The 56,756-nt window shown below is 42.8% G+C and carries 57 protein-coding genes and 1 tRNA gene (1 of these 58 cut by a window edge); 30 read left to right on the top strand and 28 right to left on the bottom strand.

Annotated elements, in window-relative coordinates; genetic code table 11:
• The 5 genes from JWG44_RS12475 to lsa25.6 (JWG44_RS12455) form a co-directional block, all read left to right on the top strand.
• A partial coding sequence (locus tag JWG44_RS12475) for an integrase core domain-containing protein (RefSeq protein ID WP_205275281.1) occupies positions 1–326 on the top strand: 326 nt, incomplete at its 5' end.
• A 642-nt stretch (positions 327–968) separates the two neighbouring features.
• Positions 969–1,727 (top strand): hypothetical protein, encoded by a 759-nt coding sequence (locus tag JWG44_RS12470; RefSeq protein WP_205275280.1) that lies wholly within the window; start codon positions 969–971, stop codon positions 1,725–1,727.
• Between the two features lie 173 nt (positions 1,728–1,900).
• Positions 1,901–2,494: an Lsa25.6 family adhesin gene (gene lsa25.6, locus JWG44_RS12465; protein WP_205275279.1), complete on the top strand. Its 594-nt coding sequence runs from the start codon at positions 1,901–1,903 to the stop codon at positions 2,492–2,494.
• A gap of 957 nt (positions 2,495–3,451) precedes the next feature.
• Positions 3,452–4,210 (top strand): hypothetical protein, encoded by a 759-nt coding sequence (locus JWG44_RS12460; protein WP_205275278.1) that lies wholly within the window; start codon positions 3,452–3,454, stop codon positions 4,208–4,210.
• 173 nt (positions 4,211–4,383) lie between these two features.
• Entirely contained in the window at positions 4,384–4,977 is a 594-nt protein-coding gene (gene lsa25.6, locus JWG44_RS12455; protein ID WP_205275277.1) for an Lsa25.6 family adhesin, read from the top strand.
• A gap of 739 nt (positions 4,978–5,716) precedes the next feature.
• On the opposite strand, the gene JWG44_RS12450 is transcribed toward lsa25.6 (JWG44_RS12455), so the two are convergent.
• Positions 5,717–6,631 carry an AraC family transcriptional regulator gene (locus JWG44_RS12450; protein ID WP_205275293.1) on the bottom strand — a complete coding sequence of 305 codons (915 nt, stop codon included), beginning with the start codon at positions 6,629–6,631 and terminating at the stop codon, positions 5,717–5,719.
• Between the two features lie 123 nt (positions 6,632–6,754).
• Between JWG44_RS12450 and JWG44_RS12445 the strand changes: the two genes are divergently transcribed.
• Positions 6,755–7,606, top strand: coding sequence for an NmrA family NAD(P)-binding protein (locus tag JWG44_RS12445; RefSeq protein WP_205275276.1), 852 nt, complete (start codon positions 6,755–6,757; stop codon positions 7,604–7,606).
• A gap of 177 nt (positions 7,607–7,783) precedes the next feature.
• Entirely contained in the window at positions 7,784–8,329 is a 546-nt protein-coding gene (locus JWG44_RS12440; RefSeq protein WP_205275275.1) for a YbhB/YbcL family Raf kinase inhibitor-like protein, read from the top strand.
• 138 nt (positions 8,330–8,467) lie between these two features.
• Here the strand turns inward: JWG44_RS12440 and JWG44_RS12435 are convergent, their stop codons facing one another.
• Positions 8,468–9,757, bottom strand: a complete 1,290-nt coding sequence (locus JWG44_RS12435; RefSeq protein ID WP_205275274.1) for an adenylate/guanylate cyclase domain-containing protein — start codon at positions 9,755–9,757, stop codon at positions 8,468–8,470.
• A gap of 151 nt (positions 9,758–9,908) precedes the next feature.
• Here JWG44_RS12435 and JWG44_RS12430 point away from each other — a divergent pair, with 151 nt between their 5' ends.
• The gene (locus JWG44_RS12430; protein ID WP_205275273.1) at positions 9,909–11,252 is read left to right on the top strand and encodes a hypothetical protein; all 1,344 of its coding nucleotides are present in this window, start codon (positions 9,909–9,911) and stop codon (positions 11,250–11,252) included.
• A gap of 478 nt (positions 11,253–11,730) precedes the next feature.
• Here JWG44_RS12430 and JWG44_RS12425 read toward each other — a convergent pair whose 3' ends face one another.
• From JWG44_RS12425 to JWG44_RS12415, 3 genes are read right to left on the bottom strand one after another with little or no spacing between them, the layout of a single operon-like run.
• On the bottom strand, positions 11,731–12,312 hold the full coding sequence (locus JWG44_RS12425) for a DNA-3-methyladenine glycosylase I (protein ID WP_205275272.1): 582 nt from the start codon (positions 12,310–12,312) through the stop codon (positions 11,731–11,733).
• Between the two features lie 42 nt (positions 12,313–12,354).
• The gene (locus tag JWG44_RS12420) at positions 12,355–12,732 is read right to left on the bottom strand and encodes a DUF952 domain-containing protein (RefSeq protein WP_205275271.1); all 378 of its coding nucleotides are present in this window, start codon (positions 12,730–12,732) and stop codon (positions 12,355–12,357) included.
• Entirely contained in the window at positions 12,726–13,739 is a 1,014-nt protein-coding gene (locus tag JWG44_RS12415) for a DUF2804 domain-containing protein (RefSeq protein ID WP_205275270.1), read from the bottom strand. The genes JWG44_RS12420 and JWG44_RS12415 overlap by 7 nt, the downstream gene beginning before the upstream one ends.
• A gap of 246 nt (positions 13,740–13,985) precedes the next feature.
• On the opposite strand from JWG44_RS12415, the gene JWG44_RS12410 reads away from it, so the two are divergent.
• The 4 genes from JWG44_RS12410 (at position 13,986) to JWG44_RS12395 (ending at position 19,761) form a co-directional block, all read left to right on the top strand.
• Positions 13,986–15,374, top strand: a complete 1,389-nt coding sequence (locus tag JWG44_RS12410) for an SBBP repeat beta-propeller lipoprotein, LipL53 family (protein WP_205275269.1) — start codon at positions 13,986–13,988, stop codon at positions 15,372–15,374.
• Positions 15,375–15,447: 73 nt separating this feature from the next.
• Positions 15,448–16,143 (top strand): hypothetical protein, encoded by a 696-nt coding sequence (locus JWG44_RS12405; protein ID WP_205275268.1) that lies wholly within the window; start codon positions 15,448–15,450, stop codon positions 16,141–16,143.
• Between the two features lie 211 nt (positions 16,144–16,354).
• On the top strand, positions 16,355–17,446 hold the full coding sequence (locus JWG44_RS12400; protein WP_205275267.1) for a metallophosphoesterase family protein: 1,092 nt from the start codon (positions 16,355–16,357) through the stop codon (positions 17,444–17,446).
• A complete protein-coding gene (locus JWG44_RS12395) occupies positions 17,443–19,761 on the top strand; it encodes an ATP-binding protein (RefSeq protein WP_205275266.1) in 2,319 nt (772 codons plus the stop codon). Before JWG44_RS12400 ends, JWG44_RS12395 begins: the two co-directional genes overlap by 4 nt.
• Before the next feature lie 24 nt (positions 19,762–19,785).
• On the opposite strand, the gene JWG44_RS12390 is transcribed toward JWG44_RS12395, so the two are convergent.
• A complete protein-coding gene (locus JWG44_RS12390; protein ID WP_232371615.1) occupies positions 19,786–20,007 on the bottom strand; it encodes a hypothetical protein in 222 nt (73 codons plus the stop codon).
• An 81-nt stretch (positions 20,008–20,088) separates the two neighbouring features.
• On the opposite strand from JWG44_RS12390, the gene JWG44_RS12385 reads away from it, so the two are divergent.
• Positions 20,089–20,481, top strand: coding sequence for a TIGR04452 family lipoprotein (locus JWG44_RS12385; RefSeq protein WP_205275265.1), 393 nt, complete (start codon positions 20,089–20,091; stop codon positions 20,479–20,481).
• A 403-nt stretch (positions 20,482–20,884) separates the two neighbouring features.
• On the opposite strand, the gene rlmD is transcribed toward JWG44_RS12385, so the two are convergent.
• The 7 genes from rlmD to JWG44_RS12350 all read right to left on the bottom strand — a co-directional run bounded on the left by rlmD (position 20,885) and on the right by JWG44_RS12350 (position 26,393).
• Positions 20,885–22,066 (bottom strand): 23S rRNA (uracil(1939)-C(5))-methyltransferase RlmD, encoded by a 1,182-nt coding sequence (gene rlmD, locus JWG44_RS12380; RefSeq protein ID WP_205275264.1) that lies wholly within the window; start codon positions 22,064–22,066, stop codon positions 20,885–20,887.
• Positions 22,067–22,126: 60 nt separating this feature from the next.
• On the bottom strand, positions 22,127–22,708 hold the full coding sequence (locus JWG44_RS12375) for an ankyrin repeat domain-containing protein (RefSeq protein ID WP_205275263.1): 582 nt from the start codon (positions 22,706–22,708) through the stop codon (positions 22,127–22,129).
• A 177-nt stretch (positions 22,709–22,885) separates the two neighbouring features.
• Positions 22,886–23,716: an AraC family transcriptional regulator gene (locus JWG44_RS12370; RefSeq protein ID WP_205275262.1), complete on the bottom strand. Its 831-nt coding sequence runs from the start codon at positions 23,714–23,716 to the stop codon at positions 22,886–22,888.
• Positions 23,713–24,198, bottom strand: coding sequence for an acyl-CoA thioesterase (locus JWG44_RS12365; RefSeq protein ID WP_205275261.1), 486 nt, complete (start codon positions 24,196–24,198; stop codon positions 23,713–23,715). The genes JWG44_RS12370 and JWG44_RS12365 overlap by 4 nt, the downstream gene beginning before the upstream one ends.
• 4 nt (positions 24,199–24,202) lie before the next feature.
• Entirely contained in the window at positions 24,203–24,823 is a 621-nt protein-coding gene (locus tag JWG44_RS12360) for a GNAT family N-acetyltransferase (protein WP_205275260.1), read from the bottom strand.
• Between the two features lie 52 nt (positions 24,824–24,875).
• Positions 24,876–25,517, bottom strand: a complete 642-nt coding sequence (locus JWG44_RS12355) for a CBS domain-containing protein (RefSeq protein WP_205275259.1) — start codon at positions 25,515–25,517, stop codon at positions 24,876–24,878.
• Positions 25,518–26,393 (bottom strand): J domain-containing protein, encoded by an 876-nt coding sequence (locus tag JWG44_RS12350; RefSeq protein WP_205275258.1) that lies wholly within the window; start codon positions 26,391–26,393, stop codon positions 25,518–25,520. It lies immediately after the preceding gene.
• A gap of 145 nt (positions 26,394–26,538) precedes the next feature.
• Here JWG44_RS12350 and JWG44_RS12345 point away from each other — a divergent pair, with 145 nt between their 5' ends.
• The 6 genes from JWG44_RS12345 (at position 26,539) to JWG44_RS12320 (ending at position 32,765) form a co-directional block, all read left to right on the top strand.
• Positions 26,539–28,413, top strand: a complete 1,875-nt coding sequence (locus tag JWG44_RS12345) for a carbon starvation CstA family protein (protein ID WP_205275257.1) — start codon at positions 26,539–26,541, stop codon at positions 28,411–28,413.
• Positions 28,410–28,961: an NUDIX hydrolase gene (locus JWG44_RS12340; RefSeq protein WP_205275256.1), complete on the top strand. Its 552-nt coding sequence runs from the start codon at positions 28,410–28,412 to the stop codon at positions 28,959–28,961. Before JWG44_RS12345 ends, JWG44_RS12340 begins: the two co-directional genes overlap by 4 nt.
• Before the next feature lie 67 nt (positions 28,962–29,028).
• Positions 29,029–30,801, top strand: a complete 1,773-nt coding sequence (locus JWG44_RS12335; protein WP_205275255.1) for an OmpA family protein — start codon at positions 29,029–29,031, stop codon at positions 30,799–30,801.
• Between the two features lie 4 nt (positions 30,802–30,805).
• Positions 30,806–31,552 (top strand): NRDE family protein, encoded by a 747-nt coding sequence (locus JWG44_RS12330; protein WP_205275254.1) that lies wholly within the window; start codon positions 30,806–30,808, stop codon positions 31,550–31,552.
• A gap of 10 nt (positions 31,553–31,562) precedes the next feature.
• Entirely contained in the window at positions 31,563–31,943 is a 381-nt protein-coding gene (locus JWG44_RS12325) for a PilZ domain-containing protein (protein ID WP_205275253.1), read from the top strand.
• A 75-nt stretch (positions 31,944–32,018) separates the two neighbouring features.
• On the top strand, positions 32,019–32,765 hold the full coding sequence (locus JWG44_RS12320) for a class I SAM-dependent methyltransferase (protein WP_205275252.1): 747 nt from the start codon (positions 32,019–32,021) through the stop codon (positions 32,763–32,765).
• A gap of 7 nt (positions 32,766–32,772) precedes the next feature.
• Here JWG44_RS12320 and JWG44_RS12315 read toward each other — a convergent pair whose 3' ends face one another.
• From JWG44_RS12315 to JWG44_RS12305, 3 genes are all read right to left on the bottom strand, one after another.
• Positions 32,773–33,504, bottom strand: a complete 732-nt coding sequence (locus JWG44_RS12315) for a hypothetical protein (protein WP_205275251.1) — start codon at positions 33,502–33,504, stop codon at positions 32,773–32,775.
• Positions 33,505–33,593: 89 nt separating this feature from the next.
• Positions 33,594–33,941, bottom strand: a complete 348-nt coding sequence (locus tag JWG44_RS12310) for an LIC10260 family lipoprotein (protein ID WP_205275250.1) — start codon at positions 33,939–33,941, stop codon at positions 33,594–33,596.
• 2 nt (positions 33,942–33,943) lie between these two features.
• Positions 33,944–34,282, bottom strand: a complete 339-nt coding sequence (locus JWG44_RS12305) for a hypothetical protein (protein WP_205275249.1) — start codon at positions 34,280–34,282, stop codon at positions 33,944–33,946.
• Positions 34,283–34,613: 331 nt separating this feature from the next.
• Here JWG44_RS12305 and JWG44_RS12300 point away from each other — a divergent pair, with 331 nt between their 5' ends.
• The 5 genes from JWG44_RS12300 (at position 34,614) to JWG44_RS12280 (ending at position 40,384) form a co-directional block, all read left to right on the top strand.
• Entirely contained in the window at positions 34,614–35,423 is an 810-nt protein-coding gene (locus tag JWG44_RS12300; RefSeq protein WP_205275248.1) for an adhesin OmpL37 family surface protein, read from the top strand.
• Between the two features lie 233 nt (positions 35,424–35,656).
• On the top strand, positions 35,657–37,702 hold the full coding sequence (locus tag JWG44_RS12295; protein WP_205275247.1) for a DUF4178 domain-containing protein: 2,046 nt from the start codon (positions 35,657–35,659) through the stop codon (positions 37,700–37,702).
• Between the two features lie 72 nt (positions 37,703–37,774).
• On the top strand, positions 37,775–37,969 hold the full coding sequence (locus tag JWG44_RS12290) for a hypothetical protein (protein ID WP_205275246.1): 195 nt from the start codon (positions 37,775–37,777) through the stop codon (positions 37,967–37,969).
• Between the two features lie 6 nt (positions 37,970–37,975).
• Complete coding sequence (locus JWG44_RS12285) at positions 37,976–39,472, top strand: polyamine aminopropyltransferase (RefSeq protein ID WP_205275245.1); 1,497 nt, start codon at positions 37,976–37,978, stop codon at positions 39,470–39,472.
• Positions 39,473–40,000: 528 nt separating this feature from the next.
• Positions 40,001–40,384, top strand: a complete 384-nt coding sequence (locus JWG44_RS12280; RefSeq protein ID WP_205275244.1) for a hypothetical protein — start codon at positions 40,001–40,003, stop codon at positions 40,382–40,384.
• 87 nt (positions 40,385–40,471) lie between these two features.
• Here the strand turns inward: JWG44_RS12280 and JWG44_RS12275 are convergent, their stop codons facing one another.
• The 11 genes from JWG44_RS12275 to JWG44_RS12225 form a co-directional block, all read right to left on the bottom strand.
• Positions 40,472–42,532 carry a 7TM diverse intracellular signaling domain-containing protein gene (locus JWG44_RS12275; protein ID WP_205275243.1) on the bottom strand — a complete coding sequence of 687 codons (2,061 nt, stop codon included), beginning with the start codon at positions 42,530–42,532 and terminating at the stop codon, positions 40,472–40,474.
• On the bottom strand, positions 42,529–42,999 hold the full coding sequence (locus tag JWG44_RS12270) for an EVE domain-containing protein (RefSeq protein ID WP_205275242.1): 471 nt from the start codon (positions 42,997–42,999) through the stop codon (positions 42,529–42,531). The genes JWG44_RS12275 and JWG44_RS12270 overlap by 4 nt, the downstream gene beginning before the upstream one ends.
• Entirely contained in the window at positions 42,996–44,963 is a 1,968-nt protein-coding gene (ftsH, locus tag JWG44_RS12265; RefSeq protein WP_205275241.1) for an ATP-dependent zinc metalloprotease FtsH, read from the bottom strand. The genes JWG44_RS12270 and ftsH overlap by 4 nt, the downstream gene beginning before the upstream one ends.
• 232 nt (positions 44,964–45,195) lie before the next feature.
• Positions 45,196–45,759 carry an aminoacyl-tRNA hydrolase gene (gene pth, locus JWG44_RS12260; RefSeq protein WP_100786752.1) on the bottom strand — a complete coding sequence of 188 codons (564 nt, stop codon included), beginning with the start codon at positions 45,757–45,759 and terminating at the stop codon, positions 45,196–45,198.
• A gap of 46 nt (positions 45,760–45,805) precedes the next feature.
• Positions 45,806–46,441 (bottom strand): 50S ribosomal protein L25/general stress protein Ctc, encoded by a 636-nt coding sequence (locus JWG44_RS12255; protein WP_205275240.1) that lies wholly within the window; start codon positions 46,439–46,441, stop codon positions 45,806–45,808.
• Between the two features lie 15 nt (positions 46,442–46,456).
• Positions 46,457–47,395, bottom strand: coding sequence for a ribose-phosphate diphosphokinase (locus tag JWG44_RS12250; protein WP_205275239.1), 939 nt, complete (start codon positions 47,393–47,395; stop codon positions 46,457–46,459).
• Entirely contained in the window at positions 47,392–48,150 is a 759-nt protein-coding gene (locus JWG44_RS12245; protein ID WP_205275238.1) for a sugar phosphate nucleotidyltransferase, read from the bottom strand. The genes JWG44_RS12250 and JWG44_RS12245 overlap by 4 nt, the downstream gene beginning before the upstream one ends.
• Before the next feature lie 25 nt (positions 48,151–48,175).
• A tRNA-Gln gene (locus tag JWG44_RS12240) sits at positions 48,176–48,251 on the bottom strand.
• A gap of 4 nt (positions 48,252–48,255) precedes the next feature.
• Positions 48,256–49,149: a 4-(cytidine 5'-diphospho)-2-C-methyl-D-erythritol kinase gene (locus JWG44_RS12235; RefSeq protein ID WP_205275237.1), complete on the bottom strand. Its 894-nt coding sequence runs from the start codon at positions 49,147–49,149 to the stop codon at positions 48,256–48,258.
• An 11-nt stretch (positions 49,150–49,160) separates the two neighbouring features.
• A complete protein-coding gene (locus JWG44_RS12230; protein WP_205275236.1) occupies positions 49,161–50,105 on the bottom strand; it encodes a helix-turn-helix transcriptional regulator in 945 nt (314 codons plus the stop codon).
• Between the two features lie 277 nt (positions 50,106–50,382).
• On the bottom strand, positions 50,383–50,928 hold the full coding sequence (locus JWG44_RS12225) for a DUF1564 domain-containing protein (protein WP_205275235.1): 546 nt from the start codon (positions 50,926–50,928) through the stop codon (positions 50,383–50,385).
• 207 nt (positions 50,929–51,135) lie between these two features.
• Here JWG44_RS12225 and JWG44_RS12220 point away from each other — a divergent pair, with 207 nt between their 5' ends.
• On the top strand, positions 51,136–52,569 hold the full coding sequence (locus tag JWG44_RS12220) for a YhgE/Pip domain-containing protein (RefSeq protein WP_205275234.1): 1,434 nt from the start codon (positions 51,136–51,138) through the stop codon (positions 52,567–52,569).
• A 41-nt stretch (positions 52,570–52,610) separates the two neighbouring features.
• A complete protein-coding gene (locus tag JWG44_RS12215) occupies positions 52,611–52,886 on the top strand; it encodes a hypothetical protein (RefSeq protein ID WP_205275233.1) in 276 nt (91 codons plus the stop codon).
• A 170-nt stretch (positions 52,887–53,056) separates the two neighbouring features.
• Here JWG44_RS12215 and JWG44_RS12210 read toward each other — a convergent pair whose 3' ends face one another.
• Positions 53,057–53,392, bottom strand: coding sequence for an LIC10421/LIC12816 family protein (locus JWG44_RS12210; RefSeq protein WP_205275232.1), 336 nt, complete (start codon positions 53,390–53,392; stop codon positions 53,057–53,059).
• A 964-nt stretch (positions 53,393–54,356) separates the two neighbouring features.
• On the opposite strand from JWG44_RS12210, the gene JWG44_RS12205 reads away from it, so the two are divergent.
• From JWG44_RS12205 to JWG44_RS12190, 4 genes are all read left to right on the top strand, one after another.
• A complete protein-coding gene (locus JWG44_RS12205) occupies positions 54,357–54,779 on the top strand; it encodes a VOC family protein (RefSeq protein WP_205275231.1) in 423 nt (140 codons plus the stop codon).
• Between the two features lie 323 nt (positions 54,780–55,102).
• Positions 55,103–55,552 (top strand): acyl-CoA thioesterase, encoded by a 450-nt coding sequence (locus JWG44_RS12200; RefSeq protein ID WP_205275230.1) that lies wholly within the window; start codon positions 55,103–55,105, stop codon positions 55,550–55,552.
• A gap of 79 nt (positions 55,553–55,631) precedes the next feature.
• Positions 55,632–56,096 (top strand): MarR family winged helix-turn-helix transcriptional regulator, encoded by a 465-nt coding sequence (locus JWG44_RS12195; protein ID WP_205275229.1) that lies wholly within the window; start codon positions 55,632–55,634, stop codon positions 56,094–56,096.
• 148 nt (positions 56,097–56,244) lie between these two features.
• A protein-coding gene (locus JWG44_RS12190; RefSeq protein ID WP_205275228.1) for a thiolase family protein crosses the window boundary here: on the top strand, positions 56,245–56,756 show its 5' portion. 670 nt of this gene lie beyond the right edge of the window; the window shows 512 of its 1,182 coding nt (coding positions 1–512); the start codon lies at positions 56,245–56,247; the stop codon falls past the right edge of the window.

Here is a 56,756-nt window from a genome sequence, read left to right as displayed (position 1 = left end):
GTGATTCCAAAGTTCCTTCGACGCAGTTCCTATCTGACAACGGTCCTCAATATACTTCTTTCGCTACTATGGCTTTTATTGAAACGTTGGGATTTGAAGTTTGTCATACTCCTGCTTATTCTCCAGAGAGTAACGGAATGGCTGAAGCCTTTGTGAAAACATTCAAAAGAGATTATGCTTATGTGAATCAATTAAATCACGCTGAAGAAGTTATGCTGAAAATACACAATTGGATTGACGACTATAATTCCTTCGCACCACATAAGGGATTGCAAATGTTGTCGCCGAAAGAATTTATAGAAAAAGAGCTAACATTGGCTGTATGATTTTTGGGGGTAACTCCACTACTCATCTTTACCTTTTCCTCGTTTCGAGCGAAAAAGGTGTCTACTTTTACGTAACTAGGTTAACCTTGATTTAGAAACCATATTCGACGTCTTTCCTTTACCAAGGAGAATGAATGCCGAGCCGGATCTACAAGGATTCACAAGGATCTATGAGCCGAACGCATACCCATCTCAAAGAATCGGGTTTACAAGGGAATGCGGTAAAAGGTCTGAGATTCCGCTTTCAAAAGCGCAAAACATCACTCTGAATCCAAGGATTGAATTCCGAAAGAATCAGATGAGAGTAGTTTATTTCGCGCAATCCGAAGAAAATAAAGTCTATTGAGTCACAAAAACAATCCAAACAAGCCCTCAAAACGAGATTTAGTTTCACGATTTCTTAAATTTTGAACCTTTAGGGACTTCATTTTTCCTTAATAAATACAATATCATAAATACACAGCTAAACCAAGCATGGTCGATACGAAAAAATTATGTTTATATAATAAATATAATACTATTTTATATAAACATAATATCAATATTAATAACATAGCCTTGACTCGGTGTTATTTTAAATTATTATTTGAACTATAAAAACTAAAAATCTAGATGGTGAAAATTCTAAGGAGAGACTTCTTCATGAAGAAAAATTTAATTAAGCTGGTAGCAGTTATGGCTCTCGCTCTTGCGATTGCCGCTTGCAAACCAAAGGAAGACGACGATACAACTACGCTTGCGGCTCTTGCATATTTCGTAGATCAGACCAGTGGAAACTGTGCACAAGTTACTAAACTTAGCGCAACCAACTACTTTGCTACGCTTTCTGCTATCCCAAAAGGTGGGTGCAATCAAGCGACTTTGCTCGGAAGCGATCTCGCTTCCTATAAAGTAATTCAAAGCGCCAATTTCGATGCCATTAGCGCTCTATCTACTACATTGAATTGTTCAGCCGCAACAAACACTGCTATTGCGAACCAAAAGACTGCGGTCCTTGCAACGACACAGGCTAATTTTGATACGGCAGCAGCCTCTATTAGATATTTTCCGATATCTGACTTGAGAGTAGAAGGGCTGATTCCGCTTTCTGCAGCAGCTTCGGCTTTGACTGTTCTTGGCTTCAGCGCTGCGGAAATCCTTAACCTAAACCGTTTAACGGTAGACCAATCAAAATTGGCATCCGCTACACAATTTTTAGGAGTATTGGCGGCGGGGACAGCGGATGCGGCTTGCCTTACAGCAATCGGAAACAACAACAAGACTGCATTTGCCGGTATTTTAGGTTTAGATTCCACTGCAAACTCCAAAGATACCGTGAAAGGTATTCCTTCAGCGACTTGCTTGTACGGAAGTGGAGCCGCTGCGACTGCGAAATGTGCTACTCTGAGCACTGAATTCTAAATTCTTAGATTTAGATTAGAGATAATTAATAAAACAAAAAGTCATCTTAACGATGGCTTTTTGTTTTATTTTTTTAGACTTATCTTTTCTTTTACCTCATGAAATATCACTCATTTTTTCTTTTTCTTTTTCTAAATACTTATAGCTGCTGCTCGGAATTCAATGCGACCCCGATGGATCAAACAAAAGACGGTAAGGTCGACAATATTCTCTATACGAAAACTGATTCTAAAATCGCGATTTTTATGGAAACTTTCGAGTATCAAAAAGAAGTTCCCGACGACTGGATGTGGTTAAAGATGGATTCGAAAAATCCAGAGTCATATCAAGCATTATACAACGAAATCGCATCCAACGATCCACATAAGGTGGACGTGAAAGTTTGGTATGGCCCCGGGAATTTAAAGCTCATTGAAAAAGACGACCGAGACCAAGACGGCTATTTCGAAACTACACAATACTACAATCGTTTTGCAAAACCCAAAATCAATTCCGGAATCATAGCAAGAATTGAAATCGATTCGGACAAGGATCAAAGAACCGATATTTGGATCTATCCGATGAAAAGAATGGAAATCGACACAAACAAAGACGGAATTCCGGACGGAGTCAGCGAAAACGTCGATACAATCAACGAAGTCCTCAAAAAAAGAAAACGTATTCAACTTCCAAATGTTTTGCCGCTTACATCCTCACAATCTTGGGCGCTTCATCCGGAACGGATCTCAGATGAAACCTGGAAAGCGGTAATTCCTTTTTCCCTCTAAGGTTAAAGGAAACTCTTAGCTTTAGAATCCTTTGTTTCGCGAAAAGGAGTAAATCGAAACGACTCCTTCAAAAGCTAGCAACTTCTTGTCGTTTTATAAAATTCGTAATTCCTAAACCTATATTATCATAACAACCAAGGACTTTGACCATGAAAGATTTGGGCGAATTCCGCTGCCCATTTGTTTATCCGAGAAGGCACCTCTTCAACAATGAGCTTGGACTCAGAGCATTTAAGTCTCAAATACTCTTCAGCATTTATAATCGCACCCTTGTATCCAAAAAAATCATATTCATTCTGATTCTTATTAGAATTACTTGAAGAATCTCTCGAACAAACTCTAATCGATTCAAACGGTTCCAGCCGATTCTACGATAAACAAATTCGCTATTATCAAATCAACACTGTATTAAAAATCAAGTTCAAGGACCCAAACTCGACCTTTTTGTGTGCCTTGGAAACAAGGACAATCCTCCGCGCCGCTTTCGAGTTCGCTTTCTACAATCTTCTTCCGCAGATTTTGCCTCAAGAATGAATCCAGGAAAAGACCCTATCCACCCACCTCCGAAACCACTCAATACTTCACCGGATTAAAGAATTGAATTTCAAAGAAATAGTTGGAAGTAGCTTATTTCGGACAATCAAAGAACAAAAAAAAATTAGTTTTAAAAGCCAATTAGAATTCGCTCAAAATACGAGATTTAATTTCACTTTTTTAGAAGATAGAAGCCTAAGAATATTCCCTATTCTTAAAAAACATCAGATTATAAACAAACGAAAATATAAAATAAATATTAATCTCATAATATTAAGTTAACATCATATAACATATATTATATTATATTTACTTAATATTATTTATAAATAACTAAACCTATTTTGTCTTTCTTTTAATTTTTTATTTGAATAATGAAAAACAAAAATCTTGATGGTGAAAAATTCAAGGAGCAACTTCTTCATGAAGAAACATATAATTAAGCTGGTAGCAGTTATGGCTCTCGCTCTTGCGATTGCCGCTTGTAAACCAAAGGAAGACGACGACACGACTACGATTGCAGCTCTTGCATATTTCGTAGATCAAACTAGTGGAAACTGCGCACAAGTTTTCAAACTGAGCGCGACTAACTATCTTGCAACACTTTCTGCAGTTCCAAAAGGCGGATGCAATCAAGCTACTTTATTCGGTAGCGATCTTGCTTCCTATAAAGTAGTCCAAAGCGCGAATTCCGATTCCGTAAGTGCACTGTCTACGACATTGAATTGTTCGGCTGCTACAAACACCGCTATTGCGAACCAAAAGGCTGCGATTCTTGCAACAACGCAGACAACTTTTGATACCACATCTGCTTCTCTTAGATTTTACCCAATATCTGACTTGAGAATAGAAGGACTTGTTCCGCTTTCTGCAGCGAATTCGGCTTTGACGGTTCTTGGCTTCAGCGCTTCAGAAATTCTTAACTTAAACCGTTTAACATTAGAGCAAACAAGATTGGCAGCTGCTACGCAACTACTAGGACTTTTGGCGGCAGGAACAGCGGATGCGGCCTGCCTTACTGCAATTGGAAATAACAACAAGACGGCTTTTGCAGGTGTCTTTGGTTTAGATTCCACTGCAAATTCCAAAGAAACTGTAAAAGGGATTCCTTCAGCAACTTGCCAGTATGGAACTGGAGCTGCTGTGACGACTAAATGTGCAACTCTGAGCACTGAATTCTAAATTCTTAGATTTAGATTTGAGATAATTAATAAAACAAAAAGTCATCTTAACGATGGCTTTTTGTTTTATTTTTTTAGACTTTTTTTTTCTTTTACCTCATGAAATATCACTCATTTCTTCTTTTTCTTTTTCTAAATACTTATAGCTGCTGCTCGGAATTCAATGCGACCCCGATGGATCAAACAAAAGACGGTAAGGTCGACAATATTCTCTATACGAAAACCGATTCTAAAATCGCGATTTTTATGGAAACTTTCGAGTATCAAAAAGAAGTTCCCGACGACTGGATGTGGTTAAAAATGGATTCGAAAAATCCAGAGTCATATCAAACATTATACAACGAAATCGCATCCAAAGATCCGCATAAGGTGGACGTGAAAGTTTGGTATGGACCCGGGAATTTAAAGCTCGTTGAAAAAGACGACCGAGACCAAGACGGCTATTTCGAAACTACACAATACTACAATCGTTTTGCAAAACCGAAAATTACTTCGGGGATTGTTGCGAGAATTGAAATCGATTCAGACAAAGACCAAAAGCCTGATATTTGGATCTTTCCGATGGAAAGGATGGAGTTGGACACGAACAACGACGGATTTCCTGATAAACTTGTCTCTGATCCCGAAATCATGAGAACAGTTCTAAAAAATAAAAAGCAAATAGGAATTACCTCGTCTGTTTTCCTTTCTTCAAATCGATCCTGGGCTTTACATCCTGAATTTATCCGAGATGAGACTTTGAAAGCCATCATCCCATTTTCTCTTTAATACGTTTGCTCGAATTTTCGGAGGCCCCGTAGACTCATGAGAGCTCAGTTATTGGTCGGTTGCAAATGAGCTTTAAGGCTAAATCCAAAAGTTCTATCTGTGAGACGAAAAATCCTCTCCAAATAAGAAGGTGATCAGAAGATCGAACTCTCTATATAACCGCCAAGTCTTAAATTTAAATAAGATTTTCATCTGCATTTTATTCTGTTCGCGCTCGAAGCTTTTATCCTAACGAGTCGTCCTTTATTTATCTCACGAAAACGGGAATTCGGTTTCTTGAGTTGCAAGAAAGAATAATAAGCACAGTGCTCTTCCTATAACTTTACCCACAAGTTTAAAAGCTATTTGGAATCAACAAAATTCAAATAAAAATTTCTGTAGGAGTTCCTACATTCGAGACTTGTTACTTGCAAAAATACTAATTTTCTGATAGAGCAAAGTCACACGGAGCCTCCCGCCCTCCACCCAAAAAACTCAGTGCGGCGCTCTCTAAGGATCGCGCCGCAGGACGGGGATTTCGTTTCACGGAGGATTGTCGTAGTTACTACAAATTCCTTTAAAATTCAGTCTACTTTGTGGGTAAGGATATGGCGCTTCCAGCGGAGTCGTTTTATGGAGAAAGGTGCAAACAAAGAAATGTAAAGTTTCCAAGGACATAACTCGATTCAGATTCTTTTAAAAAAATTAAAAAAAGAATTCAAGTTATATTATGTACGCTGAATTCTATGGATTCAATTCTTTAAGAGACTTGTCTGGCTTTCTGTGATTCATCCTTTCTAGGGGATACACCGTGAATTCTTTTGAATGCTTTTGAGAAAGCAAACGCAGAAGAATAACCTACGATCCTTGCAACTTCTTCCAAGGTTGCCCCCTGATCCTGAATTAAACTTCTTCCTTTTTCAATCCGAAGTCTTGCGAGATAATCCATGGGAGTACAACCCAAAACGTCACGGAAACGATTTGCAAGAGACGCTCTGGAAATACCAATGGCCCCCGCTAAATTCTCAAGAGTCCAAGCATGCGCCGGTCTTTTGTGAAGCGCTTCTAACGCCGCCAAAATTTTTCCATCCTTAAACGCGCTCCTCCATCCGGGTGAAAGCGAAGGATGAGTTTCCAACCAATGACGAATCACGTAATAAAGAAGAATGTCGGTCAATCTTTGTAAAATCAAATCCGAACCGAGTTCCGAATCGACTTCTTGAGAAATCAGAATCAGAGTCGTATGCAACGGATGATGGGGAGGAATTTCTCCCGAACGAATGAGTATATGATCCGGGAGTTCGAGAAAGAACGGATGTTGTGTCGTCTCCGGGACTTCGTAACGAACCGAAACAAAAGTGGTGATCGGAACTCCGGCCGTCTTGGAATCCTCCTTCGCCAAGAACTCGTTGAACTTTCCGATATCCATTGTTTTCTGATTTGGAGAAGATATTAGCTCGTGATTGAATCCTCTTGCGATAAAAAGAATATCGCCTTTTTCCAGAGGGATACACTTACCCTGAAATCGAACAAAACACGAACCCTGAGAAAGAAGATGAAAACCTCCGCTTCTCTCGCAGGGAAACCGTAACCCCCAAGCACGATACATAGATCGCCTCACGAGAATATCAGTCTTCCAAGCCGCACTCGTGAGAATTTCCGAAAGTAGATCCATAAGCCAATCATATTCCAAAATATCCAAAAGTCGATCTATTTATACGATTGGATATTCTTTTTAGATCATAGGACATAGCCAAATTCTTTCTTCCGAGATACTATGTTTTTAGGAGAATGAATTATGAAAATATTCGTATATGCCGCAAGCGGTTTGGTATCAAGCCAAGTAGTCGACGGTTTATTAGCAAAAGGTCACGAAGTCTATGCCGGTACTAGAACGCCGGAAACGGGCAAAAAAGTCCCGAATCTTCATTGGGTAAAAGCGGACGCATTACAACCAAATCTTGGACTCGAAGTTTTAGATCAAGTGGATAGGGCGTTTTTTCTTTCCCCGACGGGTTTTACGGATCAGTTTGGGGCGTTAAATCCATGGTTGGAAAAAGCAAAATCTAAAAATTTGAAAAAAATTGTACTCATGACCGCAATCGGTGTTGAACACTCTCCCGAAGATGTGCCTCTTAGAAAATTGGAAATCACTTTGAAAAATTCGGGCGTTCCTTACAACATCATTCGTCCGAATTGGTTTATGCAAAACTTTCAGACTTTCTGGCTTTCTGGAATCTTAAAGGATAAGAAGATCTACTTCCCCGGCGGCCAAGCAAAGACAAGTTTTATCGACGCAAGAGATATCGCGTCCTCGGCTGTCTCACTTCTACTCGATGATTCTTCAAACGGTAAAGAGTTTGCGCTCACGGGAAAAGATTCCGTCACACACGACGAGGTCGCTCAGAAGTTATCCAAAGCGACTGGTCTAAATATCATATTTGAGGATATCACACCGGAAGAATTTAAGAAGAATTTATTGAGCGCGGGTGTTCCGGAAGACTACGCAAACTTTTTAGTTTTTATTGCCGGTCTTCTGAAGGAAGGGCACGTGGCTCCGATATCGAACGACGTAAAAGAGATCACGGGAAAGGATCCCATCTCCTTCGATCAATACGCGAACGACAATAAAAAGGTCTGGTTGAATTAAAATTTCAAGAAGCCCGAATTCGGGTTTCTTTCTTCCTAAAAATCGGTAGTTCATGGAATTTTATTCTAAGAATCTAAAGTCGATTCAAAAGAATTTTTAATAACTCTTAAAACAAGAATTGCAAAAAGTCTAATTTTCTGTTGAATGATGGATGTTTAGAAAGGAGAATTTCGATTCATGAAAATTAAAGGAATTGCATTTGCGTTCTTGTTATCCGCTTCTTTGTTGCAAGCGGAACCGTTTCAACTCAAAAGTCCGGAACTCACTAAGGGTAAACTGATTGCCGACGAACAAGTGTTTAACGGTTTCGGATGCACCGGCGGAAACGTTTCCCCTTCCCTTTCCTGGTCCGGACTCCCAAAGGAGACGAAGAGTATCGCGGTCACAGTTTACGATCCTGACGCGCCCACCGGAAGCGGTTGGTGGCATTGGGTAGTATTCAATCTTCCTGCTACGACTTCCTCCCTTCCTGCAAACGCCGGAAACCTTGAAAAAGATCTTCTACCAAAAGAAACAATCCAAAGTAGAACGGATTTTGGAACCGGCGGTTACGGCGGCCCTTGTCCTCCGAAAGGTGATAAGCCGCATCGATATATCTTCACGGTTTACGCTCTGAAAGATAAGATCGGAGCGGATCAGAATTCTTCCGGCGCCTTGATCGGTTTTTATATCAATCAACTGAAAATCGGCGAAGCAAAACTGATTGCCAAATTCGGACGATAAAACCGCTCTCTAATTTTTAGTTTATACCTCCGGAACAAAATCTTGTAAGGGAGGTATAAACTTTCTAATTTTATTTTTTAAGAATTTTGAGAGTTTCTCGATTTAAAAAAAAATCCGAATCGAAAGACAACTTTAATCTCAAGGCAAGGCCACAGAATAAAGACTCAGGAGTTTTTCCTTTCCTTTTACTTTCACCTCGCCCATTCCGACGGTTTGAAAATCATCTCCGATTCGATCTAAAACTTCCCTTGAAATCAAAAAATCCACATTCAATTCTTTGCATGCGGACTCGATTCGAGAGGCTGCGTTCACCGCGTCTCCGATTACGGTAAATTCGAGACGCTCCGCGGTGCCGATATTTCCGCAAATCGCTTCCCCGAAGTGAATTCCGATTCCTTGTCTGATCTCGGGAAGACCTCTTTGAGATCTCAAAATATTCAATTTTTTTAATTCTTTTTTCATTCCAATTCCCGCGAGTACGGCATTGCGACAATCTTCCTCTCCGGATTCCGGAATTCCGAATGTGATTAAAATCCCGTCGCCGATAAACTTATCGACGGAACCTCCGTTTTCAAAGACGACTCGAACCATTTCTTTATGATAATCCGTCAAAAGCGAAATAACTTCTTCAGGAGAAAGTTTTTCCGCAATCGAAGTGAAATCGCGGATATCGCAGAACAAAACGGCTATCTTCTGAATTCTTCCCCCCGGCGCAAAAAGATTGTCCTCCGCGGTAATTCTCTGGATTACCCCCGGAGAAAAATATCTTCCTAACTGAGAGCTCTTTCTTTCAAGAAAGACGGATTCTTTCAAAAGGGAACGCGCGGTAAAAGCTATAAACGAAGTGATTCCTCCGTATAATAAAAGTAAGGCGGTCATTGAAAAATGATATTCCGCATTTGCCTTTGGAGATAGGAACGTTTCCGAAAGACTCGATGTCCATTCTACATTCGGATCTCCTTGAACGTAGAAAAACAACCAAATCGAGATTACTATCGAGCCCAAGGATACCAAAAGCGGATATGCCGGTTTTAAAGAAAGACCGTTCACAAGAATAAAAACCGCAGAGATCGGAATAATTCCGGTCTTCATGAGATACGCTCTCGGGATTGTCTCCCCTCCAACCGAATCATACCAAGTCCAGGGAAGTATCGAAAGTATCAAAATATCTAAGCAGACACCGGCCCATCCTGCGATTCGATTGTCGTCTTTCAGACAAAACCTTTCCTTATTTAAAAACCAAAACATCCCCGCCGAAAAAAGTGCGGAACCCGAATACAAGATTAGAATCCAGATCCGTTCCGTAATACTTTGCGAAATATTTAAACTCGGTGGAATAAATGAAGCGGCAATGATCATTCTAAGAACAAAGCCGATTCGAAAAGCGCGTTTTTCTTTATAGCCGAGTATTTCTTCTGTCGGTTGCATCGTTATACCCTTTCGATATTATAAGAACTGTAAAAGTTTTATTCTTCGTTTATCGTTTCCTTTCGCAAAGTTCGACTTCATTCCTAAATAAATTCTTTACAATTCTAAATTCTTTCCGAAAATCCTTTTTCCACGAGGTTAACAAGATACAATGAAACGATTGTTTTTATTTTCAGTTTTCTTCCTTATTCTTTCTTCGAGTTTTGCCCAGAACGTCTCCCTTTGGCAGACGATGTTTGGAGGAGAACAATTCAACGGACTCAAACCGAATGAATGTCCGGAGGAACTTCCTTCGGGACTCGCTTCATTCAAAGACGGCAGTTTTGTCGTCGTCGGCTCTTCCAATAGTTGTGCAAAAGGAGACATGGATTCTAAAATTGAACAAAAGAAATACGGGGCCGCTTGGATAGCCAAAGTGGATTCCAATGGGAACCCGGTTTGGTGGAAATATCTTTACCCTAGCAAGCCCGTGGATATGGAGGGCTATTCGATAGCTCTTCACGATCACAACAGTTATCCAGGAGAACACCTCATCGTAACTCAGGATGGCAATTTTATCACGGCCGGATCGATCGGAGGTTCCACTTTCAATCGGAAACTTTCTTTTTCTAAACACAACGCGCAAGGCGAACTCATTGAAGATCGTTTTATCAACGCGAACGAATTCTGCGACGGGTTTTGCGGTTTAGAGGATCCTCAGATCTTTCACTTACAAGAACTTTCCAATGAAAAGTTAAGGGGGCTAGTTTCCGTTTCTCATAAAGTGGAAACGACCGAGAAAGAAGGAAACACAACGGTGATTTCCACAAAAATCAAAACGAGCTTTCTCTATACACTTTTCGGGAAAGACGGCTCGGTTAAGAATTCGAAATACATTCCGGATTTAAATTTTGCTCCGGACGCTTCCGTCGCTCTTCCCGACGGAGGTTTCGCATTTGCAGTAAGCACGGATAACGTGTCAGGAAAAGAATCTCAAAGAGACGTGATTGTTCAGAGATACGACGAAGACGGAAATCCTCTTTGGAAGAAGAAATTCGGAACGCCGGGAGTGGAAGATTTTGCCATTTCTCTGCTAAAACTTACGGATGGGAATCTTCTTTTATCCGGAGGAGTTTCCGGCGCCGGAAACAAAGCTGTCTGGTTTCTGAAACTTTCTCCCAACGGAGAGACAATCTGGGAAGTAAAACACAAGTTAGGCGGACATAATTTTTTGGATCCCATCATTGAATCGCCGGATCAAGGTTTTCTCGGCGTTCTTTCGGACGGAGAAGGACCGATGGTTTTGGTGAAGTTCGATTCCTTCGGTAAAAAAATCTGGGAAAAAAAACATTCGCAGAGAGTTTACATGGCGAGTAAAATTCTTAAGAATGAAAAAGGATACGTTATACTATCCTATACTAAGAAAAAGCCCGCGCAGTATGTGGATGCTCTTTTGATTCAAACCGACTGGGATGGAAATTTATCCAAGGAAGCGATCAGAAAGAATTTTCCTTAGAGGTGTTTCAAAAATATTTCTGAGAAAGCATGATAAGATCTTTGCGAAAGAGATGGCCTGGAAGAAAGAAACGTTTTTGTAAAGTAAAACTGTGTTTCACTTTGTCGGAGGTACGACGATCTTCCGTAAAAGCCGCGCGCCCTGAACTTGGATAACCTTACACACAAGTTAAGAAAGCGAACTCGAATCAGGACAATCCCAATCAAAATTTTTATAGGAGTTCCTACATTTTGGGTTTTTTACTTGCAAAATTATGATTTTCTGATAGAGCAAAGTCGGCCGGAATTTTTCCACCACCCGCCCCGCCACCCGAAAATTTGGGCGGGGCGCGCGACTTTCACAGAGGATTGTCGTTGTTACGACAAATTCTTGGAAAGATTCAGTCCACTTGTGGGTAACTCCAATGCTGAACTTGAGTGGTCGAGGCGGGTGTGAGACTTTCACAGTAAAGTCTACGTTACGGCAGGATCAAAAAAATTCACTTCCCCTTTCTCACAAAACAAAAACAGTCCGCGGTATGATCCATCACCATTCCCGTCGCTTGCATAAAGGCGTAACAAATCGTAGAACCCACGAACTTGAATCCCCTTTTTTTGAGATCCTTGCTCATCGCTCTTGACTCAACCGTTTCGTTCGGCGCTTCTCTGATCGTTTTCCAAGAATTAAAGATCGTCTTTTGATTCACAAATTCCCAGATATACTTATCGAAAGAACCGTATTCTTTTTGAATATTCAAAAACTCTTTTGCGTTTGTAACTGCGGATCGAATCTTCAATCGGTTCCGGACGATTCCCTCGTCTTTGAGAAGAGACTGAATCTTTTTTTCGCCGTATCCCGCAACCTTCTTAGGATCGAACCCGTCAAAAGCCTTTCTATAGTTTTCTCTCTTTCTTAAGATCGTAATCCAGGAAAGCCCTGCTTGTGCACCTTCTAAAATTAAGAATTCGAAAAGTTTTCGATCCTCGTGAACGGGAGTTCCCCATTCTTTATCGTGATACTTTATATAAAGAGGATCTTCAGTTACCCAAGCACAACGTGTTTTATCGGACTTACTTTTCATTTTCTTTCTCTTTACTCTCAAAAAGATTTTCCGAGCGGATTTTCAATCTAAGAATGGAAAACGAAATCTTCCCTCTTCGTCCGGTGCGATCTCGTAAATATGTTCCACCGCGTCCACATTCAAAGGGCCGAAGATATGAGGAAAAATATTCTTCCCTTCCTCTTTCGAAAATTTAGGGGAATCGCTCGTTTCGTATTTTAATTCCGATCTTAATTTTTCGATCTTGACCACGAGAAGAACCAGATCCTTCCTTCCGGAAAAAATCCGATTCGCAGTGTCTTCCACCTGATTCTTTTTTGAACTGTGAATAAATCCTTCGTTTGTGAGAGAATCAGTCGTATAAAAACCGTTCTTGATCGCATCCTCGTAATCTTTTTTAGAAGCGATATTGTAGATATATTTCGGAGAGGATTCTACCATCTTGCGATATGATCTTCGGCCCAACCTTGACCGTTCGTAATCTTATATTCGTTCTTTCCCAATCGGATGACACCTTCGAATTTCCCGATCATCTGATGTACGGAAGAAGCGAGAATTCCCGTATTTGTGTTAGCCTTTCTGTGGAATTCGGGAACGAACTGCAGATCGATCGCCTGCGAATCCTTCGTGTACAAATGCCAGGGTTTCATCCAGTTTTCTTTATCGATCTCAAAAACCGCGTTAGACGGGATCTTATAAATTCTTCCGTTTACTAAAATTGCGTTCTCGGTGGTTCCGGTTTCGTCCGTCCATCCCGCTCCGAGATTGATCCCGATTTTTTCTCCTGCGTTAACCGCCACCATCGAAGCCCAGTTCCATTTTGTGGAATAAGGCCAAACCCCTCTTCCATAATCCAAACAGGCAAAGGAATTCTCAGGTTCGAATTTGTGCTCCATCGCTCCGTATCGAACGGTTCCGCTTGCGCCGACTCCGAATAACTTTTCAGTAAATTGAAATCTTCTCTTGGACCAAGGAACGACTACGTTGAGCGTCTCCCAATTCTCCGGAACGGGAACAAAAAGTTCGGCTTGAACCGGAATTTTATTCCTTGGAGAAAAATTGATCGAAAGACGATATCCTTCCTCTTCCCGGAAGAATTGAAGTCTCGCGTTGTTTCCGATATAAGTCGCGTTGCTTCCGAGAAGTTGTCCCAAACTCACACCGGATCCAAAAGGAGTAAGAATCGTTCCTTCCTCGAAATCCCCCGTTTTACGATTGAGCCAATAGACGAAGATAACTCCGGCGTAGTCCACGTCCGAGATCGTGAACGAGGCCAAGAAGTTTTCGTCATAGATACACCAATAATTCCATTTCTTTTTTCTCAGGTAATGTCCGCTCAGATTGCACCTATGCAACGGCTTTTTGGACCAACCTACCGCGTTTAAATTCAGATTCCCGGATTTATCGCAAAGATTCGTTTCTTGTCTGATTTCTGTCTCTAAGTTCATCTATGGAAAACTCTTTTTAGGATATTGAGTACGGATATCGCATTCCACCTCGAGAAGTCGACTTCTTTCCTCCGGTTCCAGTTTCGGTTTTCCGACCGCAAAAATCTCCCGAGGTCTGTAAATTTCTTTTCAAATTATAATCCGTTATTTAGAACTTACCAATCTTCCCCCGGAACGAATGCAGAATCTTTGATAGATTATTTCAAAAACGTTAGGCCGCTATTTTAGAATTTTTTTAGGTGCAGAATGAAACGGTATCTTTTCATCTCGGTTTTTGGGATTTTACTTCATGCTTGTAATCCGGCAAATTTCATGAATTCCGGAAATCCGACCACGAGCGAATATTGGCTGGGACAATTTTTCGCCGGGATCCATCCCATTTCCTTTCGCGAAAACACCGGGACCTTAGTATGGACGGTACTCGAAGGAAAAGCGGGGACAAGTAGTCGAGGGAAAGACATAGCCTTGGATCCTTTTCAGAACATCGTAGTCGCGGGGGAAACGGATGGAGCCCTTTTTAGCGGAAGCGTGGTCGGAACTCAGGATCTTACCATCGCTAAATACAACGCCGAAAGCGGCCGAGCCTGGGCTTTTCAACTGGGAGCGCCCGGAGCTCTTCTCACTGTGGTCGGAATTGCAACGGACCCCTCCGGTAACTCTTATATCGCCGGATATACAAATGCGGCCTTTGCTGCCCCGCTCTTCAGCGGTCAGGATCTTTTTGTCGCCAAGTTCTCTTTGGACGGAACTCCGCTCTGGATCAAACAAGTCGGGCCGACCGGAGGCAGTTATTTTCTAAATCCAACGGACATCTGTGTGGACGATCTCGGAAATTCTTATGTGGTCGGAGATACGAACGGACCCTTCGGTGGTCCAGTCGCCGTTGGGGGAACTATGTTTGTGGTTCGTTTTGATTCTTCCGGAAATCAATTCTGGGCCACACAACTTTCGGTTACGGGAGCAAATACCACCGCAACCAGTGTTGTTTGTGATCCGACATCCGGTTCGGCTTTTGTCGCCGGTTGGGGAGGAGCCAATTATTCTACGTTAACCGTCCCTGGAATCGGAGGCAACGATCTCTTTGTTTTCAAATACAACTCTAGCGGAAGCAGAACGTTGTTCAAACACATAGGCCAAGCGACTTTCGAAGTCCTCACAGGCCCGATCATTCTCGATCGTTCCGGAAATGTTTTTGTAGGAGCGACTAGTAACGCCGATTTCGGTTCCGGAAATACCGGAACCGCCTATCCGGGAACCATCTTTAAATTCAACTCAAGCGGAACTCAACAATGGGTTCAGCAATTCGGCGTCAATTTAGGAACATCGACGACGACGGTTATGTCCTTATCGACGGATTTTGTCGGAAACGTTTTTTCCACCGGATATACGACCGGAAATTTGCTGACCGGTTCAAGCGCGTCCATCGGCAATAACGATCTATTCTTTGTGAAATACGACGGGCAAGGACAACAACAATGGCTTCGTCAGATCGGAACCCCCGGCGCAACCTTAATGGGTAACGGACTTATCATCGATCAGGAAGGATCGTTTTACGGAACGGGTTCCGCAACCGGAACGATCAACGGAATCGCCATCAACGGAACTCAGGATTTGTTTTTAGTCAAATATCGCTAATCGAAGTTCGGAAGAATTTCTTTTCTATTCAAAAAAGATCCTTTTGTTAGAAAGGATCGGAAGACCCCAAACTATGAATCGAAATCGAAGTATCATTCACGTCGGACTCAGCGATTTATTTTTACCGATCGTTGTAAGATCGAAATCCGAAATTCTTCAGTTCCAAGCTAAACTGGAAGAATTGGGAATCGAAATCACGGGAACCAATTACGGCCCGAATCAAAACGTCCTTACGAGACAACTCTCTCAATCGGTTCTTACGATCCAAGTGATCAACGCGGGACCGAATATCACACAACTCTTAATCATCTCCGAAAACCCGGACGGCTCTTTGGAATCCATCGAAGAGGATTTTGAAAGAGTCATCGAAGCCTTCGACAAGGTCTGGCAGATCCAAGGGAAGAATGTCGTAAAAAGCGATCTCACCGTGCGTCTTCTTACCGACGCTTCCACGGAACACGCGTTTGGCGAGATTTGGGAAAAACGTCTCAAACAAAGCAGAGACAGTCTGCAACAACTCGGAAGACCGATCCTGGGCGGAGGACTTCGTTTTGTTCTTCCTCCTCTCAATCCGCAGGATCCGGAAGACCACGGAATCGAAATCAAGATCGAATCCTTCTTTCCCGATCCCCGCAAAATTTTTATAGAAGCGATCTTTCTCTGGGGCGCTCCTCGAATGATCTCCGAAAAATGGAACGCCTCCGATCGAATTCAAAAAGTCATCCAATACGTGGAACAACATCTCATCACTTTTTTGGATCAAAGTTAATCCCCGGCTTAGCGATCTGCAGCGCGCCGAAGGCGTTCTTTGTCGAAGACAAAGAACGAGCGGGAATCCGCGAGCGCGAAAGAAGCGCGACCGCCCTTTCCCAAGGGCGGGAAGCCCCGCAAAATTTCGAAAAAAAAAATTCGAAAAGAAACGGATTCCCTTGAATTTTTGTCCGGGGAAAACCCTATTCTTAGAAATTAGGACCTAGCCCATGATTCGATTTTTACACAGCGCCGATCTGCATCTCAGTCAAAAAGAAAAAGACTATTCCCTTTCCGTCCTCAAAGAGATCGTCTCGGTCGCCTCCGAAGAACAATGCACTCATATCCTCTTTTGCGGAGATCTTTTTGATCGAAACAACGATATCTCCGCGCTCAAAGAAGAAGTAAAATCGATCCTCAATTCCTTTTCAGGTAAAATTTTTTATATCCCCGGCAACCACGAAGAACTCGGCCTTGCGGAAGGAGCCTATCCGATTTCCGCGGATCTTTCTCCCATGCTCTATCCCCAAAAGGGTGAAAACGTAAAACTCTGGTTGGAAGAATCGGACGGGGTCTCCGCCGAGTTTTTCGGTTTTCCGTTCAACAGAAATTTAGATTATTCGAATATTCAATTTAAGGATAAGAAGGTTCAATATAGAATCGCCCTTCTCCACGGGACCGAAACAAAAATGGTGGAATATCTCGGTCCTTCTCCCGAAGAAGCGGATTCCATTCTCGATTCGGGACCGTTTCTCGAAGCGAAGTTCGACTATCTCGCGTTAGGTCATATTCATTCGAAACGTTCGGAGGTTTCCGGTTCGCTCATCAAAGCCTATCCCGGTTCTCCTCGTATCGTTTCTTTGGGAGAATCCGGAGTCCGCACCGTCAACATCGTTTCCCTCGGAAAAAACGGAACTCCGGTTTTGAAAGAAAGGGCGATCGTTTCCGCCGGAGAATTTAAGGACTTTTCTCTTTCCGTAACTCTTTCCGGTGAAATTCCGGAACTCGAAAAAACGGTTTCCCGTTTTTCACCGGAGGACACGATTCGGATTCGTGTTTCGGGAATCGTGGAAGACGAACACGTAGTCTCCGAAACCCTGAATCGTTTTTGCGAAACGGCGCTTTGCAGAAAGATCGAAATCAAAACCTCGGATCTCAAAACTTCATCGACCCTCATCGACAACCCGGTCGCGAAACTATTTTACGAAAAACTAATGGAACGCCGACAAAACTGGTCCGGCGCCGACGCCCCCGACTGGAACGAAATTCTGGTCTTAGGTCTGGAACAAATCGAAAAAAATGCGGGTAAAAGCGAAAGATGATCTCCAAACTCCAGCTTCTCAAATTCGGAAAGTTTCAAAAATCCGACTTCGAACTCAGTCCATCCGTTACGATCTTTCAAGGTAAGAATGAATCGGGAAAAACCACGATCTTCGACGCGTTTCGTCTCGGAATCGGAAGCAAGTTTCTGACCGCGAGCCAGGAACCGAAAAAAAGTATTCTTTCCCGTTACGGGGAAAAGAGTCTGGAAGGATATCAACTCTTGGGTGAAATTCCCGAACTCTCCAAAGAATCGGCGCCTCAATACGTCCATTGTATTTCCCTTCGAGAAGGCGAATTGGAATTCGCGTTTAACAACGAAAAGTTTATCAAACCGGAATTTTTACGAAGTAAACTTCTCAACAACGGAGTCAACTTGGAAGGAATTTCGACTTCGTTTAACAAAATTCATTCTCCAAAAACGGGAAGTAAGGATTGGACCGCGGTTGAAAACCTCAAAAAAGAAATCGAGGATCTCAAAGCCAAAAGAGTTCACCTAACTTCGAAAATCGAATCCCTTCATTTTAGAAACAAAAACAACCTGGAAATGGAAGGAAAACACCTCAAAGACCGGGAAAGAGCCGCGGAGATCAAAGACAAACTCGCCCAGCTCGAAAAGGAATTCTTTTTGGATTCTAAGATCCAGAAAAAAATCCAACTTTTGGATTCTCTTTCCAAGATCCAAAGATTAAAAACTCTGGAAGAATCTCTTAAAAAAAACTTTCTCTATTCCAAAGACGAATCTTCGGCTTACGAAAATTTTCAAAAAGAAATCGAAAAAATTCAGTCTTCGCTTTCTTCTTCGGAGGCGCTTTTTCAAGACAAACAAAAGGCGATCGTTCTCAAAAAGAAAGAATCCGATTCCCTCCAAAATCAAATTTCCCTTCTACAAAGGATGAAAGTAAAAGCTGAAGAATTGATCGAGAAGATCGACAAAACTCTCAGAGAAGAAGGTTTTACCGAAGAGGTCCGCACCGATCTTTCCAACTCCAATCAGAAACTCATCGGAGGAGGAATCTCCGGTTTCGGTTTTTTAAGTTTGCTGGGAGTTTTGATTTCTTTGTCGTTTGCAAACGTTTCTCCGATCGGACTTTTGATCGGTTCTTTGTTTTCCGTCGGCGCGATCGGAATCGGTCTTTATCTCCTCGTTCGGAAAAAAGAATCCTTGGAAATTCGTTACAGCCCAGCAAAGGAAAAGGATGCGGTCTCCAAAAGATTAAACGAATGGAATCTAACGTTTCCCGAAACTCAGTTCTCCTCCGTCGAAAGAATGGATATTCTTAGACAATTTTTATACAAACAGATTCAAAATTTTGAAAGTAGATCCGAGCAGTTGGAGATTTTGGAAAAGGAACTCAAAGTTTTGAGAGAGGCCCTGGAAACGATTCAGTCCAAGGGCAAACTCGAAAAAGATCAACTTTCCGAACTTCAAACAAAACGAAATTCTTGGTTGGGCGAAAGAAGGGTCGCTTCCATCCAGGACTATCACAAACAAGTGGCGGAGTTTCAATCTCAATCCAAAATTCTCGCGGAGTCTTCTCAAAAACTCCGATCCGCAAACGCCGGAAAGAATTTGGAAGATCTGGAAAACCAGTGGAAAACCGAAATATTAACGTTAGACGAAATTCCAACACAGGGACTTTCGGAAGCGGAAAAACTTTCCAAAAACGCTCAAAAAAAAGAATTGGAAACTGAACTTCAATCCTTGGAAAAAAGATTAAACGAACTCAATACGGAAATCAAAGTGGAGGACTCCTTAATCCAGGATTCTCTTCCGGAAAAAGAAAAGGAACTGATTTCTACTCTGCAACTTCTTGCGGAAAAAGAAAAAGAATTCTCAAGCTTGAATTCGAAACGCAAATCCGCAAAAATCGCGCAGGAAATCGTGGAAGAGATTTCCAAAGACCAGTCCTTTCAGTTCGTTTCGATCGCTTCCGAAATCAAAAAAGATCTCAACCTTTTTCTTCCCAAAAGAGAAGTTTCCTTTGAGGCGCTCGATAAAAAGGAACTGATCAAAATGCAAGACGCGGCGGGGACGTTTCGTTCCATCGAACACCTTTCCGGAGGAACGCTTGCGACGTTCTACTTGATCTTTAAACTATTTTTGGCACGTAAGACCGTTCCTAAAAACGGAATTCTCCTTTTGGACGAACCCTTTGTCCATCTGGATCCGGTAAGAATTCAATCCGCTCTTTCTTATCTCAAAACCTTTCAAGAAGAAACTGAATATCAAATTTGTTTTTTTACAAAACAGGAAGAGCTTTCCGAAACGATCCTAAAAACGTTTCAAAAAGCTAAAAAAATCTCCCTTGAGTAAGATTCCTTCGGACTTTTACGGAATTCAATTCGAAAGGTAGAATCCGGTATATGCAAAAATTCTTAAATTCTTTTTCGTAAAACTTCCGGAAAGACCAGGTTCAATCCCAAAACTGGGACAGAATCTTGCAGCTTGATCTTTCTGATAAAGTTTAATCGAGTTTTGGTAAACGCTGTAAATATTTTTTTGAATATTACGAAATTCTACAATCTCCGTATCGTTTGTAAAACGTAGAATCGATTTCATTTTTATCCATGAAATTTATTTCTGATTGACCTTAGGTCCGTGAAAGATAACCTTTCTTAAACATATTATCAGAGGTCGACTTTGAAAACTCTATTCAGTAGAATTCTCATTTTGTTTTTTCTTTCCCAAGTTTATAACTGCTTATTATTTGATACTCTCGGGATCGCGCCGGGAAGGATCAAAGGATCCGAAGCCGCCGGTGAAATCAGAGACGCCGCAATCGTCACCGATCTGATCAACTCGACCATTTTGAACGGACGTGCGACGGTTTCGATTCTTTCCCTTTTATCGGACCAATTGGCCGGTATCAAGTCGGACGGTAATTACGTAAAAACGGAAGTGGACGATTGTATCACCGAAATCAAGGGTCTGAGCGGTTATATCATCGGCGCCCCTCTTACGATTCTCCTTCAATCCAAATGTTCTTTAAAAGAAGACAAGATCATTCTAGATTCTCCTTTCCCTGAACTTTAATCCTAAATTTTTCGAGCCGGATCCCCGGCTCGAGTCTTCCTTGTTTTCCCCGAAAAAATCGCTTCTCTGATTTCCGGTCTCGTATATAAAATCGGAACTGTCTTTTATTAAAAGCCTACCCAATACTGCGAAAGACTAAAGAATCCCATTTTATAAAATTTGAATCTATATGTGAGTTCCCACATTTTAATGCTTTTGGATAGAATATAAGTCGAAAATTCAAAAACGAATGTTTCTACTGTATTTTCCTCGGAACGAACTTGAATTCCGTTTCCAAGTTCGTTTACAAAAATAGTTTTGTAGGAACTCCTACAAACATTCTTTTTTTTACTTGAAAGTTCAGAACCTCTAAAAAGGGAAAATCGAAACGGATTAAAAAAGGAACAGTTTTATCAATCCAATACTATCTAGTAAAAACCGCGACACTTTCCAGATGACTCGTGTGCGGGAATAAATCCACCGGAGTCAGTTTTTCATATCGGAAAGATTTCGTAAGTTCCAAAGCGTCTCTTCGCAGGGTTTCCGGATTACAGGAAACATAGAGAATTCTTCCTACTTTAGAATTCAGTAATATCTTTTTGGTTTCCGGATCCAATCCTTCCCTCGGCGGATCCACGATCACAACATCGGGTTTTTCGTTCAAAGAGAATTGTAACGTCTGAAGAACTTTTCCTTTTGTAAAAATCGCATTCTCCACTTGATTCGCTTTCGCGGCTCCGATTGCGGAGCGGATAGAATTCGGATTCTCCTCAAGACCGATCACCTTTTTAGATTTGGATGCAGCGTAAAGAGTGATCGTGCCGATCCCGCAGTACGCGTCCACGACGACGGAATCGGATGGAAGATCCTCTAAAACAAGGTTATATAGATTTTCGATCTGGAACGGATTGACCTGAAAGAATGTCGAAAGACCGATCTGAAAATTTAATTCTCCGATTTTCTCTTTGATAAAATGTCTACCAAACCACGTCGTCTCCTTATCGCCGAGGACAACTTTCGTATTTCTCTGGTTTACATTCTGCAGAATTCCGACCACTTCGGCCTTCGACTTTTCCTGACTTAAGAATTGTTTAATATACGAATGTAGACTGTTTGTGATATTCTTTCTTCCGGGGATTTCGTTCGCATTGGTGACGATTCCCACGAGAATTTCCTGCGAAGCACGGGCTTTTCTCAAAACGATATGTCTCAAAAGACCGTTCCCGTTTTTTTCAAAGTAAGGACTGAGATTTTCGGTTCTCGCCCAGTGTCGAATCGCGGAGGCGACAACGGTTAAGTCGGCGTCCTGAATTCTACATTCTTTCTGATCGATGATAAAAGTATTTTCTTTGTTGTGTAAGCCTAAAGTAAGAATCGTCTTTTTACCGATCTTACGATGTCCAAAAGGCAGTTGCACCTTATGACGATACATCTGATCCTTCGGACTTTTTACGATCGTTCGAATCTCCAATCCCTTAAAGCCGCCGAACTGTTTTTCAATCTCTTCCTGTTTTAGCTGAAGTTGTTTTTCATAACCGATATGCAGGCGATCACAACCGGCGCACTCCGGGTAGTGTTGACAGGACTGACTCGCGGGAGGTTTCATTCTACTTTCAGGCTTTTGATCCTCTCCGCTCTGTCAATTGAATTCGTTCTTCGGGCCGGTTTACATAAGATAGATTTTCCCGTGTTTATCCTTGATCATCGGATCCGCCCCGTGTTTGAGAAGAAGTTCGGCAAATTCGGACATCCCATGCGAGGACTTCGCCAAATTCATACAAGTCACTCCGTCAAAATCTTGCACGTTCGGATCGGCCCCCTTCTCCAAAAGAATCCGAAAGGGAGAAAGTTTTCCTTCGTTCACACAGTGATGAAGAGGACTCATCCCGTTACTATCTTTTCGATTGAGATCTGCTCCGTATAAAACCAACAAAGACAATATCTCGGGCGAAGAATCTTCCAAAACAGAATGGATCAACGGAGTCAAACCGGTGGTTTCGTCGGGTTGGTTCGGATCGGCTGAAAATTCCAAAAGAATTTCGACGATACTCGGATTCTGATATTTAACTGCAAGAGAAACCGGACTCATTCCATAATACGTCAACCCATTCGGATTCAATCCGTTTCGCAAAAGTTTTTTTAAGGCAAAGGTGTTTCCTTTTTTGAGCGCTCTAAAGAATAAAAACCGTTTCCAAAAAGAAACGTTTGATTTCGGATTCGAGTCTTCCTCGGTTTTATTTTGATTCATCCTTTTCTCCTAGGCGGCGACAAGCGACTTTTTGAATGCGTTTTTGATCGAATCCTTTCCTAAAGTCGGACACGATACAAAAATAGAACGGCGCTTACGTTTCATCTTCGAAAATTGATAGGCTTTTTTTTCGGCCTATCTCCAACTTCCGTATCTGATTTTTCTTTCGATATTGTACTAGAAAGAATGCGGTCTTGTCTTGTAAAAAAGGGACAAAATTCGATCCCTAACCCCGTACCAAACCAAGGGAGAATATCCGGAAAGAGCGACGAACTCTTTGTTTAAATGAGATTGATCGTAGTAGCCCGCGTTTAGAGCGAGTTCGCTGAGATTTTGATCTTCCAATTTCATCCAAGCCGCGTTTTGAAAACGAACGACTCTCGCAAATTCCTTCGGATTGTATCCGATTCTTTCTTGGAATTTCCTTTCCAATGTTTTTTTGATCACACCCAAATCCCGAGTCAATTGTGAGATCGGAATTTTTCCTTTGCTCATCGTGATTCTTCTGACGGCCTCTGCGACGACCGGTTCGGTTTCTTTTTTGGAATTTAATAATTTTATAAAGTATTCGTTTGAAATCGTCACACGATCTTCGAAGGAATTCGAGTCACGAATTCGATTTACAAAATCCGAATATCGCTCGTTGCCCGGAATTTGCAAATCGCTCAAATGACTCCGAACTTCTTTTCCCGGTATTTTAAAAAATTCATAAAAGGTTCCGGGAAACATTCGTATATTAAAAAATCCTACTTTTCCCTCGGGAGAAATTCGAAAGGGGGAAAGATGATTTCCGACGATATGTCCTTGGGAAGAATTCCATTCTCCCTTTCCATCCCCAATGGTTCCGAATAAAATCGGATCTCGATAAGAGATATGAATCTCGTTTTCTACTGACGGGAATATCTTCGGAAACTCGATCTGAGTCGACGTGGAATCGGATTCCCAACCCCAATAACATCCGATCCAAGGGGTCAAAACCGGATCACATTGTGAAAAAAGAATTTTCATTTGGACTCTCGGATCTTTTTTACCAACTCCCGATTGGATTCCTGTCTCAACACCGCATTCTTAAATCTTCTGGTCTCCGCCTCGGTCTCGGGTTTGACCTGCGGGACGGGGCACGGTTTTTTCGATTCGTCTAACGCTACAAAGGTGAGATAGGCGGTAGTCGCCCTTACGACGGTTCCGGTATAAGGATTTTCCTTTGAAACCTGAACCCCGACTTCCATCGAAGTTCTTCCCGTATAATTCACGCTCGCTTTTAGGATTACGTGGTCTCCGACTTCGATCGGGGCTATAAAATTAAGCCGATCCACGCTCGCGGTTACCGCTTCTTTTCCGCAATGCCTCTGGGCGACCATAACCGCGATCATATCGATCCAATACATAAGAGTTCCTCCAAACAAGGTTCCATAGTGATTGGCCTGATCGGGCATCACGATATGTCTTGTTTCCACGGAACTCTGACTGGGTGTTTTTAAATTTTCCATTCGATTATTTTAATATACTTCTTTCCACTTCCATGTAGAAATGATCCGGTATTTTCCCGACCGGTCCGCCGAAACTTCTAGCTTCGACCGTCTGAAAACCCAACCCTTTGTAGAGTTGAATCGCAGCTTCGTTCTTCTGTGAGACGTCCAAAGAAAGAGTTTTGAATCGAGGAAACGTCTTTGCCATAAATCGGATGAGCTCCTTTCCGATTCCCTTTCCTCTGTGTTTTTCGGAAACCGCGATATGACCGAGATAGAGTCTTCCTGATTTCGGAGGACGTATCATTCCCTCGGTAACGAGCCCTCGCCCCATCACCTTCGGAGAAGAGAATCCGTAAACGGAGACGATTCTCAAAGCCGTTCCTCCGTTTAACAAAAGAAAAGACGGTTGATGATAACTCAGAATGGCGCCTACGACTTCACCATTCAACTCGGCCACAAAATGATTTTTGTAGGAAATGGTATTTCCCCGTTTGATAAACGAAGCGCTAAGAAAATCAAAAGGAGTTTTGGATCCTTGGGTAAAAACGTAATCCCAAGCCGCAGGGCCTGAAGAATAGATCAAAGGGACGATTGCGTCCACGTCTTTCGGTTGGGCAGGACGAATGATGATCGATGAGTTCAAAGTTTTTCCCCTTTTTTATTTTCGCTCTAAGTTAAAAGGATTTGTTTCCGACTCAAGCGAGAAATTCCCTATCATTGACCTTGAGAATCGCACGAAGAACGTCGCTCCGCGTGATCATTCCTATTACCTGAGCCTGTTCGTTTACGACGGGAAGACATCCGATCCTTTCCTCGAAAAGGACTTTCGAAATCTCTCCCATTCCGGCATACATCCGAACCGAAAGAACTTTTGTTTTCATGATGTCGCCTATCGTTTTTGCTAATCCGACTTCTTTTCCTTTGGTCAATTGCCATTTCATCCAATCCCGATCGGAAAGAATTCCGCATAACGTGGATTCGTCTTTGACCACCGGAACATGGCGGAATCTTTTTTGAAAAAAGATTTCCTCCGCCCTTTCGATCGGATCCTTTTCTTCAAAACAGACAACGGGCGAACTCATCAAATCCCGCGCTGTCAAGGAGGATAAGAATTCTCCCTGTTTCGATTTTACGTCCGCCAAAGAAGAATTGGCCTTGTACTCGGAGCTCGCCCCTTTCGAAAAAACCTCCGACGGATTCCCGCTCCCAGGTTTGTCTTCGGTTTCTATTTTTTTAGAAGACGGTAAAGGAGGAACCGCGTGCAAAGGATGAACGATCTCCGGTCTCGCAGGAGGAATATAAGGTTCCGGAACCCCGCGAGAAATCCAAAAGAACAACTAACTCATCCTCATGATCAAAAAATTATAGGAAGCGATGATTCTCTGAGTCATCTCCAATCCGTCCTTGTTGATGTCCGGATGATACTTCTTGATCAACTCTTTGAATCGTTTTTTGAGCTCTTCCAAAGTACAAGGTGCGTCGAAACCGAGGACGTCGAGATGTCTTTGTGTTTCCGGATCCATTTCCTGAAACACGGAGACCGGCTTTTTCTTTTTCGGTTTTTTGCGGAACGCTCCGAACAACTCGTAGTAAGCGCGGTCCCTGTATTCTCTTGTGATTTCCCGAAGATGAAACAGTTTTGTATTGAGAATCGAAAAGATATGATTTTTTAAAAAGACATCGGCTCCAAAATCGTTTTGAATCGACTTCGATTCCATAAAATCGGAAATTCCGTTCACCACGATTCTTTCGAAATTGAACTTATCGTCGAAGTAAGAATCGAAAGCGTCGTCAAAGTCGATCGTAGCGGAGGACAAAAGCAAAAGAAGTTCCTTATCCAGCTCGTGTCTTTCCAGACGATTTTGTATGTTCTCTTTCAGGTTGATTTGAAGTTCCGCGAGATGGTTATCGTCAAAGTATATTCCACTTTTTGCAAATTCGTCTCCGATCCCTTCTATCTTTAGAATTTTTGAAAGAAGTTGTATGAGAGAATCCGCCTGCGTCTCGTTAAAGCCGGAAGCGGCTCTGGAGGAAAAATGGACTTCGTTTCTGAGATCGTAAAAAATTCTATAATAATCCTCTTTACGAATGTTCAATGCGGATATGATTTTTTCAACGGAGATATACCACTCGCAGTTCGTACATCCGGACTGGATGTCGAAAATAATGTCCTCTAAGGAGGAACGAATCTGTTCAAAACTTCGAGTTTGCATTCTCTTCTACTTCCAGATTTTCAACCCTAGTAAATCCGTTCATCAATTCTTTTTCAGATTCTTCCATAAGAATCCGAAACGGAATTCCTCCTGAGCGTTGAAAAAAGGTTTGCTCGGACGCTTTCTTAACCCCATTCATCCTAATATGCTCCCGCTCATCGCCGTCCTCGGTTGTTTTCTTGCCTATTTTCTTGGATATAAATTTTATTCGGGTTATATATCTCGATCGATCTTCGGATTGAAGGACAATACGTCAGACACTCCGGCTCATAAACTCAACGATGGGGTCGACTACCTTCCCACAAAACCGATCGTCTTATTCGGCCACCACTACGCGTCTATCGCGGGTCTGGCTCCTATTCTTGGACCTGCGGTCGCGGTCATTTGGGGTTGGTTCCCCGCGATGATCTGGGTGGTCTTCGGAAGTATTTTTATGGGTTGTGTGCACGACTTCGGAGCTTTAGTCGTCTCCGTTCGCAACCAAGGCAAAAGTATCGGTCAAGTCGCGGAAGACCTTCTTGGTCACCGTGCTAGAAGTTTGTTTCACGCGATCATATTCTTCTTAGTTGCTCTTGCGATGGGGGTTTTTGTTCTGGTTCTTGCGGAAATGTTCTCCGCAGATCCGAAGACGGTCCAGAATTCCAAACCGACCGCAGTTACGGAAACCGCAAAGGTTCCGTCTAACGTGATCGCGAAGGATCCAACCAAAGAAGCTCACGATCATCCCGGCGAAATTCGAACCGAAGAAAAACCTTCCATTCGTCTGAGAAGCCATTTTCCGGAAGCGGTTATTCCTTCCGCGGCGATCATGATTCTTGCGATCATCGTCGGATATCTGCATTACAAAAAAGGAATGAACCTAACCCCGCTTACGATCGTCAGCGTCCTCGCCACTTTAGCTTCTATGGTTTTGGGAATGCAAGAATCGGTTCTTCACGCCACCGGACTTGCGTCGGTGGATACTTCTCCTTCGACTGGAAGTTGGAAATACATCCTTTTGGCCTACGCATTCTTAGCGTCCGTAACTCCGATCTGGCTTCTTCTGCAAAGCCGCGACTATATCAATTCTTTTCTTTTGTATCTGGGAATCATCCTGATCTACTTCGGTTTTTTTACGGGAGCGGTTTTACAAAACTTTCCTTCGTTCAACGCGGAAGCGATCCGAACCGATTCGATCGGCTTGGATTTAATTCCCTTCGTCTTTATCACGATCGCCTGCGGTGCGGTTTCCGGTTTTCACGCGTTAGTCAGCTCGGGAACGACCGCGAAACAGTTGGACAGAGAAGTCGACGCAAGACCGATCGGTTACGGAGGAATGATCGGCGAATCGTTGTTAGGTCTTTCCGCGGTAATCGCCTGCACTATCGGTTTTAGTTCGGCGGCTGAATGGTCCGGATTCTATCGTTCCTGGTCCGGAATTCAGGGACTGGCTCCTCAGGTCGGCGCCTATATCTACGGAACCGGAAGATTTTTGGCGCAGATCGGAATTCCGGAAGCGTTTGGACAAGGTTTTATCGCGCTTATCGTGATCAGTTTTGCTCTGACCTCTTTGGATTCCGCGACAAGACTTCTTCGTTACAATATCGAAGAGATCGCGGAATCGACTCGAATCGTGTGGATCCAAAAACTCGTAGGCAATCGTTACGTTTCCAGCCTCATCGCCTGCGCCGCGATCGGTATGTTTGCGTTTATGGAAATAGAACAGGACGGAAAGAAAAAACCCGCCGGACTCGCGTTATGGAAACTTTTCGGAACCACGAACCAACTTCTTGCCGGTCTTGCCCTTTTGGTTGTAACCGTTTTCCTTCTCAAATCGAAGAAAAGAATCAAAGTGGCATTTATACCGATGTTGTTCGTTTTAACGGTGACTTTTTGGGCGATGATCCGAAATTTTTTCGACTTTTTACTCGGACCTTCCCCGAACATTCTTCTCGCGGGTGTCGGCGGAACCTTGATCGTGCTCGCGGTTTGGCTTTTGGTGGAAGCTACTCTTACCTGGAATCGCATTAGAAAAGTATGAAATACTGTAGCTCTTGCGGTTCTGCCGTATCACAAAAAATCCCCGAGGGAGACAATCGACCTCGGCATATCTGCGACAACTGCGGAACCATCCACTACCAAAACCCCAAGGTGGTAGTGGGAAGTATTCCGATTTGGGAGGATAAAATTCTTCTCTGCAAACGGGCGATCGAACCAAGAAAAGGATACTGGACTCTTCCGGCGGGTTTTCTGGAGAATCGGGAAACGGTCGAAGAAGGCGCGATCCGAGAAACCGGCGAAGAAGCCAACGCACGGATCAACATCCTCGGACTTCAGTGTGTCTATAGTATCCCTCATATCAGCCAGATTTATATGTTTTTTTTGGCGGATCTCGTAGACGGTAAATTCTCCGAAAGCTCCGAATCCGAAGAAGTAAAACTCTTTTCGGCGAACGAAATCCCTTGGGAAGAACTCGCGTTCACTTCGGTTTATTACGCACTCAGACAGTATGTGGACTCACCGGACAAAAACTCCTTTCACTTGGGGAGCACTCGAAGAAGAAACCATCCTCCTTCGAAAGAATCCTGATCTAACTCACGAACCCATTCTTAAAAAAACATAGGAAAAAAAACGTACCAAATTAGAGTGTACTGCAATGCGGAACCGGATTCTTTTCATCGTAGCTTTCTATTTCTTTTTTTCCTATTCCCTGAACGCGGACACTTTTATCAAAACGAGTTCGGAATCATTCTCCCCCAATTGGGACGGAAAAAACGATACGGTAGAATTTAGAATTTCCAAATCCGCGCTTCCCCGTTTGTTCGACTGGGAATTGATCGTTAAAAACGCAGGAGACGATGTAGTAAAAACGTTTCGAGCCGATCACAGAAGAAAAAAAGGATTCTCCCTTTTTCCATTTTTGCAAGACGAGAATAAACTTTCTCCGTTGGAGATTACGATTCCGGAAACCATTCTCTGGAGCGGAGACGACTCTAAGGGATTTTTATTACCCGATGGAGAATACAAATACAGACTGAGATTGGTGACGGAGAATAAGGAGAATCTTTTATCCGAAGAGAAATCGATCCTTCTCGACTCTCATTCTCCGAGCTCCGAACTCAACTCAAAAACAAGAGTTCTTTTTTTAGGCGGAGACCGTTCGACATCCAAGATCAATATCTCGCAAAAAGTTTCGGGAGAATTCGGAGACAACTTCACCGGAGAATTTTTGGATAATCAAGGGAAGGTCGTAAAATCCTATTCGTGGAAGTTTAAAGAAGTCCCTTCCAACTTGAGTTGGGACGGAACCGATTTTTCAAATAAACAACTTCCGAGCGGAATTTATTCCTATCGTTTGATCGGATTTGATAAGGGTAGAAACGAATCCACAACTTTGTTAAACGACTTGACGATTCGAAACGAAACGGGCGGAATCGATCTGTTTTCCGATTCCAAATTGTATTCTTATCTTCCCGGAAGTCTTAGGAACTCGGTTCGATTCCATTCTTCTATTTCTCCGAAAATCAAATCGGATTCTTACGAAATCGAAATCTTTCAGAAAAACGGAAACGAAGAAAAAAGCGTTTATCGTCTCCGCGATACGGGTGAACCTTCTTCCGAATGGAGGTGGGATCTCCGAAATCAAGCGGGCGACTTTATCTCCTCGGGAGTTTATCATTACCGACTAACAATTCATAGTCGATACGAACGTTATCAATCCATTCCTTCTTTTTTCCAAATCACAAAAGATTCTTTTCATCTTTCGGTTTCCGTTTCTCCGAAAGAATTCACTCCCGATAACGACGGTAAAAACGACGTCTTAAAAGTTTTTCTCAACGCGCAGGGCGTTCCTCTTCAATCTTGGGAAATCACGTTATACGAAACACCTCCTTACACGGATTTGAAAAAAAAGGTAAAAACCTGGTCGGGCAACGGTTCTCCTTGCGAGGAAATTCCCTGGGAAGGTTTGGACGAAACCGGAATTAGGGTCGGTTCTCTAAGCGACTTTTATTTCGAATGGAAATTTACGGACGTATTGGGAAGGGAATCTGAGGGAAAGGGCGCCGAGTTTAAAACCGGAATTCTGGTGTTAGAAGAGGATCATTCTCTTAGAATTTCGATTCCGGAATCGCAGGTGGAAGCGAGGTGGTGGTCCCTTCCGGGGAAAGTCCGATCTTTGTTAAACGAATTCCCCGGATACAAAATCGAAGTTCAATCCCATTCTTCCCACCAAGGCGACGAAGAGGTCAATCAAGCGACGACTGAAGAACGTTCCAGAACCGCTTTCGAATATTTCTTTTCCAAATCCGTTCCGTTCGGAAGAATTCGGTTTCGAGGTTACGGTGAAACCCTTCCTCTAATTCCGGGTTCCGGAAAATACGAAGCCGATAAAAATCGGAGAATCGATTTTTATCTTTCTCCCCAATAACGTTATGTGCACTGCGATCATCTACAGAAATCGGGAAACAAAGATTTTCGGCCTGGGTTTTAATCGGGACGAATCCGTAAAAAGGAAACCTTCCTCCCTTCCTCAAAAAATCGGGAACGGACCCGTTTACGCAATCGCACCTTTGGACGGGGATTACGGCGGAACATGGATCGGGGTCAACTCTTCTCGGGAAATTTTTTGTCTTTTGAATTTTTACGAAGCTACTCTGAAACTTTTGAGAAACCCGACAAGCAGGGGTTTACTCGTTCGTTCTTGTTTGTTAAGCGAAGTCGATCCGGACAAACTTAAAAAAGAGGACCTCCTTAACTTTTATCCGTTCAAATTGGTAAGAATCACTCTCGCAAAAACCGATATTTTTATCTGGGACGGCATAAACTTAACCGTGACGGCGAACGAAGAAACATTTCAAATCATGGGAAGTTCGTTTACACAAGGCCCTAAGGCCCAGGTTTCGAGAGAGTCGGTTTTCAAAGAACATTTCCTTCCGAAAATTCTTCCAAACTCCGAAGAATTTTTACTCTTATCAAAAAATTTTCTGACTTCGCATATTCCCGAAAAAGGAGCCCTTTCCGCTTGTATGCACCGAAGAGACGCGCACACGGTTTCAAAAACCGAAGTCGTATTAACGGAGAAGTTCTTGACGGTCGCGTATCAGGACGGACAACCTTGTGAATCGCCGGATCCGACGTTTCTTAATTTGACTTTGACGGATTTTTCGGTATTAGGATAGTTGAACTTATATGGCCGGCACCAAGTCCTTATTTGACGATTCTTTCGAATACAGAGATCCTGCGATTCAAAAAAGAAAGAATGCCCGCGTTAAAATCACCTTGGACGCGGAAATGACGATCAAAGGAAAATCGGAAAGACATCCCGTTACGATTCTCGATATAGGAACCGGCGGCGTAGCTCTCGATTCGAGAATGACGATGTTCGAAGGGGATCGAATTCATCTTCACGCGAGGATCAACGGAAAAGACATGACACTCGAAGCGGAGATCATCCGTTCTTCGGGAAAAAAAGCGAACAGCATCTTTGTAAACATCGCCGACGATCATAGAAACGAAATCCAAGAACTCATTCATAAGAAGTTTTTCGAAAAAGAAAAAAAGCTAAACTGAACAAAACAAATTCAATTCTCGGAATATTCCATTTTTTGATTGATTCTATCCGATTTCCTGAAAACAATCGAGTCGATGAAACCCAAATCGAAAACTCCGAAAAAGAAAACTAAAATCGCGGCCCGCACGGTAAAAACAAAAACTCCGAGCCAAAAGATTTCGAGTATCCCCGCTCCCCAGAACGAATCTTTTTACGCGAGAATGTTCGCGCGCTTTTACGACCGGTTTATGAATAGAATCGAAAAAACGGTTCTCTTTCGAAAAAGAAAACACCTGATACAACCCTTACAAGGAAAAATACTCGAGATCGGAAGCGGAACCGGAATCAACTTTCCGATCTATTCTCCCAAAGCGGACGTGATCGCGATCGAACCTTCAGCTTCTATGATGAAAAAGGCGAAGGAAAGAATTCGTTCCTTGGAAAGTTCGTCCGATTCCAAAAGACATCCGAGGATAAAAATGGAGGTTCTCGGTTTGGGGAATCCGGGATTAGAATCCTTAGTTCCTCCGAAAAGTATGGACGCAATCATCTTTACGCTCGTTTTATGCACCGTCCCGGACCCGGTTTACGCGATTCAATTTGCAAAATCCCGATTAAAACGCGGCGGAAAAATTCTTATCCTCGAGCACGTGAAGGCAGCTTCAAAAGCCGGACAAATTCTACAAAACCTTCTCAATCCATTTTGGAATCGTTTTGCACAGGGTTGTAACCTCAACAGAGATCCGGCTTCGATCTTAAAGGCGGAAGGATTTAAACCGATAGAAGAATTTCGTTTTAAAAAGACCTTACCCTTTTACCAAGCGATCTACGAATGGAAGTAGGATTTGTTTACCGTTTTCTTTTGGAATTTTTAGCTACGGACTTTTTCCTTTTTGGAAACGGAATTTTAAAAAACGATCCCTTTGATTGTTTGACGGTTCGTAACAATCGAGCTACAACATCCTGATCAAATCCGTTGATCCAAAATAGATCTTCAAAACTCATAGTAAAATAAAAGTTACTGTCTTTATCGAAGTTTTCGAAGGGCAAAAGATATGCGAAAAATGGAAAGTAATCGGCAAACGAATTCCAATCCTTGATTTGAATCTTCTCCTTTTTCAATAACTCCCAAATAGATTCCGTAATCTTCCAATCGGGGATTTCCAAAGGACCGTTGATTGGATCGTAAGGATCATTCTTATACTCAACAAAGATGACCCAAAGACCCGTTATGATCGAAGCAAAAACCACCAACTTGATAACGCCGATCAATAGTTCGTCGGTAATTCCGAAATTTTTATAGAGAAGTAGAAAACTTTCGGATAAGATTACGACTCCGATTTTTAGGGTTTTCTTTTTGTATGTTACTCGGAATTTTTGTTTTTGCGAAACAAAGCCGAAAGACTCTAAAAGATCGAACGGAATTCTTAGGCTTTGATTTGGAGAAAACAAAGTTGGTAGAAGAATTCCTCGATTGATACTTTCATTCTTTGAAAAAAGGATCGTAAACATTCCCACGCAGAAGGAAATCACGAGCAAAACAAATAAAACAAGATCGTATTGATTCGAATCAAAGTCCATCTCTACCGCCGGGAAATTTGTTGACCTTTCTTTGAAGAGCAACAAACCTCTCGCAGTTTTTTGAGACGAATTAGAATCCGTCCAATCCTCTATCGTTTGGAGATTTCTCCTTCGACAATGACCTCATAACGCGCAAAACAGACAAACGGTATCAAAGGTAAAATGCAGAACGGAAACTTCATCTCGATTTCCACATTTCTCAGAATGGGATTAGAAGTTTCAACTTCCTTCAGATAAGAATTCAATCCGATCGGAAAAAGCCCGCCCACACCGATTCTATATTTGCCGAATTGAACTTGTTTCGATTTTGAAATCTCGGTCTCGATCGGCCGGTTCGGTTTTTCTAAAATAACATAACTTATCTTTTTCGGAGTTTGAGAACAACACAGGAAAAAAATGGAAAGGAGATAGGCTAATAATTTCGGACTTCGTTTCATGTTCAATTCTCCTTTGAAATTGTGTTGCTGTTCAGAGCAAAACCTTTGATAAGAATACAGTGCATAGGAGCAAACGGCCCCGTCGTATGTGTGACTTCCGCGTCAAGAATCGTATCGTATTTTGTATTCGTAATCGCGTTCTCAAATGCTTTTGCAAGGCTATAGTAGAATCCGCAATCCTTGCCTTCTTTTATTTCCCCGGCAAGACTTCGGATATCCTCCGGAATTTTTTTCCCTTCTAAGTTCCCTTGCGACAAAAGGTGTATCTTTTGTGTGGTGGAACAAAACTGAAAAAACAAAATACAAATCAACGCCAAAAAACGGATTCGAGCTGGAATCATAGAACCTCATTTAAAAAATTAAGTATTTTGAATGTATTTTTATCTTTCCGAAAATACAAACCCAATCCCAAAAAGAGAAAGAAGGAACCGATTTTATTTTTTTTGCCCGGAATCGATTCTTCTTCTATTTCCCCTTTCATTTTATCGTAAAAGATAATCTGAAATGAAGGCGGAGATTCTTTTTCAAAAGGGGTTAAATTATGAGCTCAGAATTCCAAAAGAATGAATTCAGATTGTAAGTCGGGTAGCGGACATAAGTCTCGAATACTGGAACTATCAATTATTGGAAACCACATTGAATTAGAGACCTCCATTTCCCGAAACTAGTTGTATGAAGTTCGTTTTGGGAATCGGGATCGCTCTTTTACTTTGGATTCCCGTTTCCATATCAGCGGATCTTGCGAGTAGCGCGGCCACTCATCTGGTCCGTGTTGAAAAAGGGCTCAAGGTAAACGAGTTTCTCATCAAATCGATGAACAGTTCGATTTCGAACATCGGTTCCGAAGCTGACAAAGCCCTCTACAAAAGAATCATCCAACACCACGTGGAAACGAACCAACTCTACTTTCAATTTGATCTGGAAAGATCCTACGCCGAACTCAAACGAACCCAGGACTTACTCGTGATTCTCTACTCGAACGTCGTCGAGGCGAGTAAAAAAACCGTTCGTGGTGAACTGACCTCTCTCGGTTATCAAGCGATTCGAGGAACGGAAGCCCGGCCTAAAAAACACCTTGAGATGGCTTATCGGGAACTCGCGTCCGCGGAACAAAAAAAATTGATAGCGGACAACACAAGACCGTATCTTCAACCGATCAAATTGGAATTACTTTACGAATCTCTAAAACTCCTGAAACAATCCAGAAAGTATGTCATCCTACTTTCCATGGAATATCTTTCCGATTTTCCGGCAGACCCCGAAAGCGAAGACTTTCTCGGAATCCTCAACGAGATCAATAGGGCGATGTTTTCCCGCAAAGACGAGTTCGCAAGAATCCATTTTGACAATCATTTCCACGCCTACTCCGGTGAAAATCTCTACGATACCTATTGGCAAGAACCCGCTCTCGAAGAATTGGAAAAACCCTTGGGAGAAGTCGACGCCGCCTATCTCCGGGATCGTCGAAGAGCAAAACGTTGATCGACCGTGCGCGAGGGATCGACGCGGTATCAACAAATTGTTTCTTTCGGAAAATATTTTTTCCCAAGGCCGTTTCAATTTGTTGATAAGAGCCGAGAGCCCGGTGGGCGCTTGGAAAAAGTAAATTCCTCTTCTCGGAACTTCCCCGCCCACGCGCCCAAATTGATTTTTTCCGTTTCCTATTTTAGAAATTCACGTGACAGGGAATTCTTGTCTAGATACAACCTATCCTTGTGTTAGAACTGAGTTGTCCGAACTGCGGCGCGCCCGTCCCCTTTCAAAGCAAGGCTTCGATTTATGGAGTCTGTCCGAACTGTAAGACTCTAACCGTTCAAAAGAACCAATCCCTCGAGAGCCTCGGCAAAGCCGGAATACTCGTCCCGGATCTTTCTCCGATTCAAGTAGGAACCTCCGGGAAGACAAAGGACGGGATCCAGTTTCAAGTCGTCGGAAGGATTCAACAACAGTACAGCCTCGGAACCTGGAACGAGTGGCACGCGATTTCTCACGAGGGTAAATCCATTTGGCTCGCGGAAGCGCAGGGCCAGTTTATGATCACCGAACTCCGCCCCACTTCTCAAAACGAAATTTTTCCGGAACACGATCCGATCCGAGATCTGGAAACTCCGCCGGACGTTTATTTTATCTCTTCCAAAACTTCGAAACAACTCCTGAGAGCGGGTGATACCCTCCAACTCGAAAATTCTCATTGGATGATCCGCGAAATCGGAGTCGCTACCTGTGTCGGAGGCGAGGGAGAACTTCCCGTCGGTTTCGAATCGGGAACCACTTCCGTTCTTTTGGATCTCGCAAACGACGAGGGTTGGTTTGCTACATTAGATTATTCTCATACACCACCCCTCTATTTCCGCGGAAAAGTTTATAGTTTCGATCAGATCGATTTTATCAATCTTCGAGATCCGAAAGCCTTCCAAGGGTTTCAAAAAGTGGAGGAAGCAAAGGCGATCCAATGTCTCGGCTGCGGCGCGTCCTTGAGTCAAAGAAGTCCGGACTTCTCCAAATCCATCGCCTGCGAATACTGCGGGACCGTGATGGATACGAGCAAAGACGAGCTCAAAATTCTTTCCAAATTTCAAGAAGTCATCAAAGATAGAATCTATCTCCTCCCCGGAACCAAACTCAGCCTCAAAGGAAAAGAATGCGAAGTCCTCGGAGTGGTCAAAAAATCGGTTCATGCGGACGGACAAATTTTTCCTTGGACGGAATACCTTCTCCATTTTACGGGGGGCTACTACTGGTTAAACGAAACGAGCGGACACTGGACCGTATTCGAACCGGTTCCCTTTATTCCGAGAACGATCATCGGAACCTATCCGCCGAAAAAAACGTTTCAAAAAGAAGAATACAGACTTTTCAATTCTTCCAACGCCGGGACCGACTTCGCTTTTGGAGAATTCTACTATAAGATCCACGCGGGAGACACGGCGGAACTCGCGGACTTTATCGCTCCGCCGAAAATGCTCTCTTCCGAAAAAACTCCGAACGAACTTTTCTGGTCTATCGGAGAATACATTCCGGTGGACGAACTCAAAAAATCGATCCATGGAGACGCCGAGCTTCCGGAACCGGAAGGAATCGGCACGGCACAGCCGAACCCCTATAGTAAATTAAGAAAACGGAATGTTAAAATCGCGGTATGGCTTTCCGCGATCATGCTCGTTATCCAGATCGGATTCTGTCTGAGTTCTCAGGACAAAGAAGTTTTTTCAAAAGACTATCCCTACGTTCGAGAACAGGCCCCGGGTGGGACGACCGACCTTTCTTTTGTAACCGAGAGTTTTCAATTTGAAGGAAACTCAAGACAAAACGTTCAGATCAAGGTGGACGTTCCCAATCTTTCCAATCACTATATCTACTATTCCTTAGCGTTGATCAATACTCAAACCGATATCGCCTATGACACCGGTTTGGAAGTCAGCTACTACGAAGGTGTAGACGACGGAGAAAGTTGGACGGAGGGTGATAAGTCAGCGGACGTCATCATCGGAGAGGTTCCTCCGGGAGAATACTATCTTAGGATCGAATCGGAATCCGATTTTCCAAGAGGAACGGGAACGGTCGCACATTTCAGCATCCGAAGAGACGTGGATCAGTCTTATTATTATCTTCTTTTTTTATTGGGAATCTGGTTGCCCGTTCCTTATTCCATGTTTCGAAGTTTTTCTTTTGAAGCTTCCCGAAACGAGAATAGCGATTTTGCACCGGATCATGGCTCGGACGATTCCGACGACGATTCCTATTCTTCCAGCGATGATTGATAAGCGGGGAAAGAATGTGAAAAAGGAATTCTCGATCGATCCAAAACTTTACAACGTCAAAGGACAAATGTTATGAATTTTCTAAAACCACTTTTATATCCTCTCTACGCGGTAGGACTTACGGGTTATCTGACATACACGAACATGTTTGGAGGCGGGTCCAGCAACGTGGATGAAATCGAAAATGTTCCCAAAACCGTAAGAGAAAATCCGGGAGTTTATAGATCTCATTATACGAACTTTATGAGATATTCCGGAGGAAAGTAAGACCGTTTGCAAACAGCCCTTTATATTTCCGTCCTCATCATCTCCTCCTGCGGCCTCGTCTACGAACTTTTAGCCGGAACGATCGCTTCCTATCTCCTAGGAGAAACCGTAACACAGTTTTCATTGATCATAGGAACCTATCTTTTTTCGATGGGGGTGGGTTCCTGGCTTTCCAAATATGTGGAAAAGGATCTGATCTCTAAGTTTTTAGAGATCGAACTCGCAATCGGCCTCGTGGGAGGTTTTAGCGCTGCGATTCTTTATTTGAGTTTCGGGCAAATTCGGTTTTTTCAAATTCCTTTGTTTTTACTCGTGATCTTGGTGGGGATCCTAGTCGGTCTTGAAATTCCGGTTTTGCTGAGAATTTTAAAAAAGGAACTTCAATTCAAGGAACTCGTATCTCGGGTATTGAGTTTGGATTATGTAGGAGCTCTACTCGCTTCGATTTTATTTCCGATCTTCTTCGCGCCGAAACTCGGATTGATCCGAACCAGCTTTTTGTTCGGAATTTTGAATGCTGCGGTTGCCCTTTGGGGAACCTGGGCTTTACCGCTCAAACATTCAAGAATGCTCATGCTCCGGGCTCAATCCGTGATCGTTCTCACACTTTTGGTTCTAGGATTTTCGTTTTCGGACCTGATTACTTATTACAGCGAAGAGACTCTTTACACAGACGAAATCATTCTTTCGAAACAATCCCAGTTTCAGAGGATCATCGTAACAAGATGGAAAAACGAAATACGGCTTTTTTTAAACGGACATCTTCAGTTTTCTTCCAGAGACGAATACAGATATCACGAGACCTTGGTTCATCCCGCAGTTTTGGCGCATCCGTCGCCGAAAAAAGTTTTGGTCTTAGGCGGAGGAGACGGATTAGCGGTGAGGGAAATCCTCAAACACAAAGGAGTAGAATCGATTACGTTAGTCGATCTTGATCCAGCGGTAACGGATCTTTTTACGGATCACACCGTATTGAAAGAACTCAACGAGGGAAGTTTAAAAAATCCAAAAGTAAAAGTGATCAACACGGACGCGTTTGTCTGGCTGGAAGAATCCGATCAGACCTTTGACGTCGTAATCATAGACTTTCCGGATCCTAGTAATTTTTCGCTAGGAAAACTCTACACGACCGCATTCTTTCACGTACTCAAAAGAAGAATGAACGAAACTTCCGTTTTGGAAATACAATCCACGTCTCCTCTGTTCGCGCGTTCTTCGTATTGGTGTATCGAAAAAACGATTTCGTCCTTGGGATTTCAGACGCTTCCATTGCACGTTTATGTTCCTTCTTTTGGAGAATGGGGATTTGTTCTCGCGGGGCAAAGACCGATCCGGTTTCAGGAAAAATTCCCCGAAGATCTTAGATTCTTAAACTCGGAAGAACTCAAATCGATACAGATCTTTCCATCGGACATGTCGAAAATTCCCGTAGAAATCAATCGATTGGACAACCAAGCCCTTGTAAGATATTACGATCGGGAATGGAACCGAATCTTAGATTGAGAATGAATACGATTTAGGGATCGCGGGGCGGCTCCTGAAGTTTTTCTCTATCAGAAAATTCGACCGTAATTGCAGGACCGAGCTCTCAGCTCCGGTCAATAAATTGGATCCGTTCGCACGAGGAGCCTTTTTCCAAAAAGCAATTTATTGACCCCGCCTCGATCTCTGCCGCGGGGAAAAGTAGGATCTCCTGCGTTTTAATCTAAGCTTTTCCTAAGTTCAAAAAGTAGGATCTCCTGCGTTTTAATCTAAGCTTTTCCTAAGTTCAAAAAGTAGGATCTCCTGCGTTTTATCTAGAGCTTTTCTTAAGTTCAAAAAAGTAGGATCTCCTGCGTTTTACTCTGAGCTTTTCTTAAGTTCAAAAAAGTAGGATCTCCTGCAAAAAGAAAAAGGATTGAGTCCGGCTTCCCTACTAGATTGACAGAATTTACAAAAAGGGGGAACCTGAATCCCAAAAACTTGTCTTACTTGTGGATGGAATTTTATACGATAAAATCCATCAAGAGGACGCTACTTAAGGATTCCTAAATGAAACAAACGAAAGCCCTTCTTTCACTATTTGCGTTAGCCGCGCTACTTACGTTCTCCTTGAACGCACAACCGGAACGTAAAATCGAAACAACGGTCCACGACTTTATGGAAGATTATCCGAAACTCGCGGTCAAAGCCGCTAAAAAAGGAAAACCGGAATACATAGAAAAGATTTTGGCCGAACTTCCGAACTTCGCTCTGGACGAACAAAAGGCAAAGTGGACCGAAATCTCCCAAGAAGCTCTTAAGACAAAAGACTACGAACAATCCTGCAAAACCTGTCACAAAGAATTTAAAAAAGAATACAAGAAGACTTACCGTAAGAGACCGATTCAGGTTTCTCCGGAACTGATCCAATATCTAAAAGAACTCAAAAAATAAACGATCCAGCCGAATTTTCAAAGGAAAACTTCCGGAAGAAACTCCGATCCAAATCCCGTTCCGGACGTTTTTCGATTTTCGAACGGGTCAAGATCCGGTTCGAGAGCTTTCTTGAAAAAAGGAGGAGGCAGTTTCTTCTTCCTTTTCAAACTTCCCGTTTAAGTCCAAGATCAGCAGAGTAATGTCGTCTTCGAATTGATCGCCGCGTCCGGACCAGGATTTCACCTTATCAAAAACAAGTTGGTTTAAAATTTTTCCTTGGATCGCGGAATTCGTTTTTAAGAATTCGTAAAACTTTTGATAACCGAACATCTGCCCGTATTGATTTCGCGCTTCCGTAACACCGTCCGTGAACATGATAATCCGATCCTCTTTTTTGATCGGAATAATCAGTTGGCCGTTCTTCAGATTTCCGTCGATTCCCATGATCCAACCCGGAAGAAAAATTTCTCTAAATTCTCCCTTGGCGTGGTTGAGAATCGCAATCGGAGGATGCCCCGCGTTCGAATACGTTATGATTCCCTTATGAATATCTAGGATCAAATACGCTGCGGTGATAAAATGTTTACCGTATTTACCCATCAAAGCGCGGTTCACGTTCTTCAAAAGATCGGCGGGTTCCACAGCCTTTCTAACTTCGATGGAAAACGCGAGTTTCACCATCGAGGCGATGATCGCCGCCGGAATCCCATGACCGGAAACGTCGCTGATAAAAACACCGAGACGGCCGTCTCCATAATCGTGAAAATCGTAGAAGTCCCCGCCGACCGAACTCGCACATTCCATCTTTACGGAAAGTTCGATTCCTTCCACCTTCGGAAGTTTATCCGGAAGAATGGATTCTTGGAGTTCTCTTGCGATCTTCAGCTCCTGTTCGATCTCGGATAGTTTGATCTGATTCTCATACGCGTCGATACTTGTTTGCAAACTCTCTGCTTGGAGGGATTTAAAACGATCCGCCAATGCGAAAGAAAGAAGAGTCATTTCCAAAAGAGAACCGATCAAGGAACCCCAGTTGGTAAACAAATTACTCGGCAACACCGATAAGTTTCTGAGGACGGTGATCAAAATAAAAACCACCAGAACCGACCAAGCAAGAAGAAAGAATCTTGCGGGTCTGTATCCTTGACGATAACGATCGATTCCCGCGTAGATCACTACGACGGAAGTAAAAATCGGAAACAAGGTAAGAGCCTGCATATTCCAAAAGTAAAACATAGGAAAGAAGGAAAGAAGAATTCCCGCAATTCCCGGGATCATGAATAAAACAAGAATATAATCCATTATCTTCATCGTTCTACCAGTATGAAGAAAGGATCTCGTAAACTGGATGGAAAAGACGATCGCAAGATAGGCGAACGGAACCAGAAGGTCGTTCCAAGTTTTGAGAGCAGAAGTGTAGAGATATTGGTTCCCGACTCCGGTCACGGACAACTGCCACAAACCGAAAAACAAAAGATAAAGAACGTAAAAAAGATAACCCGCTTCTTTGACCGTAAAAAGGACAAATCCGTTGTAGACGAGCATCACGAGCAAGGCCCCGAAAAATAATCCGAACAGAATATTCTGGACTTGAACGTTTGTGAGGAATTCGTAAACGCTCCACGCCTTTAGGTTCAGAATCAAGGATCTTCTCGTAGAAACCTTGATCAAATATTCTTCAGTGTTACCGTATTGAGTAACCAAACGATAAACCGGATGAAAATATTCGATACTCTGATCCCTTTTGATCTCCTGATAGCGGATCGGAAACTGAGAAAGTTTTTTATAGAGAACGAATTCTTCGGAAGCGGGATTTGCCAATTCTAAAAACCAAGGTTGAAAACCGTGGCCGATCTTTTCAAAATGAATCTTGGAACGAATCCAAAACGTAGATCGAGTATATCCTTTGGAAAGACTGTCTTTTCCGAAATCCTTCCACTCAGGGTGGAAGTTCGGATTGGAGAAATTTTCGATTCGAATTTGTCCATTAGGATCTTCTAATACTTGAAGAGTCTTCCCTAAAAATTCTCCTTTCATTCTTTCGGTAAGTGAGAATGCGGATTGTTGCGGAGAGGTTTGATTCTCCGATACTGAAATCGGATCGGAAAAAACCGAAACGGTACCGATCAGAAATAGAAAAAGAAACGGGAGGACTTTAAATTTCAAAGTTTCACACCCGCAAGTCCCAGAATAAACTGAAACTCCGCGGGAGAAACTGGCTGAATAGAAAGGCGGGAACCTTTCTGTAGAAGCACCATATTCTTAAGTTGTTTGTGCTTTTTCATTTCTTCCATCGTGACAGGTTCAGGGAATCTTTTTTTAAATTTTACGTCTACCATGTACCAAGTCGGATTCTCAGCCTTACTTTTCGGATCGAAGTATTTATGAGAAGGATCAAATGCGAAATGATCCGGATAACCTTGTTTTGCTACTTCGGCTATCCCAACAATGGAAAGGGGTTTAGCCTGGCTATGGTAGAAGAGAATTAGATCCCCTTTTTTAATACTGTCACGCAAGAAATTGCGAGCCTGATAATTTCTTACCCCTTCCCAAGGAGCGATATGGGAAGGAGAATTGTATAGATCATCGATCGAAAAAACGTCGGGTTCTGTTTTAAATAACCAGTGATTCATTCCATTCCGGCGTTGTACGCGGGGTTTGTCTTGATTCCGTTTTGTTTTTTCGATTTAACCGTTTTTTCCGGCTTTTTTTTTGTGCCGTCTTCGCTCGCAGGATGAACGATGAGCATCAATTCGTCGTGAGAAATCGTTTCTTTCGCAAGAAGGGCTTTTGCCAATCCTTCAAACTTGGAAGCGTTTTTACGAACAAGATCGCGTCCTTTGTTGAGACAAGTCTGAACGATTTCACGAACTTCCTTGTCGATCATAGCGGCGAATTCTTCCGAATAGTATTTATTGCTGTGACCCATGTCTCGACCCACGAAAACGTTGGCCTGATCTCCGGCGTAATTTACGGTTCCGAGTTTTTCGGACATTCCCCATTCGCAGACCATCTTACGAGCGATGTTAGATGCTTGTTGGATATCGTTGCTCGAACCCGTGGAAGTGACTCCGAATTTAAATTCTTCCGCGATAAACCCGCCCATAGCGACCACGATCTGATCGAGCCAATATGTCTTCGGAAGAATATGTCTGTCTTCTTTCGGAAGAGACTGAGTGAGACCTAAAGCGCGCCCTCTTGGAATGATCGTAACCTTGTGAACCGGTTCCGTATAAGGAAGAAGAGTTCCCAAAATTGCGTGACCCGCTTCGTGATACGCGATGACCTCTTTTTCTTTCTCGGACATAAAGAAGGATTTTCTCTCAGGCCCCATGAGCACCTTGTCGCGCGCTTCTTCGAGTTCGTCCTGAGTGACTCTTTTTTTATTCTTACGAGCGGCGAGTAACGCGCCTTCGTTGATCAGGTTTGCAAGATCCGCACCGGTAAAGCCGGGGGTTCCTCTCGCAATCGAGTGAAGAGAAATATCGCTGGTCATAGGAACTTTGCGAGAATGTACTTTTAGAATTTCTTCTCTTCCTCTGATATCCGGAAGATCCACCATTACCTGACGGTCAAAACGACCCGGACGAAGAAGGGCGGGGTCGAGAACGTCCGCACGGTTTGTAGCCGCCATTACGATCACACCTTCGTTCTTTTCAAAACCGTCCATCTCTACGAGCATCTGGTTCAGAGTTTGTTCTCTTTCATCATGGCCGCCGCCGAGACCTGCGCCTCTCAAACGGCCGACCGCGTCGATCTCATCGATAAAGATGATACAAGGAGCATTTTTCTTACCTTGATCGAACAAGTCTCTCACACGAGAAGCCCCCACACCCACGAACATTTCTACGAAGTCGGAACCGGAAATCGAGAAGAAGGGAACTCCCGCTTCGCCGGCAACCGCTCTTGCGAGTAATGTTTTACCGGTTCCCGGAGGACCGACTAACAACACACCGGTGGGAATTCTCGCTCCGATCGCGTGAAACTTTTTCGGATCTTTTAAGAATTCTATAATTTCTACTAATTCTTCTTTTGCTTCTTCACAACCCGCAACGTCTTCAAACGTAATTTTAACTTTCGGATCGACGGTCATCTTCGCTTTGGATTTTCCAAAGGAGAACGCTTTGTTCCCTGTAGACTGTATCTGTCTCATCATGATAAACCAGAAAAGACCGATCAGAATTACGATAAGAAGAATGTTGCTTCCGATCACGCTCCAAAACTTTCCTTCCTCGGCGGAACGCGCGTCGAAAGAAACATTAGCTCTTCTTAATGAAGCTATCAGATCCTTATCAAGCGGAGCGACTGTGGTTCTGAATTTTACCGGTTTTGCGGTTTTGGATTCCGAGTATTCGGCTGGAATGTAAAATCCTTCGATTATATCTTTCTCGATTTGGATTTTGTTGTATTTATCGACAGTTCCTTTATAGAGTTTGCCCAGAGGTTTTTTGCCCTCAACCGGTTCCAACATATTTAAAAAGTCGGAATAGGAGATATCCTTGGTCGCGCCGGCATTGTTCTCATAATTATAAGCGATGATCAAAACGACCATCATAATGATTAGGACAAAGAATACATTTTTTACGTTCTTGTTCATGGAGTTCTCCTGTAACTTAGACGCCTGTGAGATACATTAAACAGGCAAGAGGTTCCTTCTGTTAGAATTTCACGTTTCTTCAAAAAGGCAAGGAAGAATTGAGCGAAACCGCCAAAAGGAAAACGGTTGGAATGAAATTCGGACAGAAATTTTTACAGCGCCTTGAAAAATTTGATCCTCTTTACCAAAAAAATCAAGCTGCAAGGTTCTGTCCGAAGGACAGGTTCTTACATCAAAGATGATATTTTTCGATCACGTCGTCGATATCTCCGAGAGAAATCGAACGAATCGCCGCTTCCGCGTCGTTGATGATCTGAATCAAACTCAGGTTCTCCATCGGTTCGAAATCTTCTTTTAAGAAAGAATCTCTCACTTTAAGATCGAATCCGTCATTCCAAATTCCGATTCTGATCCTGATAAAATTCGGAGAACGAAGAGATTGAATGATGGATTTTACTCCGGGGTGATCGGTTTCCTGAGTTCCCTTGTCTACGACGATTCTTCCAAGGGGAAGGCTCCAGTCTTCTTGGATGACAAGAATTTCTCCCACTTGTATTTTTAGAAACGACGCGATATAAAGAACGGATTCTCCGGAGAGATCGCTAAAAGTCTGAGGTTTTAAGAGTACAACTTCTTCCCCCTCAAAATCACCGCGACCAATCAGAGATTTCTTCTTCTTGGTCTTGATTTCAACATTGATGTTATTTGCGATAACATCCAATATTTTGAAACCGATGTTTGAGCGGTTATTATTGTATCTGTCTCCTGGATTCCCGAGTCCGACGATCAGCTTCATGAATACCTATCTGTATCTTTCAGGTTAGACCCGAATCAGTTCCGTATTATTTTTTACCTTTTTTGCCTTTAGCGTCTTCTTTAGCGCCTTGAGCTTCCGCTCTTTCTGCCGCGAGAAGAGCTTTGGTTTTATTTACGGAAGTTACGATCGGATCTCCGTTGATCAAAATTTCCCAGCTTGCGGGAACCTTGAGTTGGCTGATCTTAATTGCGTCGCCTACGTCGAGATCGGTGACGTCTATCGTAAGATTTTCTATCAGATCTTCAGGAATCGTTTTTACTCGAAGTTCATGAATGATATGTTCGAACTGTCCGCCGGTTTTAGAACCTTTCGCAACACCGGTAGTTTCAATACCGATTTTAGTAACGATCTTCTGACCGGGAACAACCTTATAAAAGTCTACGTGACGGATTCTATCGATCTCAGGAAATCTTTGGATTTCCTTTACATAAACTTTTTGAGATCCTTGACCTTCCACGTCCAACTCGATCAGAGTGGACTGACGGATTCCGGAATGAACCATCTTTTCAAGTTCTTTCTCGTTCACCGCGCCCGAGGTTGCAACGCCCGCACCGATAATATTGATGGGAACGAGTCCCGACGCACGAAGACGATTGTTTTCGTTCTTACCGGTTTCCGTTCTTTTTTTAACTGCAATCTTGTGAATAGTGTTCTGGCTCATTTTTATTACCTAACCTTAATCGAATAAAGTGCTGACTGATTGATTTGTGTGAATCCTTTGAATCGCGTTTGCGAGCAAAGGAGCTACGGACAATGATTTCAATTTGTGGATCTTTTTGGATTCGGGAATCGCGATGGTATTTGCGAGAACGACTTCCGTGAAGTTCGTCGCGTTGATTCGATTTACCGCCTCTCCGGAAAGAACACCGTGTGTCGCCGCGCAATAAACCGACTTCGCGCCGTGTTTGAGAAGCGCTTCCGCAGCCTTGCAGATCGTTCCCGCCGTGTCGATCATGTCGTCGAGAAGAATACAATTCTTCCCTTCGATCTCGCCGATCACGTTCATCACTTCGGATTCGTTAGCTTTTGGTCTTCTTTTGTCGATGATCGCGAGGGAACCGTTTACTTTTTTACCGAAGGCGCGAGCGCGTTCCGCTCCGCCCGAGTCCGGAGAAACGATGACTAAGTCTTCGATCTTTTTTGTATTGATGTATTCCGCGAGAACGGGAGCGAAATGAAGATTGTCCACAGGAACTCTAAAAAATCCCTGAATCTGATCCGCGTGAAGATCCATGGTAAGAATCCGGTTTGGTCCGACGACCTCGAGAAGATCCGCGACAACTCTTGCAGAAATCGGAACTCTCGGTTCGACTTTGCGATCCTGGCGACCGTAACCGTAATAGGGAATCACGACGCTGATGCTCGAAACGGAGGCTCTGCGAAGAGCGTCCATGATAAGAATCAATTCCATCAAATGATCGTTAGCCGGAGCCGAAGTAGACTGAACGACGAAAACTTCTCTTCCTCGAACGTTGTCTTCGATCTTTACCGAAATCTCTCCGTCGGAGAATTTCTTCAGGTTGATCTTCCCCGGTTGAATCTTGAGATGAGCGCAGATTTCTTCGGCGATTTCTTTATTGGAACTTCCCGCAAATACGGCGATATCTCCATTCATGGATGGACAGCCTCCCCTTTGATCATAGCGGAAAGCATCTGCAGGTCTTCGGGAGAGTTCACTCCATGACTTTCAAGATGATTCTTTAATTTCATCGCGCCGAGTTTCTTTCCTGAATTTCTATATAATTTCACGAGATCGGGAAGATAGTATTCTCCCTGCGCATTGGAGTTTCCGATCTGACGGAGGGAATCAAAAAGCCCGTCTCCGTCAAAGACGTAAGTTCCCGTATTGATTTCGTTGATGAGTTTTTCTTCCGAAGAGGAGTCTTTTTCTTCCACGATAGCCGAAACGTCTCCGGAAGAATTACGGATAATTCTTCCGTAACCCGTCGGCTTTTCAACAACGGCGGAAAGAATCGTTGCGGAGAATTCGTTTTCTTTGTGTTCTTTTACGATATTGGAAAAAGTTTCCGAAGTAATCATCGGAACGTCGCCGCAGGCAACGATCACGGAACCGCGAAAGTCCGTAAGTTGGGCTTCCGCACAGAGAAGAGCATGAGCGGTTCCGAGTTGTTCGGTCTGTTCCGCAAAGGAAATACCGGAAATGCCGGTGCAGAGATCTTGAACCAATTCTTTTTTGTAGCCTACGACGACGACGATCTGTTCTACGCCGGAAGCTTTCAGGTGATCGAGTACGTGAAGGAGTAGCGGTTTGCCATTCAGCTCTACCGCTACCTTAGGCTGATCCGTCTTCATGCGGGTGCCCTTCCCTGCGGCTAATACCACAGCGACCTTATCCTGAGTAGGTTTCATCGTTAATCAATGTCAGTAATACAATTGGCTGGGCTGCTAGGATTCGAACCTAGGAAATGGCGATACCAAAAACCGCTGCCTTACCACTTGGCGACAGCCCAGTTTCTAAAAATTGAATCGTACGAATGTGAGATTTGGGAATTCCTGTCTCAGCCTGTGCAACAGTTCTTCCTGGATCTCAAGGCCCTGGACCAGCCCGTACAAACTCGAACCCGAACCGGTCAGAGAACAATAACTGGATCCAAATTCCAGGAATCTGTCCTTAAGAACTCCCAATTCCGGATGAAGTTGGAAGGCAACCGGCTCAAAATCATTCAAGAGCCTACCCTGTAGAGCATTCCAATCCCCGTTTTTTAGAACAGAAATTAGATTTTCCGACAGCGTATTCCCATTTTTCTGAGAGGGCCCCTCTTGTAAAGGTTTTTTCAGTAAGGAGTACATTTCCGCCGTATTCATTACTTGCGGAGTTAACGCAAGAATTCCTTGTCCAGGACAGACTTCGATTTCCTGAGAATTCTCTCCTCTTCCGGTAACGTAAGCGTTGCCTTCTCCTAAAAAAAAGGGGACGTCGGATCCGATTTCAGCGGCGAGATTTCTCATTTCATCGGTTGTAAAAAAAGAACGCCAAGAAAAGAAAAACGAAAGAAGCGAGGCCGCGTTTGTACTTCCGCCGCCGAGTCCACCGGCCGGTGAAATTCTTTTTGTGATATGAATTTTTACTCCGGAAATCTCCGGAAAAAGTGATCTCGCCTTTTGAAACGTTTTGTAGAGAATGTTTTTTTTATAATCTCCGAGTTCGGAAACTTGATCATAAAGTTTTCGTTTTTCTAATATGATTTCGTTTTGCGAAATGAGTTCGAAAACTCCGTTATCGGCTGGTTCGATTTCGATATCGTCTCCCCAAGAAATTCTTAAAAAGACGCTGCGAATCTCGTGAAATCCATCGGGACGTTTATAAGGAATTTCTAATCCGAGATTGATCTTTGCGGGAGAAAGCAAATCGATTCCTCCTAACGTAGCATCATTTCGATCTCGCCGATCGCTCTTTTTACAATGGATGGGGGGCTTTTGAGAATCACGTTTTTTCCAAATGGAAGAATCGTTTCTAAAAACCAGGATTCTTCCCGGATCTTTGCTTTGGACAAATGATAAACGACATTCTCGAGAGTCCTGGTTTCGCTCGTTCTTTCAAGACCCAGCTTACGATCGAGATTATAGAAAATTTCCTTCGTGTGCCAGATTTCGGCGATTCCGGAAGAATTTTCCCGATTCTTACGAAATCGTTCAAACTCTTGGATGTATTTCAACTTTGTCTGCCCGGACGGTTGTGTGATCGGATCGCTCCCGGTCTTTAGGGAAAGAATATGGTCCAATCTAAAATTACGAGCCGCTTTTCTTTCGTGGCAATATCCCAAGAGATAGTCTTCGAGAGAATGAAAGAGGAACCAAGGATCGATCCTTCTTTGGAGAGATTTTTCATCGCTTCGAGATTGATATTCTAAGATCAGGGTTTTTCCGTTTCGAATCGCTTCTTGAATCGTATTCTTATAAGAGGTAAGTGCGTTCTGTCCCGTAATCGGAAGAATGGAAATTATTTTTTGAAGAATTTTTTTGGAAACTGCGCTCGTATGCGAATCAAAGTTTGATTCCGATGTTTCTTCCAAAATATTTCGAAGCGTAAGCCATTCTCGAATGCTCAACCTTAAACTGGAATCGAATCGAAAAGGGAGAATCAATCCGAACGTATCCGTTTCGGAATCGTAATCCACTTGTATCAGATCGGCTACGTGAGGAGTCGCTCCGAGGAAAAATAATTCTCCAAGTTGCTCTTTGAGATCTTTTTGATTGGTCACTCCGGTTACGTTAGAAAGTTCTTCCAGAGTCATTCGTTTTCCATCTCGGAGATGACGAATGAGATTCAGTTTGAAATTGAGACGGACCGTACTTGGATTCATGGAATGTCCTCAAGGCTAAATTCGCGGGGTTTTCTTGTAAACTGGAAATGTGAAAATTCTTACCTATTTGGTTTGATGGATGTGAGTTGCAATTTTGAAATCCGGAATGGTGTCGTCGCTCGAAGATTAAGAATGAGACTTTGAAAATGAATGAAGTTTCTTCCGTTTTTTCCCTTGTAAAAAAGGGAATTTTAGAATTCTCGCTTTGGGTATAAAAAGTCCCTCCCTGAAAAGAGCTAAGGGGCTTTCAGTGCTTTTTAGATTTTGTGTCAGATCTTTAGGAGATTAGAATTTTACGAGCCCAGGGAAAACTCATATCGAAAAAGGGACTTATCGGGTTTGGGTCGAATTCTAAGGTCCGGGTGATCGTGTTTTGGATTAGATCTAGGTGCCAGATATATCTGTAAACGTCATGAAAGGTAGGAACTCCCGCATTTAAAACTTCCACGATAGAATCTCCCACTTCAGCGTCTTCCAAAGACAAAAGAAAATTAAAAAGAAAACATCGAGAGACCCCATGAGCTTGAGCCAAAACCCCCAACATCGACCAATAACCGGTATTCACGCGGAAATTCATTTTTTTCATTTTTCCCGGACTTTGATAAAGAATTGAATCCGCTTTGGAATTTAGACGACTTCTGGAAGTCATCAACTTTGAGTATCTCCTCAAAAGAAAAGGAAGTTTTTTCGGAAGCCTTCTCTGTTCTTCTACAGACAGACGATCGAAGTAATTTTCAGGAATCAAAAGAGTCACAACTTTCTCTTTTCTTTCAGCAAGAAGAGATTCAATCTTCTCATCCGGACTTAAAAATATTTGTTCCATTACCTTAACGGTTCTTAGAAATTTTCACGCAGGCAGAATTCTTCAGAAAAAATGGAAACCAACAGATTTTTTTACTTACCTTCCCTTTCAAAGTTTAACTAAAATCGGAATGTTTTCTTTCTTACGATCGAACCTCGTCGGTGCAAGGCGGTAAAACGCCAAAAACATCCTGATTGACAAATCCGCATTTTCATAAACTTTTAAAAGATGCGAAAGTATCTTTGGATCGTCCTCCTATTCCTCCCCTGCCTCTATTACATTGGGACCCTTTTGAGTTGGGAAAAAAAGAAAAAACTTCCTATTACGGGTGACGAACCACACTATCTCATCATTGCGGAAAGTATCCTCCGGGATGCGGACGTTGACCTCAAAAATAATTACGAAGACGACGCAATCACAAAAAAGATCCTTGGTCCAACCGACGTTGAGAATCATACGATTCCGAAAAACGGAAAATTATACAGCGTACATCCGATCGGGACTTCTTGGCTCGTCCTATTCGGATACGCTTTTTCAGGAATCGGAGGGGCGAGAATTCTTCTGGCGATTCTTACCGGGCTTCTTCCTTTTATATTCTTCAATATTGGAAGAATGTTCCATCGATCTCGAAGCGAATCCGCGTGGCTGAGTCTTATCTACTCGATCGGCCTTCCCTTTCCGATGGTCGCCGGACAAATTTTTCCCGATTTACCCTCAGGAATTTTATTCATTTTTATCTTCTCCTCTCTTCTCTATCTCGAAACTCACACGAAAAAAAAAGAATTCCAGAATATTCTACTTTTTGCATGTGGAATCGGTTTCGGTTTTTTGGCTTGGCTCCACGTAAAGAATATGCCCGCGATGATTCCACTTCTACTCTGGTTCCTATCCAAAAAAGAATGGGGATTCAAATCGAAAATCGTATCCTTAGGCGTCACGGCCCTCTTCATTCTTAGCCTATTCTATTGGAATGATCTCTGGTATGATTCGATCAGAGGCTCCTTTTTTGCGGCTAAGAATGCGCCGCCAAGATTAGATTCCAGAATAGAACACTGGGTGACGGTCGGCTTGGGTCTCTTTATGGATCGTAATCAAGGCCTTTTCTTTCAAAACCCTTTGATCTGGATTCCGGGTTGTATCGGTTGGTTTTATCTTTTCCAAAGTCCGAAACTAAGAAAATTCGGAATCCTTTTATTCCTTACTTTAGGAATTCAATGGCTTTTAAATGCGGGTCATCCTTGTTCTTACGGATGCCTTGCATTGCCCGGAAGATTTCAATGGGGATCCGCAACGCTCTGGTTTATCCCTTTTCTCGGCGGGTGGATTCTTCTTAAAAACCATTCTAAGACGATTTCACAAGGAATCCTGATTCTTGCGGCCGTATATCAGCTTTGGATCGGAAAATACTGGTTTGATCATACCGCTTCTCTGTATCACGTAATGCAGCCTGATCCGGAAAAGAGACCCGGATTTTTTCCCGAATCGATTCTTCCCTATTTACCCTCCTGGACAGACCTTGAAAATTCTTGGAAAAACCCCATCAACGGGCTCTGGATCGGAATCTTTCTTTTTCCTCTCCTTGCCTTTGGCGCCTCCCAGATCCGGAACAAAAAAGAGAGTGAGAATGGTCTCAAACCTTTGATTGACAGAGAAAGTAAATGAGAACGAATATTCTAAAGTAACCCAACAAAAGAAGAACTTCTATGAAACGGAACCTCTATAATCCCCTTAAGAAATCCATTCTCCTCCTGCTACTTTCTATCCCTTCTGCCGGCTTTTGGGCGCAAGAAGCGAATACGGTAGTAAAAGAAAAAATGGTCTGTCAAAAAATCGAGCTCATCATCAACGGCCAAACGTATGACGACGGGCACAAATGTATTTCGCCGGAAGCGATCTGCTATCTTGTGGAAGGGCTTTCCTTGAGCTGTTTTGCAAATCCAAACAGAGAATCGACTCTGACAAAGCCAAAAACGAACTAAGGGAATTCAGATAGATCGATTGAGGAAATTGAAATCAATCCTTGCAGCGGTCTCTCCGACCACCCGGCCCAAAGACCGAAATCATTCTAAATCATTTTGAGTACAATAAAAAAGGCGTCTCTAAAGACGCCTTTTTTATCCAGCCTAAGAAAAACAGACTGAACTAAAGATTAAAGACTTCCAAGAACGGATTGATATCTTTGAGCTTCTCTTTCCAGAGCTTGTGCTTGTTTAATATATTTTTGAGACTGAACGTTGCTTGCGAGGAATTTTCCACCGGTGGATCTTCTTGCAAGTTCGCGAAGTTCTTCTGCTCTGGTGGCTTTTTGTTGAGCAACGGCTTTCAGGTAATTTCCGACCGCAGTTTTTTGTTCTTTGGTAACGGCACTTTCAACGATCGCTTTTTCCAAGAGTTGATCCTCAACTTCTTCGGATACCGCAAAAGCAGAACTAGTTGCCAAAAGGCCAAGAAGGGAAACCACAGAAATCAGTTTGTTTGTAGTCATGATATTGAAACCTCGAATGAGTTTTTATTTTTTTGAAGAACGAATCTTCGTTACCAGTTAGACAAAAGCTCTTTGAGAAATAAATCAAAAAAAACATTCTCACACCTTTTTCATTAAAAAAAGAGAAACGATCGGACGTAACATTCAGTTTTTAGAATATTCTATTTTATTTAAGCATCGCAACTTAAGCCTGACTCAAAAGAACACAAGGCATGTAACCATCGCTTAGTATTTGCAACGTTTATTATAGGTTTGAATGCAATGAATACAAAAGAAGAGTTCTTGCTTAATCGAAAGACGAATGTTTTGTTTAAGCGCATTCGTTTTTATTTTATAAACAACTCTTTCAAAATTCTTTTAATCTCTTGAAGAAATTGTATCCGAATTCGTCTCCGAGAGTCCTTTTTTAAGAAAAATTGAAACAATTGCCCCTCCCAACTACGTTGCCTTATTTTTGGGCATTTATTTTTTGGAAAATTTGTCGCGATAATTAACACAAGAAGTCAATTAATAGGACTTATATCTAAGAAAAGAGCAAATTTCGTGAAAACGAAACATGGCCGCTTCCGCCCTTCAAAAGATTATGTCTCAAAAGTTGAAAATTTTTTAGGAGATCCTACAAATTCTAAAAAACCAAAGCCCGATTTTCTACTTCAGAACCATTAGAGAAGACAAAATTCTATAAAAATTCATACGACACCGCGAGAAAATGGCGCCTGGATTACAAAAAAACAGGGGTTTGTACTGGATTCGCCCAAAAAAGCGACACTCTTTTTTTAGAAAAGAACCCCGAAAACGCTCACCCAAAACGTCTTCCTCTGTAAAAAAAGGAATCCGCCTTTTAAAAAACAACGTAAGAGCTCCCACAAATCTTCGAGGAGCCCGAACAAAATAGGAAAGAAATTTCCTTTTTTTACGAATTGTCTATTCTATCCTATATCCGATTTTTGTAACTGGAGAAAACATGAAATACCTTCACACAATGATTCGAGTTCAAGATTTAGAAAAGGCTCTCGATTTTTTTTGTATGACTCTCGGACTCGTCGTCTCGCGCAAGAAAGAACATCCTGAAGGAAAATACACTCTCGTCTTCTTATCAACGGGGGAACCCGACGCGCCGGAAATCGAGCTGACCTACAACTGGGGTCAAAAAGAACCTTATACGAGCGGAAGAAACTTCGGACATCTCGCTTTCGAAGTGGAAAATATCTACGAAACCTGCGAAAAGATTTCCGCGAGAGGGATCACGATCAACCGCCCTCCTCGGGATGGAAGAATGGCCTTCATCCGTTCACCGGATCTGATCTCCGTGGAACTTCTTCAAAAAGGACACGCACTTTCGCCGCAGGAACCTTGGCTCTCGATGCCTAATACGGGAGAATGGTAATCTAAGAATTCCTGGAAAAAAGGGTAGCTTTCCGAAAAAAACGGATCGATCGTCTTAAATCCGTTTTCAAAAATCAAAAACTTGAAAATTCCAGGACTGAATCCGAATATCTTTGAAAAGGACAGCGGAAGCTCTCGATGATAGATTTCATCCCCGTCCTTAGGATCATTTTTCGGAACTGAAGAATTTTTACTACATTCTATACAAACAAAACCGAGATCTAAGTTTTCAAAAAAAATCCCGATCGAGAATTCAGATTAAATTCGAATTGACTTTATATAGTGTATATGCACTATATATTTAAACGAGAGGAGAATACTAAGATGGAAGAAACATTTCGTTTTGAATTGAGAATTCCCGTCCGATTCAGCGACACGGACGTCAACGGGCACGTAAACAATCAAAATTACAATTCCTACTGCGACGAAGCAAAGATGAAAGCCTTTATAAGCTCCGGAATCGATATGGAAAAAACCAAAGAGAGTGGAATCGGACCGATCGTCTATAAAGCCGAATACGAATATCTTTCCGATCTCAAATATCCCGATACTGTGATCGTGAGAACCAGAGTTGAATTTATCAAAAAGACTCGTGCGATCTTTCATCAGCAGCTTGAAAGGGAATCCGACGGAAAAATCGTGAGCAAGGTCCGCTCTTACGGAATGTGGATCAACTTTGAGACCAAAAAACCAGCATTCTTACCGACGGAAGTTTTGGAAAAAATGGGAGAATTCAAATTCAACTTGGAGAACAAGGAAGCCGCCTTGGTTTAAAAAAGATTCTTTTCCGATTTCAAATAAACGCAAAAGGTAAGAATGGAATTGGAAATTGGTTTCGAAGAGGTGTAGGATTATGAAATTTTCGAACGAGGATTTAAAGGTTATCGGTCTTTCCTGTCTGAATCTCAATTTGAGAAGGACCACTCGATTGATCACGACGTTTTACGATTTCATTCTAAAACCCTCAGGTTTGAGAATCACTCAATTCACCGTACTCGCGAGCATCGCTTACGAGAAAGAACCGAGTATCTCCGATCTTGCAAGAATCACCGACATCGATCGAACCACCCTTCAAAGAAGTTTGGAAATTCTTAATCGAGACGGACTGATCCGAATCGAAAAAAAGGAAACCGGTAACGTTCGTTCGGTTTATCTCACAAAAAAAGGAGAGTCCAAACTTGGAGAAGGAATCGAACTCTGGAAACAAGCTCAAAATTCCCTTACTGAAAACCTCGGAAAAACAAAACTCAAAGACACGCTCAAAATACTTTCGGAGATACGAAAACTCCCGGTATTAAAAACGGTTTTGGAAGAATGATTTAGAAAATCATAAGGTTCTCTCCCAAAACCGGGACAAAACCTTGCAGTTTGATTTTTCTGATAAAGTAAAACGAGCTTCGGGACACGCCGTAAGTCTAACTTTTAGAATTAATATAGTGTATATACACCTCATAGGAGTAAATAGAATGGCTGTAATCATCGACGGAGTAAGGACTCCTTTTGGAAAATTCGGAGGAGGACTCAAGGACTTTAGTTCCTCGGAATTGGGAGTGATCACCGCAAAAGAGACGATCCGTAAAACGGGAATCGATCCTAAGGAGATCGAGGAAGCAATTTACGGAAATGTAATACAGGACGATCAGGATTCCGCTTATTTAGCCAGACATATCGGACTTAGATCCGGTCTTGCCGAAAGTTCGAGCGCCCTGACTCTCAATCGCCTCTGCGGTTCCGGTTTGGAAAGTATTCTCATCGGTGCGAGAAAGATTCTCTCCCAAGAGAACAATCTGATTCTTGCGGGAGGAACGGAATCGATGAGCAACGCGCCTTTTGTTTTAAAGAACGCGAGATGGGGAAATAAATACGGCAACTCGATCACGGAAGATCGGCTCGCGCAAAGCCTCAACGACTGTTTTGCAGATCTTACGATGGGAATGACCGCAGAAAACATCGCAAAACATTTTCGGATTTCGAGAAC

Origin of the sequence: Leptospira ainazelensis (assembly GCF_016918785.1) — a bacterium.
Lineage (GTDB): Bacteria > Spirochaetota > Leptospiria > Leptospirales > Leptospiraceae > Leptospira > Leptospira ainazelensis.
Note: the sequence above shows the minus strand (reverse complement) of the source record. Positions and strands in the feature narration are given on the sequence as shown.

Coding starts and splice junctions, on each gene's coding strand:
- JWG44_RS12470 (WP_205275280.1), top strand. CDS start 969: ATGAAGAAAAATTTAATTAAGCTGGTAGCAGTTATGGCTCTCGCTCTT.
- lsa25.6 (WP_205275279.1), top strand. CDS start 1,901: ATGGATCAAACAAAAGACGGTAAGGTCGACAATATTCTCTATACGAAA.
- JWG44_RS12460 (WP_205275278.1), top strand. CDS start 3,452: ATGAAGAAACATATAATTAAGCTGGTAGCAGTTATGGCTCTCGCTCTT.
- lsa25.6 (WP_205275277.1), top strand. CDS start 4,384: ATGGATCAAACAAAAGACGGTAAGGTCGACAATATTCTCTATACGAAA.
- JWG44_RS12450 (WP_205275293.1), bottom strand. CDS start 6,631: ATGGATCTACTTTCGGAAATTCTCACGAGTGCGGCTTGGAAGACTGAT.
- JWG44_RS12445 (WP_205275276.1), top strand. CDS start 6,755: ATGAAAATATTCGTATATGCCGCAAGCGGTTTGGTATCAAGCCAAGTA.
- JWG44_RS12440 (WP_205275275.1), top strand. CDS start 7,784: ATGAAAATTAAAGGAATTGCATTTGCGTTCTTGTTATCCGCTTCTTTG.
- JWG44_RS12435 (WP_205275274.1), bottom strand. CDS start 9,757: ATGCAACCGACAGAAGAAATACTCGGCTATAAAGAAAAACGCGCTTTT.
- JWG44_RS12430 (WP_205275273.1), top strand. CDS start 9,909: ATGAAACGATTGTTTTTATTTTCAGTTTTCTTCCTTATTCTTTCTTCG.
- JWG44_RS12425 (WP_205275272.1), bottom strand. CDS start 12,312: ATGAAAAGTAAGTCCGATAAAACACGTTGTGCTTGGGTAACTGAAGAT.
- JWG44_RS12420 (WP_205275271.1), bottom strand. CDS start 12,732: ATGGTAGAATCCTCTCCGAAATATATCTACAATATCGCTTCTAAAAAA.
- JWG44_RS12415 (WP_205275270.1), bottom strand. CDS start 13,739: ATGAACTTAGAGACAGAAATCAGACAAGAAACGAATCTTTGCGATAAA.
- JWG44_RS12410 (WP_205275269.1), top strand. CDS start 13,986: ATGAAACGGTATCTTTTCATCTCGGTTTTTGGGATTTTACTTCATGCT.
- JWG44_RS12405 (WP_205275268.1), top strand. CDS start 15,448: ATGAATCGAAATCGAAGTATCATTCACGTCGGACTCAGCGATTTATTT.
- JWG44_RS12400 (WP_205275267.1), top strand. CDS start 16,355: ATGATTCGATTTTTACACAGCGCCGATCTGCATCTCAGTCAAAAAGAA.
- JWG44_RS12395 (WP_205275266.1), top strand. CDS start 17,443: ATGATCTCCAAACTCCAGCTTCTCAAATTCGGAAAGTTTCAAAAATCC.
- JWG44_RS12390 (WP_232371615.1), bottom strand. CDS start 20,007: ATGAAATCGATTCTACGTTTTACAAACGATACGGAGATTGTAGAATTT.
- rlmD (WP_205275264.1), bottom strand. CDS start 22,066: ATGAAACCTCCCGCGAGTCAGTCCTGTCAACACTACCCGGAGTGCGCC.
- JWG44_RS12375 (WP_205275263.1), bottom strand. CDS start 22,708: ATGAATCAAAATAAAACCGAGGAAGACTCGAATCCGAAATCAAACGTT.
- JWG44_RS12370 (WP_205275262.1), bottom strand. CDS start 23,716: ATGAAAATTCTTTTTTCACAATGTGATCCGGTTTTGACCCCTTGGATC.
- JWG44_RS12365 (WP_205275261.1), bottom strand. CDS start 24,198: ATGGAAAATTTAAAAACACCCAGTCAGAGTTCCGTGGAAACAAGACAT.
- JWG44_RS12350 (WP_205275258.1), bottom strand. CDS start 26,393: ATGCAAACTCGAAGTTTTGAACAGATTCGTTCCTCCTTAGAGGACATT.
- JWG44_RS12345 (WP_205275257.1), top strand. CDS start 26,539: ATGCTCCCGCTCATCGCCGTCCTCGGTTGTTTTCTTGCCTATTTTCTT.
- JWG44_RS12340 (WP_205275256.1), top strand. CDS start 28,410: ATGAAATACTGTAGCTCTTGCGGTTCTGCCGTATCACAAAAAATCCCC.
- JWG44_RS12335 (WP_205275255.1), top strand. CDS start 29,029: ATGCGGAACCGGATTCTTTTCATCGTAGCTTTCTATTTCTTTTTTTCC.
- JWG44_RS12330 (WP_205275254.1), top strand. CDS start 30,806: ATGTGCACTGCGATCATCTACAGAAATCGGGAAACAAAGATTTTCGGC.
- JWG44_RS12325 (WP_205275253.1), top strand. CDS start 31,563: ATGGCCGGCACCAAGTCCTTATTTGACGATTCTTTCGAATACAGAGAT.
- JWG44_RS12320 (WP_205275252.1), top strand. CDS start 32,019: ATGAAACCCAAATCGAAAACTCCGAAAAAGAAAACTAAAATCGCGGCC.
- JWG44_RS12315 (WP_205275251.1), bottom strand. CDS start 33,504: ATGGACTTTGATTCGAATCAATACGATCTTGTTTTATTTGTTTTGCTC.
- JWG44_RS12310 (WP_205275250.1), bottom strand. CDS start 33,941: ATGAAACGAAGTCCGAAATTATTAGCCTATCTCCTTTCCATTTTTTTC.
- JWG44_RS12305 (WP_205275249.1), bottom strand. CDS start 34,282: ATGATTCCAGCTCGAATCCGTTTTTTGGCGTTGATTTGTATTTTGTTT.
- JWG44_RS12300 (WP_205275248.1), top strand. CDS start 34,614: ATGAAGTTCGTTTTGGGAATCGGGATCGCTCTTTTACTTTGGATTCCC.
- JWG44_RS12290 (WP_205275246.1), top strand. CDS start 37,775: ATGAATTTTCTAAAACCACTTTTATATCCTCTCTACGCGGTAGGACTT.
- JWG44_RS12280 (WP_205275244.1), top strand. CDS start 40,001: ATGAAACAAACGAAAGCCCTTCTTTCACTATTTGCGTTAGCCGCGCTA.
- JWG44_RS12270 (WP_205275242.1), bottom strand. CDS start 42,999: ATGAATCACTGGTTATTTAAAACAGAACCCGACGTTTTTTCGATCGAT.
- ftsH (WP_205275241.1), bottom strand. CDS start 44,963: ATGAACAAGAACGTAAAAAATGTATTCTTTGTCCTAATCATTATGATG.
- pth (WP_100786752.1), bottom strand. CDS start 45,759: ATGAAGCTGATCGTCGGACTCGGGAATCCAGGAGACAGATACAATAAT.
- JWG44_RS12255 (WP_205275240.1), bottom strand. CDS start 46,441: ATGAGCCAGAACACTATTCACAAGATTGCAGTTAAAAAAAGAACGGAA.
- JWG44_RS12250 (WP_205275239.1), bottom strand. CDS start 47,395: ATGAATGGAGATATCGCCGTATTTGCGGGAAGTTCCAATAAAGAAATC.
- JWG44_RS12245 (WP_205275238.1), bottom strand. CDS start 48,150: ATGAAACCTACTCAGGATAAGGTCGCTGTGGTATTAGCCGCAGGGAAG.
- JWG44_RS12230 (WP_205275236.1), bottom strand. CDS start 50,105: ATGAATCCAAGTACGGTCCGTCTCAATTTCAAACTGAATCTCATTCGT.
- JWG44_RS12225 (WP_205275235.1), bottom strand. CDS start 50,928: ATGGAACAAATATTTTTAAGTCCGGATGAGAAGATTGAATCTCTTCTT.
- JWG44_RS12220 (WP_205275234.1), top strand. CDS start 51,136: ATGCGAAAGTATCTTTGGATCGTCCTCCTATTCCTCCCCTGCCTCTAT.
- JWG44_RS12215 (WP_205275233.1), top strand. CDS start 52,611: ATGAAACGGAACCTCTATAATCCCCTTAAGAAATCCATTCTCCTCCTG.
- JWG44_RS12210 (WP_205275232.1), bottom strand. CDS start 53,392: ATGACTACAAACAAACTGATTTCTGTGGTTTCCCTTCTTGGCCTTTTG.
- JWG44_RS12205 (WP_205275231.1), top strand. CDS start 54,357: ATGAAATACCTTCACACAATGATTCGAGTTCAAGATTTAGAAAAGGCT.
- JWG44_RS12200 (WP_205275230.1), top strand. CDS start 55,103: ATGGAAGAAACATTTCGTTTTGAATTGAGAATTCCCGTCCGATTCAGC.
- JWG44_RS12195 (WP_205275229.1), top strand. CDS start 55,632: ATGAAATTTTCGAACGAGGATTTAAAGGTTATCGGTCTTTCCTGTCTG.